This is a genomic window from Companilactobacillus nodensis DSM 19682 = JCM 14932 = NBRC 107160 (assembly GCF_000615905.1).
GTDB classification, from domain to species: Bacteria; Bacillota; Bacilli; order Lactobacillales; family Lactobacillaceae; genus Companilactobacillus; species Companilactobacillus nodensis.
Genome location: NZ_BAMN01000001.1, coordinates 1 through 57,671, shown reverse-complemented (window position 1 = coordinate 57,671; position 57,671 = coordinate 1). Strand labels below are relative to the sequence as shown.

The 57,671-nt window shown below is 38.0% G+C and carries 43 protein-coding genes, 5 tRNA genes, 2 pseudogenes and 1 riboswitch (1 of these 51 running past the window's edge); of the genes and pseudogenes, 6 read left to right on the top strand and 44 right to left on the bottom strand.

Going from position 1 to position 57,671, the window contains the following annotated elements; genetic code table 11:
* The 17 genes and pseudogenes from gatB to JCM14932_RS00165 form a co-directional block, all read right to left on the bottom strand.
* Positions 1 to 1,084 carry the 5' portion of an Asp-tRNA(Asn)/Glu-tRNA(Gln) amidotransferase subunit GatB gene (gene gatB / locus JCM14932_RS00245; RefSeq protein WP_025023085.1) on the bottom strand. The gene continues 347 nt to the left of window position 1, outside the view, so 1,084 of the gene's 1,431 nt are visible here — the first part of the coding sequence; the start codon lies at positions 1,082 to 1,084; its stop codon lies off the left edge, out of view.
* Positions 1,084 to 2,541, bottom strand: a complete 1,458-nt coding sequence (gene gatA / locus JCM14932_RS00240; RefSeq protein ID WP_025023084.1) for an Asp-tRNA(Asn)/Glu-tRNA(Gln) amidotransferase subunit GatA — start codon at positions 2,539 to 2,541, stop codon at positions 1,084 to 1,086. Before gatA ends, gatB begins: the two co-directional genes overlap by 1 nt.
* Positions 2,541 to 2,840 (bottom strand): Asp-tRNA(Asn)/Glu-tRNA(Gln) amidotransferase subunit GatC, encoded by a 300-nt coding sequence (gene gatC / locus JCM14932_RS00235; protein ID WP_025023083.1) that lies wholly within the window; start codon positions 2,838 to 2,840, stop codon positions 2,541 to 2,543. The genes gatA and gatC overlap by 1 nt, the downstream gene beginning before the upstream one ends.
* 24 nt (positions 2,841 to 2,864) lie before the next feature.
* Positions 2,865 to 3,998, bottom strand: a complete 1,134-nt coding sequence (locus JCM14932_RS00230; RefSeq protein ID WP_025023082.1) for a CamS family sex pheromone protein — start codon at positions 3,996 to 3,998, stop codon at positions 2,865 to 2,867.
* A gap of 10 nt (positions 3,999 to 4,008) precedes the next feature.
* Positions 4,009 to 6,027 carry an NAD-dependent DNA ligase LigA gene (ligA, locus tag JCM14932_RS00225; protein WP_025023081.1) on the bottom strand — a complete coding sequence of 673 codons (2,019 nt, stop codon included), beginning with the start codon at positions 6,025 to 6,027 and terminating at the stop codon, positions 4,009 to 4,011.
* 21 nt (positions 6,028 to 6,048) lie between these two features.
* Complete coding sequence (pcrA, locus tag JCM14932_RS00220) at positions 6,049 to 8,289, bottom strand: DNA helicase PcrA (RefSeq protein ID WP_034542323.1); 2,241 nt, start codon at positions 8,287 to 8,289, stop codon at positions 6,049 to 6,051.
* A gap of 421 nt (positions 8,290 to 8,710) precedes the next feature.
* Complete coding sequence (gene purB / locus JCM14932_RS00215; RefSeq protein WP_025023079.1) at positions 8,711 to 10,006, bottom strand: adenylosuccinate lyase; 1,296 nt, start codon at positions 10,004 to 10,006, stop codon at positions 8,711 to 8,713.
* 3 nt (positions 10,007 to 10,009) lie between these two features.
* Positions 10,010 to 10,804 carry an ATP-grasp domain-containing protein gene (locus JCM14932_RS00210; RefSeq protein WP_034542262.1) on the bottom strand — a complete coding sequence of 265 codons (795 nt, stop codon included), beginning with the start codon at positions 10,802 to 10,804 and terminating at the stop codon, positions 10,010 to 10,012.
* Positions 10,801 to 11,139 carry a 5-(carboxyamino)imidazole ribonucleotide synthase gene (locus tag JCM14932_RS16830; RefSeq protein WP_025023077.1) on the bottom strand — a complete coding sequence of 113 codons (339 nt, stop codon included), beginning with the start codon at positions 11,137 to 11,139 and terminating at the stop codon, positions 10,801 to 10,803. Before JCM14932_RS16830 ends, JCM14932_RS00210 begins: the two co-directional genes overlap by 4 nt.
* A gap of 37 nt (positions 11,140 to 11,176) precedes the next feature.
* Positions 11,177 to 11,758: a xanthine phosphoribosyltransferase gene (locus tag JCM14932_RS00200; protein ID WP_025023076.1), complete on the bottom strand. Its 582-nt coding sequence runs from the start codon at positions 11,756 to 11,758 to the stop codon at positions 11,177 to 11,179.
* Positions 11,759 to 11,808: 50 nt separating this feature from the next.
* Positions 11,809 to 12,453: a glycoside hydrolase family 73 protein gene (locus JCM14932_RS00195; protein WP_025023075.1), complete on the bottom strand. Its 645-nt coding sequence runs from the start codon at positions 12,451 to 12,453 to the stop codon at positions 11,809 to 11,811.
* 87 nt (positions 12,454 to 12,540) lie between these two features.
* Positions 12,541 to 13,752: an MFS transporter gene (locus JCM14932_RS00190; protein WP_025023074.1), complete on the bottom strand. Its 1,212-nt coding sequence runs from the start codon at positions 13,750 to 13,752 to the stop codon at positions 12,541 to 12,543.
* Between the two features lie 138 nt (positions 13,753 to 13,890).
* Positions 13,891 to 14,091, bottom strand: coding sequence for a cold-shock protein (locus JCM14932_RS00185; protein ID WP_025023073.1), 201 nt, complete (start codon positions 14,089 to 14,091; stop codon positions 13,891 to 13,893).
* A gap of 185 nt (positions 14,092 to 14,276) precedes the next feature.
* Complete coding sequence (gene rbsK, locus JCM14932_RS00180; protein WP_025023072.1) at positions 14,277 to 15,188, bottom strand: ribokinase; 912 nt, start codon at positions 15,186 to 15,188, stop codon at positions 14,277 to 14,279.
* Positions 15,189 to 15,465: 277 nt separating this feature from the next.
* Positions 15,466 to 17,111, bottom strand: a pseudogene (locus tag JCM14932_RS13955) (aryl-sulfate sulfotransferase).
* 537 nt (positions 17,112 to 17,648) lie between these two features.
* Positions 17,649 to 17,990: an SLAP domain-containing protein gene (locus tag JCM14932_RS00170; RefSeq protein ID WP_025023071.1), complete on the bottom strand. Its 342-nt coding sequence runs from the start codon at positions 17,988 to 17,990 to the stop codon at positions 17,649 to 17,651.
* A 296-nt stretch (positions 17,991 to 18,286) separates the two neighbouring features.
* On the bottom strand, positions 18,287 to 19,120 hold the full coding sequence (locus JCM14932_RS00165) for a helix-turn-helix domain-containing protein (protein WP_025023070.1): 834 nt from the start codon (positions 19,118 to 19,120) through the stop codon (positions 18,287 to 18,289).
* A 527-nt stretch (positions 19,121 to 19,647) separates the two neighbouring features.
* Here JCM14932_RS00165 and JCM14932_RS00160 point away from each other — a divergent pair.
* Entirely contained in the window at positions 19,648 to 20,658 is a 1,011-nt protein-coding gene (locus tag JCM14932_RS00160; protein ID WP_025023069.1) for a sensor histidine kinase, read from the top strand.
* A 3-nt stretch (positions 20,659 to 20,661) separates the two neighbouring features.
* Positions 20,662 to 21,411, top strand: a complete 750-nt coding sequence (locus tag JCM14932_RS00155) for a LytR/AlgR family response regulator transcription factor (RefSeq protein ID WP_025023068.1) — start codon at positions 20,662 to 20,664, stop codon at positions 21,409 to 21,411.
* Positions 21,412 to 21,441: 30 nt separating this feature from the next.
* Here the strand turns inward: JCM14932_RS00155 and JCM14932_RS00150 are convergent, their stop codons facing one another.
* The 11 genes from JCM14932_RS00150 to JCM14932_RS00105 all read right to left on the bottom strand — a co-directional run bounded on the left by JCM14932_RS00150 (position 21,442) and on the right by JCM14932_RS00105 (position 30,430).
* Positions 21,442 to 21,954, bottom strand: a complete 513-nt coding sequence (locus JCM14932_RS00150; protein WP_025023067.1) for a hypothetical protein — start codon at positions 21,952 to 21,954, stop codon at positions 21,442 to 21,444.
* A 257-nt stretch (positions 21,955 to 22,211) separates the two neighbouring features.
* Positions 22,212 to 22,297: transfer RNA gene (locus tag JCM14932_RS00145), tRNA-Leu, on the bottom strand.
* A gap of 71 nt (positions 22,298 to 22,368) precedes the next feature.
* Positions 22,369 to 22,830 carry a SprT family protein gene (locus JCM14932_RS00140; protein WP_025023066.1) on the bottom strand — a complete coding sequence of 154 codons (462 nt, stop codon included), beginning with the start codon at positions 22,828 to 22,830 and terminating at the stop codon, positions 22,369 to 22,371.
* Positions 22,830 to 23,261 carry a hypothetical protein gene (locus tag JCM14932_RS00135; RefSeq protein WP_025023065.1) on the bottom strand — a complete coding sequence of 144 codons (432 nt, stop codon included), beginning with the start codon at positions 23,259 to 23,261 and terminating at the stop codon, positions 22,830 to 22,832. Before JCM14932_RS00135 ends, JCM14932_RS00140 begins: the two co-directional genes overlap by 1 nt.
* A 2-nt stretch (positions 23,262 to 23,263) precedes the next feature.
* A complete protein-coding gene (locus JCM14932_RS00130) occupies positions 23,264 to 24,235 on the bottom strand; it encodes a glycosyltransferase family 2 protein (protein WP_034542259.1) in 972 nt (323 codons plus the stop codon).
* Positions 24,228 to 25,691 carry a glycosyltransferase family 39 protein gene (locus JCM14932_RS00125; RefSeq protein ID WP_025023063.1) on the bottom strand — a complete coding sequence of 488 codons (1,464 nt, stop codon included), beginning with the start codon at positions 25,689 to 25,691 and terminating at the stop codon, positions 24,228 to 24,230. The genes JCM14932_RS00130 and JCM14932_RS00125 overlap by 8 nt, the downstream gene beginning before the upstream one ends.
* Before the next feature lie 27 nt (positions 25,692 to 25,718).
* A complete protein-coding gene (locus JCM14932_RS17340) occupies positions 25,719 to 26,219 on the bottom strand; it encodes an aminotransferase class I/II-fold pyridoxal phosphate-dependent enzyme (protein WP_268870349.1) in 501 nt (166 codons plus the stop codon).
* On the bottom strand, positions 26,216 to 26,911 hold the full coding sequence (locus JCM14932_RS17335; RefSeq protein WP_268870348.1) for an aminotransferase class I/II-fold pyridoxal phosphate-dependent enzyme: 696 nt from the start codon (positions 26,909 to 26,911) through the stop codon (positions 26,216 to 26,218). The genes JCM14932_RS17340 and JCM14932_RS17335 overlap by 4 nt, the downstream gene beginning before the upstream one ends.
* A 101-nt stretch (positions 26,912 to 27,012) precedes the next feature.
* Positions 27,013 to 27,831: an NAD(+) synthase gene (nadE, locus tag JCM14932_RS00115; protein ID WP_025023062.1), complete on the bottom strand. Its 819-nt coding sequence runs from the start codon at positions 27,829 to 27,831 to the stop codon at positions 27,013 to 27,015.
* 3 nt (positions 27,832 to 27,834) lie between these two features.
* Positions 27,835 to 29,310 carry a nicotinate phosphoribosyltransferase gene (locus JCM14932_RS00110; protein WP_025023061.1) on the bottom strand — a complete coding sequence of 492 codons (1,476 nt, stop codon included), beginning with the start codon at positions 29,308 to 29,310 and terminating at the stop codon, positions 27,835 to 27,837.
* A gap of 55 nt (positions 29,311 to 29,365) precedes the next feature.
* On the bottom strand, positions 29,366 to 30,430 hold the full coding sequence (locus tag JCM14932_RS00105) for a glycosyltransferase family 4 protein (RefSeq protein WP_025023060.1): 1,065 nt from the start codon (positions 30,428 to 30,430) through the stop codon (positions 29,366 to 29,368).
* Positions 30,431 to 30,487: 57 nt separating this feature from the next.
* Between JCM14932_RS00105 and JCM14932_RS00100 the strand changes: the two genes are divergently transcribed.
* The gene (locus tag JCM14932_RS00100) at positions 30,488 to 31,219 is read left to right on the top strand and encodes a WecB/TagA/CpsF family glycosyltransferase (RefSeq protein ID WP_025023059.1); all 732 of its coding nucleotides are present in this window, start codon (positions 30,488 to 30,490) and stop codon (positions 31,217 to 31,219) included.
* A 21-nt stretch (positions 31,220 to 31,240) separates the two neighbouring features.
* Here the strand turns inward: JCM14932_RS00100 and JCM14932_RS00095 are convergent, their stop codons facing one another.
* From JCM14932_RS00095 to JCM14932_RS00055, 9 genes are all read right to left on the bottom strand, one after another.
* Positions 31,241 to 32,635: an O-antigen ligase family protein gene (locus JCM14932_RS00095; RefSeq protein ID WP_025023058.1), complete on the bottom strand. Its 1,395-nt coding sequence runs from the start codon at positions 32,633 to 32,635 to the stop codon at positions 31,241 to 31,243.
* 77 nt (positions 32,636 to 32,712) lie between these two features.
* Positions 32,713 to 33,414 carry a GntR family transcriptional regulator gene (locus JCM14932_RS00090; protein WP_025023057.1) on the bottom strand — a complete coding sequence of 234 codons (702 nt, stop codon included), beginning with the start codon at positions 33,412 to 33,414 and terminating at the stop codon, positions 32,713 to 32,715.
* Positions 33,415 to 33,530: 116 nt separating this feature from the next.
* A tRNA-Gln gene (locus tag JCM14932_RS00085) sits at positions 33,531 to 33,602 on the bottom strand.
* Between the two features lie 5 nt (positions 33,603 to 33,607).
* A tRNA-Tyr gene (locus tag JCM14932_RS00080) sits at positions 33,608 to 33,690 on the bottom strand.
* A 674-nt stretch (positions 33,691 to 34,364) separates the two neighbouring features.
* On the bottom strand, positions 34,365 to 35,840 hold the full coding sequence (locus JCM14932_RS00075) for a peptide MFS transporter (RefSeq protein WP_025023056.1): 1,476 nt from the start codon (positions 35,838 to 35,840) through the stop codon (positions 34,365 to 34,367).
* A 180-nt stretch (positions 35,841 to 36,020) separates the two neighbouring features.
* Positions 36,021 to 37,526, bottom strand: a complete 1,506-nt coding sequence (gene glpK, locus JCM14932_RS00070) for a glycerol kinase GlpK (protein ID WP_025023055.1) — start codon at positions 37,524 to 37,526, stop codon at positions 36,021 to 36,023.
* An 88-nt stretch (positions 37,527 to 37,614) separates the two neighbouring features.
* Positions 37,615 to 39,123 (bottom strand): glycerol kinase GlpK, encoded by a 1,509-nt coding sequence (glpK, locus tag JCM14932_RS00065; protein ID WP_025023054.1) that lies wholly within the window; start codon positions 39,121 to 39,123, stop codon positions 37,615 to 37,617.
* 97 nt (positions 39,124 to 39,220) lie between these two features.
* The gene (locus JCM14932_RS00060; RefSeq protein WP_025023053.1) at positions 39,221 to 41,779 is read right to left on the bottom strand and encodes a YfhO family protein; all 2,559 of its coding nucleotides are present in this window, start codon (positions 41,777 to 41,779) and stop codon (positions 39,221 to 39,223) included.
* A 180-nt stretch (positions 41,780 to 41,959) separates the two neighbouring features.
* A complete protein-coding gene (locus tag JCM14932_RS00055) occupies positions 41,960 to 43,315 on the bottom strand; it encodes an FAD-dependent oxidoreductase (protein ID WP_025023052.1) in 1,356 nt (451 codons plus the stop codon).
* Between the two features lie 91 nt (positions 43,316 to 43,406).
* Here JCM14932_RS00055 and JCM14932_RS00050 point away from each other — a divergent pair, with 91 nt between their 5' ends.
* On the top strand, positions 43,407 to 44,105 hold the full coding sequence (locus JCM14932_RS00050) for an EAL domain-containing protein (RefSeq protein WP_025023051.1): 699 nt from the start codon (positions 43,407 to 43,409) through the stop codon (positions 44,103 to 44,105).
* 61 nt (positions 44,106 to 44,166) lie between these two features.
* On the opposite strand, the gene JCM14932_RS00045 is transcribed toward JCM14932_RS00050, so the two are convergent.
* Positions 44,167 to 45,519 carry an FAD-dependent oxidoreductase gene (locus JCM14932_RS00045; protein ID WP_025023050.1) on the bottom strand — a complete coding sequence of 451 codons (1,353 nt, stop codon included), beginning with the start codon at positions 45,517 to 45,519 and terminating at the stop codon, positions 44,167 to 44,169.
* A gap of 1,068 nt (positions 45,520 to 46,587) precedes the next feature.
* Here JCM14932_RS00045 and JCM14932_RS00040 point away from each other — a divergent pair.
* Positions 46,588 to 47,583, top strand: a complete 996-nt coding sequence (locus JCM14932_RS00040; protein ID WP_025023049.1) for an aldo/keto reductase — start codon at positions 46,588 to 46,590, stop codon at positions 47,581 to 47,583.
* A gap of 481 nt (positions 47,584 to 48,064) precedes the next feature.
* On the opposite strand, the gene JCM14932_RS00035 is transcribed toward JCM14932_RS00040, so the two are convergent.
* The 4 genes and pseudogenes from JCM14932_RS00035 to JCM14932_RS13945 form a co-directional block, all read right to left on the bottom strand.
* Positions 48,065 to 48,137 (bottom strand) — tRNA-Thr (locus JCM14932_RS00035).
* A gap of 83 nt (positions 48,138 to 48,220) precedes the next feature.
* Positions 48,221 to 48,293: transfer RNA gene (locus tag JCM14932_RS00030), tRNA-Asn, on the bottom strand.
* Between the two features lie 65 nt (positions 48,294 to 48,358).
* Entirely contained in the window at positions 48,359 to 49,648 is a 1,290-nt protein-coding gene (gene serS / locus JCM14932_RS00025; protein WP_025023048.1) for a serine--tRNA ligase, read from the bottom strand.
* A 285-nt stretch (positions 49,649 to 49,933) separates the two neighbouring features.
* A pseudogene (locus JCM14932_RS13945) lies at positions 49,934 to 51,384 on the bottom strand (amino acid permease).
* A 91-nt stretch (positions 51,385 to 51,475) separates the two neighbouring features.
* A riboswitch (Lysine riboswitch) is annotated at positions 51,476 to 51,650 on the bottom strand.
* A 91-nt stretch (positions 51,651 to 51,741) separates the two neighbouring features.
* On the opposite strand from JCM14932_RS13945, the gene JCM14932_RS00015 reads away from it, so the two are divergent.
* Positions 51,742 to 53,256 carry a helix-turn-helix domain-containing protein gene (locus JCM14932_RS00015; RefSeq protein ID WP_025023047.1) on the top strand — a complete coding sequence of 505 codons (1,515 nt, stop codon included), beginning with the start codon at positions 51,742 to 51,744 and terminating at the stop codon, positions 53,254 to 53,256.
* A 78-nt stretch (positions 53,257 to 53,334) separates the two neighbouring features.
* Here JCM14932_RS00015 and JCM14932_RS15795 read toward each other — a convergent pair whose 3' ends face one another.
* Positions 53,335 to 56,457 carry a BspA family leucine-rich repeat surface protein gene (locus tag JCM14932_RS15795; RefSeq protein WP_025023046.1) on the bottom strand — a complete coding sequence of 1,041 codons (3,123 nt, stop codon included), beginning with the start codon at positions 56,455 to 56,457 and terminating at the stop codon, positions 53,335 to 53,337.
* A gap of 129 nt (positions 56,458 to 56,586) precedes the next feature.
* Complete coding sequence (locus JCM14932_RS00005) at positions 56,587 to 57,591, bottom strand: DUF916 domain-containing protein (RefSeq protein WP_025023045.1); 1,005 nt, start codon at positions 57,589 to 57,591, stop codon at positions 56,587 to 56,589.
* Positions 57,592 to 57,671 lie beyond the last annotated feature (80 nt).

The window sequence follows — 57,671 nt, the reverse complement described above, 5'->3', positions numbered from 1 at the left end:
CTAATAAGCCAACTTTCTTTTCATTTAAGAACGCATTAACTTCACCCATCAACCAGTTAGAAATAAGTTTTGGATTTGCACCAAAGTTTACAGCTTCATCAAAGAAGTCTGACATTTCCTTAGTATCAGTTAGAACACCAGCATCATATTCAGGAATACCTAACTCATTGATGTAACGCGCACGACGTTTGTCAGCTGGTTCTGGTAATTCTGACTTGATCTCTTCGATCCATTCTGGCTTGATTTCAAAATCAGGAAGATCTGGCTCTGGGAAGTAACGATAATCATCCGCACCAGACTTGACACGCATTAGTGCAGTCTCGCCGGTCTTCTCATCAAAACGTCTTGTTTCTTGTTCGATTTTACCACCGTTCTTTAACACAGCAGCTTGACGTTTTTCTTCATATGCCAAACCAAGTTTGACATAGTTGAATGAGTTAAGGTTCTTTAGTTCGACCTTAGTACCATAAGTATCTGATCCAACTGGTGTGATAGAGATATTAGTATCAACACGCATTGAACCTTCTTCCATCTTAACGTCAGATGCACCAGTAAATTGAACGATTTGACGTAGCTTCTCAAGGTATTGATAAGCTTCTTCAGGAGAATGCATATCAGCCTTTGAAACGATTTCGATAAGTGGTGTACCTTGACGGTTCAAATCGACATATGAATAACCGTTGTTACCGTGGGTATTCTTACCAGCATCTTCTTCAACGTGAAGTTCAGCAATACCGATTTTCTTCTTCTTGCCGTCAACTTCGATCTCGATATAGCCATCATGACCAAGTGGCTTTTCACTTTGTGTTAATTGATAAGCCTTGGGATTATCTGGATAGAAATAATTTTTACGATCAAAGTGTGTATGGTTTTCGATTTGAGCATTCAATGCAAGAGCAACCATAACACCGAGACGGTATCCTTCTTTATTAACAGTTGGTAATGTACCTGGGAAACCAAAATCAATAACATTAGTATTGATATTTGATTCAGCACCATAGGCAACTGGTGAAGGACTAAACATTTTTGATTTAGTCTTTAATTCAACGTGGACTTCTAGACCAATAGTTGTTTCAAAGTTCATTAGTCTTCCCCCTTTAATGCAGTTGGTATTTGTTCATAGAATTTGTTCTCTTCTTGTAATGCATAAGCAGCATTAAAGATGGCTTGTTCATTAAATGGTTTAGCAATGATCTGCAAACCAACTGGCATACCATCAGCCAATCCTGCGGGAACTGAAGCAGCTGGAAGTCCAGCCAAGTTAGCAGGAATAGTCAAGATATCATTCATGTACATTGCTAGAGGATCGTCGATCTTATCACCGATCTTAAAAGCAGTAGTAGTTGTTGAAGGTCCCATGATCAAATCGTGATCTTCTAGAACTTTGCCCATTTCTTCAATGAACAATGTTCTTACTTGAGCAGCCTTCTTGAAGTATGCATCGTAGGCACCAGCAGACAAGGCAAATGTACCTAACATAATACGACGTTTGATTTCGTCACCGAATCCTTCTGATCTTGAGTTAACGAATAAGTCTTTGATGTTCTTAACATCTTTAGCACGGAATCCATAACGAACACCATCGTATCTTTGCAAGTTAGATGAGGCTTCACTAGATGCAAGTACGTAGTAAACTTCAACCGCATGCTTCAAAGCTGGAAGACTAACTTCATCAACGGTTGCACCCATTTCTTTGTACTTATCGATAGCAACATTGACTTGCTTGATGATCTCAGGGTTAGTACCTTCATGCCAGAATTCCTTAGGAACAGCAATTCTTACGCCTGTCATATCCTTATTCAAGTTGGCACGATAGTCAGGAACCTCTTTCTCAGAACTAGTACTGTCATGTTCATCATGACCAGAGATAGTAGAAAGGACAGTTGCTGAATCTTCAACACGTTTCGACATAACACCAACTTGATCAAGACTTGATGCGAAGGCAATAACACCCCAGCGAGATACTCGACCGTATGTTGGCTTGATACCGAAGATACCATTGAAAGCGGCTGGTTGACGAATTGAACCACCAGTATCTGTACCTAGAGCAGCAACTACTTCACCAGAAGCAACAGCAGCTGCAGAACCACCTGAAGAACCACCAGGAACCTTATCAAAGTCCCAAGGATTATGTGTGTCACCAAAGAATGATGTCTCAGTTGATGAACCCATGGCGAATTCATCCATGTTTGTCTTACCAATATTGATAGCACCAGCGGCTTCTAACTTCTCCAAAACAGTTGCACTATAAACAGGCATGAAGTTATAAAGGATCTTACTTGCGGCCGTTGTTTTGATACCATTACTTACAATATTATCTTTGATAGCGATAGGAATACCAGATAGTGGGCCCTTGATACCTGCTTGGTCAACCTTTTCAGCATCTTTGACTGCATCATCATTGACAGTGATAAAAGCAGAAATATCTTTTTCTTTAGCTTTCATATCGTTCAATGTTTGATCAGTTAGTTCTTTTGAAGTTATTTCTTTGTCAGCTAACTTCTTGTGCAATGAATCGATAGTTTCGTTTAAGTAATTCACTATTCGTCGTCCTCCTTGTCAACAATTGTTGGCACTTTGATCAAGTTGTCTTCAGATTCAGGAACATTCTCAAACATTTGCTCTCTAGTTTGAGTACGAATTCCTTTATCTTCACGGAAAGTAGTACTTGTATCACCCATGTTGTATGTGGGTTCAACACCATCAGTGTTAACACTAGCCAAATTACTTTCCATATCAACGATTTTACCAAGTTGACTTACAAAGTTATCGACTTCATCATTTTTTAATTTTAGGTTTGCTAATTCAGCAACATGTAAAATTTCATCTTTTGAAATCATTAAATTTCTCCTTTAAACTATCTTTTAATCTGCATTATAAACGTGTGACAAGAACTTACCATCAGTGCGTGTGACAACTGATTGCTGGTTAGCAACAGTTTGAATATTGATATCCAAATTTGCGTCGGATGGTAGGTACTTCGAGGCACTCTGTTGAACAAATTGAGTAAAACTCGTTACTTGAGCCAGACCATCAAACTGCGTATTAATAGTGATGTCCATGGACTTAAGTTTAGTTCCATCATAGTGAGCTTGTGCAGTTACACCAGAAATATTAGGGAAATAGTTTTGAATATTATCCTTAAAGTTTGCAAAAGCATCAGAATCACTACTACTAATTGGTGTTTCATTGTTTACAGTTGGTAACATTTGATTCTTATAATCTAGTTCTTTCCAACTGCCGATATCTCCACTCTTACTTACAGAGTATTGGAAATATGTTCCTCCAACTAATGTGTCCTCAGGCGCAACTGAATACAAGCCGACAATAATTGGAATATTCCCGACATTATTCATCTTACGTAGACGTTTAACTACTTCCTTCGCAACACGTTCTCCTTGGCTCTTCTGATCTTCTCTAGAGATAGTTGTGTTGTAAGTAGCTCCGTATTGTTTCTTTTGGTAATAATCAATCTTATTCATGGCTATACCAACCGAGATACCAGCCAATTTGTACTTACCATCTTGTTTTTGAAGATAATCCTCTTCAAGCATTTGTTGGAAATACATTGGTGCTCTCTTAGTTGGACTAGTTGATCCATTTGATGCAGGATTCAAACCATTGGGATTCTTCTCTGACTTACGTCCTAACCAATCAGTGACGGTCGATGATGATAAGACTTGACCTTCTTGGAAAACATACGAATTAGTCGAAAATTCTTTTTTAGACAAGTCTAAAAGTCCACTTTCAAAGCTACGGCTATTGAACTGATTAGTATTATCAGCAGCCGTAATACCTGAAATTGCACTTGTCTTATATTTTCCATTGCTCATCAAGACATCGTATGAACTCGAATCAGATGAACTTGCTGTCTGAACAGTACTCTTACCATTATCACTACCGCCAGATGACAAGCTTGAATCTTGTAAATTACCACAAGCAGTCAAAAGAAGCGAACACATCAATAACAGTGTTGTAGCTTTTACGAATTTTTTCAAAACTTTTCTCCTACTCCTTCGCATCATCCAAATAATCAGATAATGTTGCTTCATCAATAATCTGTGTTCCTAATTGTTGAGCCTTGGTCAATTTGCTGCCGGCCTTTTCACCAGCAATCAAAATATCAGTCTTCTTAGTTACTGATCCGGTGACTTTAGCACCATAGTTTTCCAAAATATTCGCCAATTCTGAACGTTTATAATTTGTTAATGTTCCGGTTATAACCACTATTTTATCAGTAAAATGTGAATTTGTTTCATTGGAATTAGAACTACCGACAAAATCCATATTAACATTAAATGATTTTAATTCACTAATTAACTTCTGAACATCTTCGTTAGCAAAATACATAATAATACTATCAGCGATAATATCACCCATGGTATTAACTTCTAGAATTTGTTCTTTAGTTGCGGCCATTAGGTTATCTAGATTACCAAAGCTTTCAGCCAGAATTCTTCCGGCCTTAGCCCCAACATGACGAATACCTAGGCCAAAGATCAATCTTTCAACTGAATTACTCTTAGAATTGTCAATTGCAGTCAATAAATTATTGATCGATTTTTCTTTGAATCCGTCAAGCGTCTCCAAATCATCGGTTGTTAACTTATATAGATCGGCAACATCTTTAATTAAGCTCTTAGTATACAACTGTTCGATAATTTTTGGACCTAAACCGTCAATATTCATCGCATTTCTCGATGCAAAATGAGTTAGTTGTTCTTTTACTTGTGCTGGACATTTCGGATTGATACAGCGAAGTGCTACTTCATCTTCCAAATGAATCAATTCTGAATCACAGTATGGACAACGAGTTGGAATCTCTGCTGGAACCGAATCTTCTGGACGTTTGCTCAAAACAACTTGAGAAACTTCCGGAATAATATCCCCAGCTTTGTGTAATAACACTGTATCACCAACACGAATATCTTTTTGCTTGATCATATCTTCATTATGTAATGTTGCACGAGCGACCGTTGTACCAGCAAGTTGAACTGGGTCCATAACTGCTGTTGGCGTCAAAACTCCAGTACGTCCGATCGTCCAAGTGATTTCACGGACAACTGATTCTGCTTGTTCAGGTGGAAACTTATAGGCTATTTCCCAACGAGGAACTTTGACTGTATTACCAAGTGATTGTTGAGTTGCCAAGTCGTTGACTTTTAAAACAACCCCGTCAATTCCGTAATCCAAGTCATCACGAACCTTACCATAGCGTTCGATGTACTCTTTAACACCACTCAAGCCTTTGGTAACCTCAGCCGATGGATTAACATGGAAACCTAACTCTTTAAGAGTCTTCAAGGCTTCACTTTGAGTAGCAACATTCAAATCATCAAAAGTTACGATCGTATACATAAAAGTATCTAGTTTTCTTGAAGCCGTAACTTTCGGATCAAGCTGACGAAGACTTCCAGCAGCGGCGTTTCTCGGATTGGCAAACACCTGCAAGCCTTCCTTCTCACGTTCTTCATTCAAGCGTAAGAATTCCTTCTTAGACATGAAACACTCGCCACGAACTTCGAAGCTCAATGGACGACTCAACTTGTGAGGTATAGTGCTGATCGTCTTCAAGTTCTCAGTAACATTCTCACCTATCGTTCCATTACCACGAGTTGATCCTTGAACCAACACACCGTTTTCATAAACCAGTGATATAGCTAGTCCGTCAATTTTTAATTCGACATTATAATCAACTTCTTCGCCGACATTCTTCTCAATTCGATCATTATATTCAGCCAACTCTTCTTCAGAGAAGACATCCCCCATTGATAACATTGGGATATCATGCGTTACTTTGTTGAAATCTGGCAAAGTAACATCACCAACTAATTGAGAAGGTGAATCCGGTGTTACCAGGTCAGGAAATTGTCCTTCTAATTCCAACAAGCGATTGTATTGTTGATCGTAGACATTGTCCTCGACCTCTGGAGCATCCTTAGTATAATAAGCTTCACGATATTCATTCAGTTTGGTTCTTAAACCGGCTAATTCTTCGTTGGCTTGTTCTTTAGTAATCTCTGCCATATTCTTTTCACCTCTAAATTATTAGGCTTTTTTAATAGGAGCAAATTCTGCTAATAAACGTTTGATTCCTTCATTATCAAAGGCAACATCAAGTTCAGCGTTTTTACCAGAGCCATTAACTTTGACAACTGTTCCTTGGCCCCACTTCTTATGCTCAACTTTGTCACCGATATTCCAGCTGATATTTTCAGCACCTTGAGCACCACTGGCCTTTTGGGCCTCATCAACTTTGTAGCTAGAATGGAAAGCTGATCGACGACGGCGTTCAGCAAATGGTAAATTAGCTTCTGAAATCTTATTAGTCTTCGAAGCCGCAGTTCCACCAGCATTTCGATTGACCCAATTAATATGTTCATCACCAATTTCCTCAACAAAACGAGAGACTTGGTTACTTTGCAAACGTCCATACAACATACGGCTGTATGCATTAGTTAAGTATAATTTCTTTTCGGCACGTGTAATACCAACATAAGCTAGACGACGCTCTTCTTCTAGTTCTTCTTGCTTCATCAGAGCACGTCCAAGTGGGAAGATTCCTTCTTCCATACCGACTAAGAAGACAACTGGAAATTCCAATCCCTTAGCAGCATGCAAAGTCATCAAAGTAACTTCTTGTTGGTCTTCCTCTAATTCATCTTGGTCACTGACCAATGATAATTCCGTTAAGAATGACTCAAGTCTAGATTCATCCAGATCAGGATCTGGTTCATATGACGAGTCAAATTGTGTCGTAACAGTTAAAAGTTCCTCGATATTTTCAATTCTTGATTGTGATTCAAGATTATTCTGATTTCTTAATTCTTCTATATATCCTGATCTATCCAGCAAGTGATCCATCAAGTCAGTCATTGAAACCGTCTTAGCTTCTTCAGCTAAATCATCAATGACTTTAGCAAAAGCTCCAAAAGTCTTTCTTGGCTTAGCAGCCAATGGAGATAATTCAATATTTTCTGCTGCTTCAAGTAATGACCAACCATGTTCGTCGGCGTACGTTTGCAACTTCTCGATTGTTCCTGGTCCGATACCACGCTTAGGGCTATTGACAACTCTTTGAAAACTCATTGAATCTTCTGGGTTCGCAACTAATCGTAAATAAGCCATGATATCTTTGATTTCCTTACGATCGTAGAACTTGTGTCCGCCAATGATCTTGTAAGGAATATTGGCTTGAAGAAGTTTCTCTTCAAATGTACGTGATTGGGCATTGGTACGGTACAAGATAGCAAAATCACCGTAATTATAATCCTTCAATACCAAATCTCTGATTTGAGAAATAACATATAATGCTTCATCGGATTCATTCTGACCACGGTAAAAATTGATGTCATCACCCTTGGCATTATCAGTCCACAACTCTTTGGGTTTTCTCTCAGTATTATGACTGATAACTTCATTGGCAGCATCAAGAATCGTCTTAGTTGAACGGTAGTTTTGCTCCAATTTGATAGTCGTAGCTTCAGGATAATCTTTTTCAAAATTCATAATATTTTTCATGTTAGCGCCACGCCAGCCGTAGATACTCTGGTCAGCATCACCAACAACACAGACGTTACGATACTTAGCACCCAATTGTTGAACCAACTTGTATTGAGCCTCATTGGTATCCTGATATTCATCAACGTGAATGTATTGGAACTTTTGTTGATAATATTCGAGTACATCTGGACATTGTTCAAACAAAATATTTGTCTGCATGATCAAGTCATCAAAATCCATGGCTTGATTTTTTTCCATTTCTTTCATGTAGGCGTCGTAACAGTTAGCTACGATCTGTTCAAAAGGTGACTTAGCATTCTGAGCAAACACTTCAGGAGTTTGCAGATCATTCTTAGCATTACTGATGGCTCCCAAAATAGCACGTGGGTCGTATTGCTTAGGATCCAAGTTCATTCTCTTTAGAATTTGCTTCATCAAAGTACGTTGCTCTGAAGGATCAGAAATCGTGAATGATCTGGACTTACCCATTTTATCAATGTCACGTCTTAAGATACGAACACAGAGTGAATGGAAAGTCGAAACCCAAACATCTTCGGCTGCTTCATCAAGCAGTTTTCCAATTCTTTCTTTCATTTCTTTGGCAGCCTTATTAGTAAATGTGATTGCAAGAACATGCCAAGGCATAACATTCTTGTTCTCAATCAAATAGGCAACACGGTGAGTCAAAACTCGAGTCTTACCACTACCGGCACCAGCCATGATCAACAAAGGACCCTCGGTACTTCGAACAGCCTCTTGTTGCTCTGTATTTAAACCTTTTAACATTGCTTCTTCCAATTTCTAACTCCTTCAAATCCTTAATATATCAACATTTAACAAAAAACATCTAGTTTACATTGTAGCAAATTTTTAGTGACAATAATACTATTAGAGCGCGTTGAAGCACGGGAACTCCTGAGCATTACCTAGGGCAAGGAAAGTGCTGCGAAGCAGTGCATTTCTTGGCCGTAGTAAGCGGAGGGAGTTGTGCTTAATAAGCGCGTTTTGGTAGAGCGCGTTGAAAAGAGCGTGTCTAAGCACGGGAACTCCCGAGCATTACCTAGATTGTAAAGGTGCCACGTAGTGGTGCATTTACAATCCGTAGTAAGCGGAAGGAGTTGTGCTTAGTAAACGCGTTTCCACTATATTGCATAGAAATAAAAAACAAAAAAAGACATCTGCCAAAGCAAATATCTTTCAACAATACTTATTCTAATCCAACACGCTTGAAAATTTCATCAACGTGCTTCAAGTGCCAGTGATAATCAAAGGCATCATCAATATCAGCTTTTGATAATTTATCAGTCACACGACTATCAGCTTCCAATAATGTACGGAAGTCTTTCTTTTCATCCCAAACTTCAGCTGTCTTAGGTTGAACAATATCATATGCTTGTTCACGACTAAGACCGGATTCAACTAATTTCAACATAACACGTTGTGAGAAGATCAATCCGTGAGTTAAGTTCATATCTTCCATCATTTTATCTGGGAACACTGTTAGGTCCTTTGTGATCTTAGTAAAACGAGTCAAAATATAATCTAGTAATTCCGTTGTATCAGGAATGATCACACGTTCAGCTGAACTATGTGAGATATCACGTTCATGCCACAAAGGAACGTCCTCAAGGGCTGTAAAAGCATGACCTCTAATGACACGTGCAAGTCCTGTAACGTTCTCTGAGCCAATAGGATTACGCTTGTGAGGCATTGCGGAAGAACCCTTTTGTCCAGCAGCAAAGTATTCCTCGGCTTCACGGACTTCGGTTCTCTGTAGATGTCTTACTTCAAGTGCAAAACGTTCGATCGATGTAGCGATCAAAGCCATTGTTTGAATATACTCAGCGTGTAGATCACGAGGAAGAACTTGAGTTGAGATTTCTTGAGCACGAATGCCAAGCTTCTTACATACTAATTCTTCGACCTGTGGTGGCACATTAGCAAAACTACCGACCGCACCACTGATCTTACCAGCTTCAACACCTTTGGCTGCATGATCAAAACGTTCGATGTCACGTTTAATCTCAGAATACCAGTTAGCTAATACCAAACCAAAAGTTGTTGGTTCAGCATGAACACCATGAGTACGGCCGATCATAACAGTATCTTTGTACTCCAAAGCCTTTTCTTTAACTACTTCTAAGAATGTATCTAAATCTTCACGAATAATGTCATTTGCCTGCTTCATTAAGTAACCATAGGCTGTATCAACAACATCAGTAGAAGTAAGTCCGAAGTGGACCCACTTTCTCTCTGGTCCTAAATAACGTGAAACATCACGTGTGAAGGCAACGACATCATGTTTAGTTTCTTTTTCAATTTCTCTAATTTCATCAACATTGAACTTAGCATTTTTAGCGACCAACTTTGCATCTTCAGCAGGAACTTCACCTAATTCACTCCATGCTTCAGTTGCGGCAATTTCGACTTCTAGCCATGCTTGAAATCTATTTTGATCCGTCCAAATGGGGCTCATTTTTTTAGTTACGTATCTGTCAATCATAAGTTATTCTACTCTCCAAATATTAGTTGATAGGATATCTTCCTTTAGTTCATCGGCATCGTCTGAAACGATCGAAATGTATCCAACATCCCGATCAGCCTCATTCTTAGCTTTAAATCCTGTGTAATAATTGAATTTCCACTGTGCCTTTTCCTGTAACAGATCCAAGCTCTGTGGCAAGTTACCCTCAATGATCTTCAAGGTTGCCGCATTTACCATCGGATATATCTCAGGAATCGGCCAATCACAAATAGCTCTGATATGTAATTCGAATTGTGATACTCCAGTAGCTTCTTGATAAACATTAGCTGAGTAATTGATACCTGGAAAAATCCTCTTCACATATAGAACATCAGCTTGTGACACTAAAAATCCAATTCCAAAGATGCCCACATAATCAATCTTGTCAGCAATCTTTAAAGCTACCCTCTGCATCTCCGCTTCAACATCTGGATTGTTCTTCTTAAACAAATAAGAACTCATCAAATGTGAACCATCATAAATTTCTCTGATCATAGGGAAAGTATGAACCTTACCATTCTTACTCTTGCTTACCATGATGGAATATTCAGCCTTAGTATCGATCCAAGCTTCCAAAATATAAGTTCCATTCTCAAGTAAACCAGTAACTTGATCGACATCGTTGTAGTTGTACAACACATGACGCTTAAGAGTGGTTTGGTTCTTTTGAATCGGTTTAAGAATACATGGGAAACCGATCTCCTCTATCGCCTTTTTGATATCATCAGTCGTTACGATCGAAAAGAAAGGTGGAACGTTGATGTTCAAATCATTCAACAACGTACGTTCAATGTACCTGTCTTGTACAATGGACAACAAACCCGAACCTTGGGCAACATTGAATTGTGCTCCAGTTGAGCTAATAAACTACTATTGAAGTTTTCATCCATATACAAAAGAAGGTCACTTCTATGGCCTAATTCACTTAGATTCTCGATGTTTTCTAATTCACCAACCAAATAATTGTCGGCCGCTTGTGTGGCAATGTCATCCTCTTCAGTCGTCAAAAGCATGGTTCTAAAGCCCATTCGCTTAGCTTCCAACTCGAACAAATAAGTTTCACTGCCGCCGCCAATTATCCCTAGTGTTTTACCAGGCGCAATAAAAGTCATAAATCCACCTTCCTATAAAACGAGTTCCAGTACTCTGCTAATCGTTCTCAGGTTCAAAAACAACTTGGCCATTTTCAAAAGCTTTGATTCGTGCTAATGAATAAATTGGAGTTCCTGCTTTGTCGATCATTTGTCTTCCCTTTTGGAATGACTTTTCAATAACGATTCCGATACCTGCCAATGTTGCTCCAGCATCTTCTATAATTGTGTTCAAACCGTTGACAGCTTGGCCATTAGCTAAGAAGTCATCAATGATCAATACGGTATCATCACTTGATAAATATTTCTTAGCAATACTGATATGGTTAGTTGTCTTCTTAGTAAAAGAATAAACCTCAGAAGTATAGAGATCGTCGCTTAATGTAACTGATCTGTGCTTTCTAGCAAATACTACTGGTACGCCGAACTTAAGTCCTGTCATCACTGCTGGAGCGATTCCTGATGATTCAACAGTAAGAATCTTGTCGATACCTGCATCTTTAAAACGGTTATAAAATTCCTCACCCATTTTTTCCATCAACATTGGATCAACTTGATGATTTAAAAAGCTATCGACTTTCAGAACATCTTTACCTAAAACACGACCATCTTTTTTTATTCTTTCTTCTAATTCTTTCACTACGTTATCCCCCATTTATAGAATAATTAGAGTCTATCATATTTTGATTTTCACTTGATACCTTCATCATACTTTTTTAGATTATATTTTTGTATAATCCGAATAATTTTACTTGTATAACCCGGATCAGTCGCGTATCCGTCCGTTTGGAGTGCCACAGCGGCGTCAATATAATCTTTTGACTGTATAACTTGTTTGTATTGTTCGGAATTCCACGTCGTACCATTGACCAATAATTCAGCATGATCCTTCATAGATTCCTGAAAATTTGAATAGACTCTAAAGCGGCCATTAATTGTTATCCATTGACCATTTGTATACTCTTTCGTTTGTAGCAGCTTGGTATTATCAGGATTATCACCTTTAACACCATAATAATTATTATAATCCTTTGCTAGCGTACTATTACCCCAATCACTTTCCAATATGGCCTGTGCGATTGTAATACTTGGTAACACACCATATTCCTTACCCAAGGTCACGGCGTACGGTGCAAGTTTTTTAACAAAGGAATTACGTTCTTGATGAACTTCTTCAGTTCGAGTTTCCTCACGATATTGTGTATATCTTCGATAACCAAAAAAGCCGATAAAAATAACTGCAAAAACCACTACTAACGTAATTACAGATATATTACTATTATTCTTTCTGCGTCGTGAAGTTCGGCGGCTTGTGTATCTCCTCTTTTGTGGCAATTGCTTACTCTATTCCTTTTTTGTCATTATCCTCTATTATAGCTGATATACTTCAAAAAAATATGACAATAATATAACAATGTAGACTTAACGTATTTTTTTCATCTTCAAATTGCGATAGTACATTATCCAACACAACATTGCGATGACTTCTAGTATTCCTGTAAAAATAAAAATACTCCGATAACCACTGAAATTGGCAATTCCAGCTGCCATCATTGGACCGATAACACTTCCCAGTGATTGTGCTGATTGATTATAGCTGAAGACTCGGCCAAATATTGCTTGAGGTACAACTTGAACCGTTAATATTTGAATAGCTGGCAGCAATGCTGCATCTGCGATTCCTAAGACAAACCGCAAAAAAGTAAATTGCCAGACAGTCTGAATTAAACTCGTTAAAAATAACGTTATAATAGCTAAAATTAAAAATATCATTAGATTCTTCTTTGCGCCCATTTTATCGATCATCCGACCAACGATTCCTGACATGGCAATCGTTGCGAATCCTGGTGCAGCAGAAACCATCCCTGTTATAAGATTCAAATGACTCGTATCAGGCAAGAGCTGTTTGACGAACAAACTAACCATCGGCGTAATCGCATTAGTCGTAGCCTGAATAGATAGTAAAGATACAAATAACGCTACGAAGAAACCTGCACCAATGCTTCTCATAGCTGGGAGTATTGGTTCTAATCGATCTTTAGCAATAGGAACAAAGTCTTCTTTGACGCCCAATAGTGTCGCCACAAAAACCGTTGCCATTAAAATACTTGTAACAAAAAAGGCTCCTCGGTATCCCACCACAGTAGCCAATATTCCACCAAGTAATGGACCCATTAACGTTCCCGTAATACTTCCAGTGACTAACTTACTCATTACTCGACCACGCATCTTGACCGGTGCTTCAACTGACACCAAGGCATTAGCGTTATTGATATAACCTGAAAAAGCACCTTGCAACATTCTAAAGAATAGTAAGAACCAAACATTAGGTGCCATTCCGACCAAGAATATTGTTAGAGTCATTATCCCTGATGCACGCAAGCACATTAACTTTCTGCCTTTTTGATCAGCTAACTTGCCCCACAAAGGTGAAACGATTGCCTTTGATAGATAAGTCAGTGAGAAGGCCAAAGCACCCAACGTGTTCAATTCTGCACTCGTAAAGTTTCCAAGAGTATTAATATACAAAACAATAAAGGGCAAAGTCATTGCATTGCCCAATTCTGTTATCATGCTTCCAAACCACAAAACTTGAAAGTTCTTCTGCCATCTATCCTTACCATTGATAAACACCTGTCAACACTCCCTACGTTTAAACCTTGATTATACCGATGTGATGTAAAGATTGTGTTTAGTGTTTGTAAATTTTATGTAAAAAATTGCATTAAAAAAGCCAACTCCAGCGGAGTTGACTTTGAAATTTAAATTTTATTAGGCTTTAACAACGTTTGAAGCTTGTGGTCCACGATCACTGTCTTCAATGTCAAATGTTACGGCTTGACCTTCTTCAAGTGTCTTGTAACCGTCACCTTGGATGGCTGAGAAATGTACGAATACATCACTACCATCTTCGCGAGTAATAAAACCATAACCCTTTTCTGCGTTAAACCATTTTACTGTTCCATGTTCCATCAGACTGTTCCTCCTGATAACTAATATTTGTGCATCATCTCGTGGTACTTTATGGAAGAAAGCCTTTATTAGATAAAACCATTCGAACCATTAACCATTCAAAAATACAACTCTTATATTAACATGTATCCGGCATCATTTCAAACCGTTCAAGGGAATCCGTCCAAATAAATACCTATATCTCATTACAAATTTAATTGTTTTTTATATGGTATAGAATTCTGTGCGCCTTGCGTCTGTACGGTTAGTGAAGATGCTTTGCTAGCAATAATCATAGCGCTTTCCAAATTTGACAGATCATGCTCTAAATTAGCAGCTAAATAGCCAATAAACGTATCACCAGCCGCAGTCGTATCAACTGCGTTCACCTTAAAAGCATTGACAAAGCCACTTTTATCTGACTCGATGGAATAAAACGAACCTTTGGAACCAACAGTGATCAAAACTGTCTTAACTCCAAGAGCATGCATCTTAGAAGCAGCTAATTCCATAGAATCTTCATCCACAACTTTTACTCCAGTTATTGCTTCTGCCTCTGTCTCATTTGGAGCAATTATATCAGTAAGCTTCAACAATTCTTCCGGTATGTTAGTTTTAGCAGGTGCTGGATTCAAAATTGTAACTACATTATTAGCTTTTGCAATCTTAAACATCTCGACAGTTGCAGGAATTGGCGTCTCAAACTCAGAAATAACACAGTCAGCACCCTTGATTGTTGCTTCTGCATTGTGAATATCATCAACAGTGATAGTCTGGTTAGCACCTCCATAGATCAAAATACTATTCTGACCCTTGTCATCCAAAAGAATATAGGCTTTACCTGTTCCGGCTTTTTCATCCATCGTCACGTGATCAATATCCAAATTGTCTTCTCTAAAAGTATTTAACATAAAATCGGCCGCATGGTCTTGTCCGATCTTGGAAATAAAAGAAGTTTCGGCACCAGCTCTGACTGCAGCAATTGCTTGATTAGCTCCTTTACCACCACCAGCTATGGCGCGGTCGTGCATTGCCATTGTCTCACCAGGTAATGGCAAACGTGTGATATTTAAAATCGTATCGATATTAATTGATCCCAATACAACAATTTTCTTCATGGTATCTTCACCTTTTTCTGTAATAATAAGTAGTAATATTTTAACATAGCTAAAATGGTAATTACGTTTATCTACATTATATATATTAGAGGAGTTATATCATGGCACATATGTGATATTTTTTATACTTTTTTGGAATATCAGTTGTGATATACTTTGGTTGTAGCAAGTTACCACCCCAATCAGGTGACTTGCTGTATCCGTATTTTAGATATCTGCCTCTAGCAAAAAGGGCTCAATTCCACCGCCGGAATTGAGTCCTTTTTCTTCTATATTATTATTTGCTATTAACGTCGAATATATAACTGGAAGAATAGAACGGTACGCGATAAGCACGATAAGCATAAGCCTTCGATGAGGCATTCTTCATTGTCACATTGAATACTTGATTACCTTCAGAATCAACTTCGATAATATTACTTTCCTTACCGTTGTCCTTAAATCCGAAGTCGATCAAAGTATTGCTATTCGATTCACGCTCAGCAAAACCAATGATACTTGTAAAATTGGTTTTGCCAAGGTTCTTACCATAAGACCACATATTCTTAGTGTCAATACGATATTCAATCGCCTGAGAATACTTACCAGAAGTCTTCTTATCACCATTAGTTACATCGATATTATTGTCATACAGAATTACATCTTCACTATCACCATCATGCTTCAACAAATATAGTCCGTGTTGACCGCCAGTAATAGTTGTACCTTGAGTCGGCGTAAGAATCTTATCTCGATATTTCTTCGGCCACGTAGCCTTGGTTTTACCACTATATATCCAGATGATCTTATCCGTCTTATAATCTAGTTTTATTATCATGTCCTGATTACGTCCAGAGATCATAATACTGTTGTCAGATTCATCATAGTCAACCGAATTCTGATGGAACCAATCAATCTTACCATCTGAACCCGCTTTGTATTTCTTATACATTGAGCTTGGTAGGATCCTCTTCAAATCAACAACCTTTACTACTTTTCCCGTCTTATGTGAGATTTGAACCATGACATCTTCTTTATACTTAGATCCGTCACTAACAGTTGCTAAGATATCATGATTTGGTAATTCTAATAAATCGTGATGGATCACAGTTGTTTCGTCTTTAGCATTACCAGAATCATTTGATTTCGTTCCAGGATCAAAGCTGTATTCCTTATAAACTCTGCCTAATACGTCCGTTTCAATCAAGTCATTATAAACTCGTGAGCTTTCTTTTTTCTTAGTTAAAATCAACATATGACCATTAGAAATTTGTTCAATCGTATGTTGCGAATAATTAGTTGAATACCAGCGGACATTACCATCAGCGTCGATGGCAAATGGTTCTTTTGTCGTTCGATTGATTATCGTTAATTTATTATTACCTATATCCATCTTCGACTTATCAGTATTCTTGACAGTAATAGTTGCATTCTTAATATACTTAGGAAGTGCACCCGTCTTGATTTGAATCGTCTTAGTGGCAGTTGTTCCATCTTTATAGGTAACATTTATTGTCACATTGTTAGTTTTATTGGCGTACAAGCAACCACAGGCACTTGATGAGTCGTTGAATATCCATCATTAACAGTATTTGTAACATCAGTTCCATCGCTCTCTCCCTCAACTGTGTAAGAAACTTTGGCTTCTTGATCTGTCTGAAAAATGACAAGTGCCGTCAAAGGTGAGGTCTTATAAGGATTTAACTTAACATATGGATCATCTAAGGTTCTTGATTTGTCCTTAACTATCTTTTGGTAAGTTTGAGTTAAAGCAGACTGAGAATTTTCTCGCGTCTGGATCAATTTTGAACCAACGTTTTTCTTAATTTGTTCCGTGCTTAATATTTTTCTATCTACATCACTGGAACTAGTTTTAGAGCATGCTACTGCAATTAGCGACAAAAACGCCAAAAGAACAGTAACAAAAGCTAGTTTCTTCCTCAAATTGCATACTTCCTCTCTTGCTTAATACATAAAACATTTGTACTTTTCCACTATAGAATAAAGTCCCTCTATATGTACTTACAAAAGGCTATGAGTTAACTAAGAAACTCTTATATTTGAGTATCAAAATGCTTGTTTTTAGTTTTGATTCACATTTGGAAAAAGTCTCTTACAAAATGTGAATCAAAATACTAGTCAAATGATAGTATTATATAAATTGTATTAAAGATAGATACTTCGTATAGATAAACACACAAATTAAAAATTGCAAAAAAGTTCTACTGGCATAGAACTAAAGCAAAAGAACTAAAAAAGAATCTTCACAGCTGGCACTGCGAAGATTCACACACACACAATATAAAAGAATTAATTAATTATCCAATTGTAGAAGTAAATGATTGTTCAACAACATCAACCATTGAAACATACATATCTGGTGCTACACGAACGAATGGAATACCTGCATGAGTATAAATGGCAGTATCTGAATACCACTTTGTACCGGCAGCAAGTTTAGTTTTACTATTTTCCTCGAAATTATGATTGTAGACGGAGACATCGTGATCTTCGGCTACTTTTATTGTTTCGGGGCGTTTTTGTACAAAAACTATCCTCTGAACTTAAATAATCGTTAGCTGATACTTGATAGTAGTCCTTACCATCGATCGTTCTAACATTACTTACTGACCAAGTACTGTTATCTGGCAATGTTGAATCTGTTTCGTCACCTGAAGCATTGTACAGATTGGCTGAATCTGAACTTACTTGGACTTTGTAACTTGAACTTACACTTTGAGCTTGGGCAGTAGTTGCTGGTGCAACAGCTGCTCCGGTACTTAATAGAGCCATAGCTAATAAAGCAATCGCATTTTTTTTCATAATAAATTTCCTCGTATAAATAGATTTTTTGAATTTTTAAACAAAAAATACACACAAAACAAAAATGAGCACACAAAAAGTTCTACTGGCATAGAACTAAATACACACACAATAGTACTAGTTGACATTTTGTCTAATATTATTGTTAACCTTATAGTACAAAATTTACTAAACAATATCAATACATATGGTCTATTTATTGTTATAAATATTTTCATAATTTGCGTTAAAAACAAAAAGGAACAGGATTTGGGCTAATTTGCTCAAAATCCTGTTCCTTTTTGTTTGTATTTTGTTTAAGCCATTTTGTCTAACAATTTGACATCATCAGATAATTTAGCAAAATAATAAGCCGCATCCCTAAGTTCACGGTATTCTTGAGTATGCTGATCATCGTTTTCGATTGCTTCAGCGGCGTAATAATGCAAATAATCTACAAAATATGTCGTATGTTTTGATTTTGCAAGCTCAATCCCTTTATTACTAAATTCCTGAGATTTTTTTAGCATTCCTAATTCAACATATGCTCCCGCCAACGATTTACATATATAAATCAATTCGATTTCGTTCGCATTAGGAATTTGCAAGTTTTCCTTAGTCGCACTTTCGATCATTTCAAAATAATATTGAGCACGATCCTTGTGCCCTTGCTTCATATAATTCATACCCTTAAATAAATAAGTTAATAATGTATAAACGTCATAAACATCTGATTTGGTTAGTTGCAGAACCTTGTCTAGAGTAAATAGAGAGTTGTCATAGTCATTATCGTAATATTCCATTGCACCTTTGATCAGATCAACCTGTTTCAAATCATTATCACTCAACTTGCTATGTAGCATCGATAACTTTTCGGATATCTCACCGGTGTTATCCAATAGTAAGTCACGTTCCAAGGAATCTAGAATACTCTCCTCCTCCGAAGTAGAGTTACTGGAAAAATCACTAAAGACATCATTTAGGCTCAAATCCAGTTTTAGACATAACTTAGTTAAAATATTTACTGTTGGAGAAATATTATGTTTTTCGATCTTACTGATCGTATTCTGTGTACAAACATCTGCAGCTAATTCTGTCTGTGTAAGATGCATACTTCTGCGCTTATCATAAATAACTGATCCTAAAAACATTCTCTTCACTCCTATTATTGAGATGACATTATTATTAATAATACCACACAGGATATTAAATAGTCCTTTTATGAATATTAAGTTTTTTTCTACCTATATTATGTTAATATTCAGTTACATGAAATGATTTACATTGGGGGCTCTTTTATGTTTTCTTTTATCACAAATTTAGAATTATTTTACATTTCATTTGAATATAAGTAAGCAGAGAATATCATATAATGATTTATTTAAACACAATATCCTATCAAATGATGGATTTTATAAATAATATACTTTTCTTCTTATTAGTATTCATTATAATCCCACAAACAAGATCAAAGCTAAATGTGATACTGGCCATTGTGGCTAGTATCACATTTAGCTTTATAGACCTATATCATGATAGTATCGGTATTCTTTTACTGGTCGTGTCGTATTTCTTTTTATTCAGTCATTATAAGCCAAAATTGATCAACCGCGTTCTTTGGTTACTGTTAAGTATCTTCACCTGCGCATTCTCACAAAGCTTAGCTGGCCTGATATCTATGAAAGTATTCAACTACCAGCAGCAAATGATATCTATGTTAATAACCAACGTAGTTCTCAATTACATCTTTGCTTTAATGATAGTAACTACTGGCATTATTATATATCGCCGACTAAGTAAGTTCATTAATTTTACTGACCCTATTATTATTACGATCATCACTTCAGCTATCGCAATTTTATTAATTGGCTTCATAACTTTTACAGCCGTTTCCAGAATGCTTGACGTGCAACTAGAGTACATGCAGACAAACGTTGTTCTTACCATAATCATATTTATTTTCATTTTTCTCGGAACTTTGTACTATATTGCTGGATACCTTAAACAGCAACGTGCGATACAAGAATTGGAAAGAATAAAAGAAAACAACATCTATATCAAAGAGCTGGAAGAAAACTATGATGAAATGCGTAAGTTCAAGCATGACTACAAAAACTTGTTGTTATCCTTATCAGTTATCTTGAAGGATAAGGATGACCAACACGCCAGTGACAAGATCGATGATATCTTAAAGGATTCAAACATAGACATTCATGATGCTTCAAAATTGAACAATCCTAACTTATTTAAGATTAAAGACGAGTTGGTTCGAGGAATTATCATTAGTAAGATCATTACGGCTAATAATGAAAACATTCTAACCTCAACTGAAATCTCACCTAATGTGAATATTTCAAGAAGCTATTCGGTAACAATTACCCGGATACTGGGAATTTTATTTGACAATGCTATTGAGGCCTGTCGGAAACGTCAACAACCAATTCTAAAATTTGCTCTGATCGATGAAGCTGATTACACCGAATTCATAATTTTAAACAACACTGCTCCCAATACAAAAATTGATTTAAATAAAATTTTTTCTAACGGCTTTTCTACCAAAAAGAATCACAGCGGCATTGGCTTAGCTAATGTCCAAGAACTAGTTAATAAAAAGCCCAATTTCTTTTTACAAACAAAGTTTGAAGATGACGAATTCAGCGTCATTTTAACGATTGAAAAGGAGAATTAGATTTTGTTAAACGTTGCTATATGTGAAGATAACCTGGAATTGATCAATGTTTATAGATTGATCTTCAAAAATTATATGAAAGACCATCCCGAACATGAAATGCGGATCGTTATTTCTACTGGTAATCCTACTGAATTTGAGAACTACATCAAGTACCGTAGTGACAATAACGACATGTTTTATCTGATCGATATTGAATTTGCTGATTCTCAGACCAAAGGAATCGATTTAGCAGAAGAGATACGCAAACATGACGCGACCGCTAAGATTGTTTTTATTACTACACATGAGGAATTAGCCTACTTAACGTTTAAGCGAAAAATCGAACCTCTCGACTATATCAAAAAAGAAGATGGCATCAAGTCTATGAATGATTCCATCTACAAAGACCTCGATCTTACATTCCAACGTTTGCATGAACTCAATTCACAACGTCGCAAAATGTTTCATTATAGCTTAGGCTCTAGAGATTATACGATCGATGTAGCGGATATCAACTACTTAGAGACCTCTTCCAGTTCTCACAAGGTATTTCTTCATACGTTAACAGAGATCACCGAATTTCGTGGTAACCTGAATACAATTGAAGAAGAGTTTGCCAGTTTGTATCGCGCACACAAGAGTATCTTAGTTAATCTTGACAACATCCATTCTGTGGATTCACTGAATAAGATGATCTATTTTAACGATGGCTCGAGCTGTGAGGTATCCAGACGTAAATTACCCGGTCTTAAACGAAAAATGGCACAGTAGAAAACTACTGTGCTTTTTTTATCGTCAAATTTAGAATGCTTGTGTGAAGCTCTCTGATGTAACTTCATAAAATGGAACATACTCATCTGTAGCTACCCTTGCGAATGGCATACCGGAAGAAGTATAGATGACTGTATCTGAATACCAATATGTATTAGATTTGAGTGCAACTTCTGTGCTCTCTACAAAGTTGTGATCATAAACTGGAACTTGTCCGCTGGCATCAGAGACACCAATAACTTCAGGACGCTTCTGATACAAAAAGCTCTGTTTTGAATTCAAATATTCATCTGAACCAACACGATATAGCTGTGTATTGTTTGACTCGTTAATAATATGACCAATCTTCCAAGTGCTCTTATATGGTAGAGTTTCACTTAGATCACTGCCTGTTGAACTGTATAAATCTGCAGGGTCAGCACTAACTTCAGCATAATATCCAGCGCTAGTTACTGATTCTGCCTTAACATTACTGTAATTCATTGAAGAAAATCCAAGGAGAAGCAAAGATACTATCACTACGATAATAGTTTTCTTTTTCATTTTTCTGTCTTCCTTTATCTTAGATTACAGCAGATTCTATGCGGATTAATATCAAAATACAAAATATTTGCATACAATAAATTAAATTTTATTTTTAAAATTATAATTATTGTACATTCTGTCGACTATTTTTAGATATAAACCAACTTATTATTGAGTTTTAAAGGAACACTATTCATTAGCTGAGATAAATAACTTTACTTTTAAGAGAATAAAAAAATAGAAATGCTATTAAGCATTTCTATTTTTGAGTTTTATGCGGGTAAGAAGATTCGAACTTCCACGGAGATAATTCTCCACAAGATCCTTAGTCTTGCGCGTCTGCCAATTCCGCCATACCCGCATCACTGACGTACAAGTAGTATTTTACATTTCCTTAAATTCAATTACAAGTGTCTGATTAATAAATATTACTTAGATACTAATATTTTTTACAAATCTCAACTTACCACGGCATTTACCACAAACATATCTTCTAGTATTAATCTTACGTACCCTTCGGTAAACAGTGTGACAGTTAGTACACTCATAAACACGAAGTGTCTTGTGCTGATTAGAATTATTCAGTGTTGGCGCAAATCTAAGTCCCCCTACCTGTGACAATAATGCTTTGAACTCATGATCCTTATGTTGTGAAGGCATCCCTGAATTGTACAAATGATAGTGACAAAGTTCATGCTTGATAACACCGATCAATGTATCCATTCCATATGCTTGATAAATCTTGGGATTGATATCAATATGGCGGTCCTTCAGATGAAATCTGCCACCAGTAGTCCGCAATCGATTATTAAAAAAAGCTTCGTGAATAAAAGGCTTCCCAAAATTTTCTTGGGAAACCTTTTTTATTAGAGCTGTTAATTCTTCATCAGTCATTAAATTTGTGTCATCTTTTGGATGTACTTAGAGAACTTATCCATGTTCTCATCTTGAACTTGTTCTGCTTCGTTAAACTTCTTACGATCGATTGTTTGATCTTCGTTGATACTATCAGTCATTTCTTGACAAGCATCAACGTACTTCTTGAATGAACTTACGAGTGACATATGTGTACCCATGAATCTTGCGGGTGCCTTAGCTTTTTCAAATTTACTTAAAATATCAGCATATGCTTCTGTTCCATGTTTGAAGTCGTGCATGATCTTTGTATATTCAACAGAATCGATTTTTTCTACTTGATCACGATCCAAGGCCTTACGTAACTTATCAAATTCTGGATTCAACTTATCTTGTTCATCTTGAATAATTTGAACAGAATTGTTGATCAAGTTTCCATAAATCATAGCTTTCTTTTGTGTTTGATTCATTATTATTCTTCCTCTTCTTTTAAGGTTTTTTCGGTATAAATATCACGTTCGATTGTAAATCTCGGACGATGTTTAACTTCACTGAATATTTTACCAACGTATTCACCGATAACACTGATACAAATTAACTGTACACCGCCCAGTGCCCAAATCGAGATCATCATTGATGACCAACCGGAGACAACGTGTCCATTTATCTTTTGTACCACCGTATAGATCAACAAAAAGATACTGATCAAGACAATGAAGAATCCTAATCCCATAATCATTTTGATCGGTACGATCGAGAATGAAGTAATTCCATCCAAGGCAAACTTGATCATCTTTCGTAACGGATACTTAGACTCACCGGCAAAACGTTCTTTTCTAGCATAGTACACTTTGTCAGATTTGAAACCAACTAATGGCACGATGCCACGTAAAAATAAATTAGTCTCTTTGTAACTCAATAACACTTCACAGGCACGCTTACTCATCAGACGAAAGTCTGCAGAATCAGGAACTAATTTGACTCCTAACCAACCCATGAACTTGTAAAACATTTCAGCAGTATTGCGCTTGAAGGCACTGTCAGTATCACGATTATTTCTAACTCCATAGACCACTTCAGATCCAGCGATGAATGAATCGACCATTTTAGGAATTGCATTAACGTCATCTTGCAAGTCAGCGTCGATCGTAACTACTGCATCTGAATCCTTTGAAGCAGCAGTGACCCCTGCTAATAATGCACCTTGATGACCAAAGTTACGACTCAATTTAACTCCGCTGACAATTTCGTTTTCTTTAGAAAACTCATCAATCAAATTCCAAGTCTGATCTTTACTTCCATCATCAACGAAAACGATTTTACTATTCGGAGCGATCTTATCTGACTTAATCAAATTAGTAACTATTCTAGTTAATTCTTTGGTCGTCTCATGGAGTACTTCTTCCTCATTGTAGCAAGGCACAACGATACTTAATTTAAACATTGTGTGACTTATTCCCCCTCCATTTTTGGCTTATCAACTGCACAACTGTGTACAAGCCAACACTACCCAAGATGGCAATAACCGGCACTAATTCCAGTCGATATCTACCTTGCACTTCGATCAATAGCTGCACGACAGCATAAGCCATCAATGTTAATAGTAATAAGTATATATTATTACTGAATTTTATTTTGAACAATCGCAAGGAACCGATCCACGAGAAGATTATCAAAATAACTGTTCCCATGTACGCAGCCCTTCGCATCAGCCCAGTGGCTTTAGCAGAATGTACCTGATCAAAACCAGTGAAATCCGTTGCAGTCGAATTCTGAGCCCAGAGAGTACTGTTCTTACTCCAGAGCAGACTGAACCACTTGTGATTGGTATTGAGATAATTAATGTTCTCATGAATTACACTATACTCTTTTTTACTCATAGTATCTCTAGTGTCCTTCAAGTCAAACCGGTCAACCATTGCCTGGTCATAAACACCTCGAGAATTATAGTCCAAACCAATAACGAATTTCCATTCTGAGTCACGATTTGATAAGCCATATCCATTCAATCCCGATGACTTGATAGCCATACCGGCACCGCTGAAGACCACGAAATAAATAGCTAACGTTAATAACAACTTCCAAATGGCATCGACATGAAATTTATTATTACTTATTAATAAATAAATAACAGCAAATACCACGATTCCAGCGATAACAACCGGTGCGATTGGACGAATGATACTTCCCAGTCCTAAGGTCAATCCCGCTAATCCAAATGACCAATACTTGTTCAGCATGATCAGATAGAACGTCACTAAGAACAATAGCATTCCCAAGTATTGATTATTAGTCTGACTATTTAAGGCAAACCAATCAAGATCGATCATCAATAACAAGACTGACAAACGTGCCATCTTGACGTTATTAAATATCTTCACGACTAGCTGATACATAACCAATAGGATCAATGCTTGATACAAGACATTCAACAACTGGATAGCAATAATATGATGACCGAATATCTTCACAACAGCCATAACATAGACTAGGAAGCCAGTTTGGTAAGCCCATTTAGCAAAATAATCATTATCCATCTGATAAATACTCTTACCAGACAAAGCTCTTGGAGCATTGTGCCAAAAGGCTTTGAAATCACTGAACTGAGTCTGTGGTACTAACTTGATCCAGATGATCGCCACGATTGCGAAGATAGCGATTAAGGTAAATAAGACCAGTCGATTCTTGATCGGATCAGCGTCCGAAATTCGAATCAGCACTAATGCCGCCAACAAAACTAAGATAATTGCACAAATAAGAACCAGTATGTTCAATACTGGTCCAGAAGTTAACGCATTTTTCCCAAAATAAATTACCATCTGTACGAATACTACAGATGTAAATATCGCAACACAAACTAAGACAATCTTACTAATAATACTTTGAAATTTGTTAAGCATAGTTCCCTCTCGTTCCTCTAACTACAACTAAATTGCAGTTTCGTCGGTATGAATGTGTGTTGCCACGTACTCACCCAACTTTTTGATACATCCCTCAATGTTCTCCATGCTTGAAGCATAACTGAAGCGAATGTGACCTTCTCCGCCGATTCCGAAGTAACTGCCAGGAAGAATTGCCAAATGTTCCTGCTCCAAAACATCAAAGCATAATTTGACATCATCTTGTTCTAAGCCTTCGGGAATCTTACCGAATAAATAAAAGGCTCCATCTGGATCTGGACATTCAAAACCTAGTTTGGTTAAGCCAGCAGCCAGAACATCACGTCTTCGACAATATTCTTCACGCATCTTAATCGAATCATCTAATCCATTCTTATAAGCCTCTAATGCAGCAGCCTGCGTAATAGAAGTTATTGAAGTTGTAGCTAATTCATGGATTTTGTTGATCTGAGAAATAATTTCAGCAGGCCCACAAACAACTCCAAATCTCCAACCAGTCATTGCATGTGATTTTGACAATCCATTCAACAACAATGTTTGCTCAGGTAAGAACTTGGCGAAGGCTCATGTTTAAAATTATAAGTCAATTCACTATAAATTTCGTCACTTAATACAAAGACATCGTATTTTCTTAAAACATCAGCCAATCCAGCCAACTCATCATGTGTATAACTGACACCAGTTGGATTGCTTGGATAGTTGAATAAGAAAATTTTGATTCTTGGATGTGTTCTCATTATCTCATCTAAAACATCTGGAGTGACCTTGAAACCAGTCTTAGAAGTATCAATATAAACCGGTGTAGCACGATTAAAATTGGCATCCGGTCCGTAGATAGTGAATGAAGGAGAAGGGATCAGCACTTCATCCCCCGGTTGCAAAATTGCATTGAACGCAGAGAATACACCTTCAGTAACACCCGTGGTCGCAATGATCTCAGATTCTGGATCATAGTTCAAATCGTATTTGGTATGTAAGTAGCTAGCAACAGCATTCAATAACTCATGGTCACCTTCAGGAACAGTGTAATGAGTTTTGTTGTCTTCAATTGCCTTGATTGCGGCTAATTTAATGTGATCCGGCGTAGTAAAACTTGGCTCACCGATGGTCATATTGATGACGTCCGGTATGGCCTTGGCACGGGCATTAAACTTAAAGATATCTTGTTGCTTGATGGCTACCACTTCGGGTTTCATTAAGGATAAAATATTTTTCTTCATGTTTAAACACCTCTTTGCGCACATTTTATCATATCTTGTCTACTTACAAAAATAGACATTCAAAAAAATGAATGTCCAAATATGAAATTCGTTATGTTTGACTATTTATCAAAAACAGTGTAAGGAGTTCTACGTTTGTGCGCAGTCTTCTTGTACCAGTTTTCGATAATCTCGGCACTCTTCTCAGGAATATCTTTTCCTTCAAGATAATTATCAATGTCTGTATAAGATACACCAAGAGCTTTTTCATCTGGAAGGCTTGGACGATCTTCTTCAAGGTCAGCCGTTGGTGTCTTCTCATAAAGATTCTTTGGAGCATTTAGCTTTTCTAACATCGCACGACCTTGACGCTTATCTAATCTGAACAATGGTGTGACGTCAGCTGCACCATCACCGAACTTAGTGTAGAAGCCCGTGATATTCTCTGCCGCATGATCAGTTCCTACGACAACGCCTTTGTTGTCACCAGCAATGGCATATTGAGCAATCATACGAGTACGAGCCTTGATATTACCCTTATTGAAATCAGTGATATTGAAACCATTGGCCTCAACAGCTTCGACCATGGCATCTACACTGTCCTTGATATTGACACGTGAAACAAGATCAGCACCCATCCACTCGATAGCTTGCATGGCATCTGATTCATCAGCTTGTTCACCATAAGGCAAACGGACGGCAATGAACTTGTAATCCGCATTACCAGTTTCAGCACGCAACTCTGTCATTGCCATTTCTGATAGCTTACCAGCCAAGGTAGAATCTTGTCCACCGGAAATTCCTAATACTAGTGTTTTTAAAAAATCATGATTTAATAAGTAATTCTTCAAGAAATCAACTGAACGACGAATCTCTGCCTCAACGTCTATTTCAGGCTTCGTACCTTCGTATTCAATGATTTCTTTTTGGAGTGGTCTCATTTGTTAGTCACCTATTCTAATGTTATTTACATCGTTACGAATCTTTTCGATATATTTCATCTTATGACTGTAAAGTTTTGATGACAAGTCAACCGGATAGATTTGTGGATTCAAGATACGTTTATATTCATCCCACAATGAATCAAGATTCTTAGCACAATAAGCTCTGATATCTTGAACACTTGGACTTTGGTAAACTTGCTTACCATCTTCAAAAACATCGTGCAATAATGGCTCAGCTTGGAAGTCTTCCACAGTCTTATTAATGTATGTGTATTGTGGATGGAACATGTATAGTGATGAGTGCTTACGTGGGTCTTCATTCCAAAGTGTAACGTAGTCACCTTCGGATTTATTATTCTTTTGATTATTTGTTATTCTCCACACTTGTTTCTTACCAGGTGTAGAAATCTTAACGGCATTACTTGAGAGCTTCAAAGTATCCATCATGTTGCCACGATTATCTTCAATACTTACCAGCTTGTACACTGCACCAAGAGCTGGTTGATCGAAGGCCGTGATATTCTTAGTACCGATACCCCAGACATCGATCTTAGCATCTTGCATCTTCAAGTTAAGGATGGTCTTCTCATCCAAGTCATTTGAGGCGTAGATCATAGCATCAGTGAAGCCAGCTTCATCTAATTGTTCACGGACACGCTTAGAGATATAAGCCATATCACCAGAATCAATTCTGACACCTTGGAAGTTGATCTTATCACCCATTTCTTTGGCAACCTTGATGGCACTAGGAACACCACTCTTCAAAGTATCATAAGTATCTACTAAGAAGACACAATTCTTGTGTGTTTCAGCATAGGCCTTAAAAGCCTCATATTCATTACGGTACGTCTGAACTAACGCATGGGCATGTGTACCTGAAATAGGAATACCAAAGAGCTTACCGGCTAATACGTTACTTGTAGCGTCAAAACCACCGATATAAGAAGCACGACTACCCCATAGAGCAGCATCGACTTCTTGAGCACGACGTGAACCGAATTCTAGAACGGGATCATCGCCGCAGACAGTCTTGATTCTAGCAGCCTTAGTTGCTACTAGAGTTTGATAATTGATAATATTCAATACAGCAGTTTCGATCAACTGGCATTGAGCTAGTGGTCCTTCAACTTGAAAAATCGGTTCTTCATTGAAGACCAGATCGCCTTCTTTGGCTGAACGAATCGTGCAGTTAAAGGTCATATCCTTTAGCCAACGTAAGAAGTCTTCATCGAATTCTCCGTATTCACGTAGGTATTCAATATCTGAATCTGAAAACTTAAGATTGTTTAGGTAATCAATAACATGTTCCAAACCAGCAAAAATGGCATAACCATTATCGAATGGCAGATTTCTGAAATAACATTCAAAAACCGCCTGACGATTATGGAGCCCTTTCTTCCAGTATGTATACATCATATTCAATTCATAGTAATCAGTATGTAGAGTTAAACCTTCGTCTTGGTATTGGGTCATCATGTCTCCTCGATTTTTTTGGTAACAAAATTTACAGTATTTATTTTAACATGAATACTTAAAGTAAATTGTACCCTTTGTCGACTAATTCAGCTAATTTTTCAATCGAGTAATTTTCACGACTCTCTTGATACAATGCTAAGCCCTTTTGATTCAAAGTATCATTTCTCCAGTCATGATAAGCATCTTCTAATGCCGCAATCAGTTCATCTTCATTCTCTGATTCAACTAGCCAGCCAGTGGTGTTGTTGATGATCTTATCAGTTGCGCCAACATTCGTTGCCACTACTGGACGTCCATAATAGGCCGATTCTAAGTAAACTGTTGGCAAACTCTCAGACTTAGATGTCAAAACTGAAATATCGCAATCTTCATAATAGTCACCTGTATTTTCTTTGAAACCAACGAATTCAACCTTTTCATTGAGATCCAGATCATTGACCATCTTTTGTAATTCTGACATCAATGGACCATCACCAACCAATGTCAAACGATAATTGAACTTGACCTTACTCAAAGCACTCAATAATAACTTGTGATTCTTGACCTCGACCAAACGGGCGACTTCCAAAATATTAAAAGTATTGTGTCTAATAGGAAGTGGATTAGAATTCGAAAAATCAATAGCATTGAATACTTCAAATAACTTGTCATCAGGAATTCTTAACTTATCAAAGTAAGACTTCAAACTTGGATTCATGTAAAAAAGAAAATCCGCCTGCTTCAATGCATGAAGATTGAGTTTGAGCATCACCTTACCTTTCAAACCTGAAAAGTCGATTCTTGGATCTGAATGGACCGTGATCGCCCACTTAGCATTAATTTTCTTGTGGATCAACGAAACAATATAATTTGCTCGAGGACCGTGGGTGTGAACAATATCGATACCATTATTGTTGATATAAGCAATCAGTGGCTTTAATATTGATAGATCAAAACGTTGCTTCTGAGGCATTACAGCAACCTGCAAGTTGTTTTCACGTGCCATCTTGGCAACAGGACCATCTTCAAAAGTTAACAAACTAGACTCAGTATGAGTCAGCTTCTGTCCCTTCATCAAATTAACAATATAAGTTCTTGCTCCGCCGTCTTCGTTACCAGCATTAATATGTAAAACCCTCATAGCACACCTCTCAAATTAATCTTTCTCGTGTATAATAATACAGTAAAGGAGAACGGTATGCACAAGAATAGAGTAAATATTTTGGGTACAGAATTTGACAATTATACTGAGAAACAATTTCATAAGTATCTGAGTGATGACATGGACGGTCGATCCAATCGCTTCATCGTCACACCTAATCCAGAAATTGTCCTCTCAGCACGTGAGAATCAAGAATTCTCCAGCATAATCAACAGTGCCGATTATGTTATTCCTGATGGTATAGGAATCATCAAAGGCGCTAAGACATTGGGCACTCCGATGCACGAACGTATAACTGGTTTTGATACTTTGATGTTTTTAATAAAAGCTGCTAATAGAAAACAACTCAAAGTTTATCTTCTTGGTGCTAAGCCAGAAGTTATCGAAGCTAGTGCTAAGCGCATCGAACGTGACTTCCCTGAGATTGACCTAGTTGGTTATCATGACGGATATTTCAAAAACGACCAAGAGATCGTCGATGACATCGTGGCTAAAAAGCCCAATATTGTCTTAGTAGCACTCGGATCACCTAAGCAAGAATTCTTCATCGATAAGTATCGTTATCAAAATGACGCTATTTGGATCGGTGTTGGTGGAAGCTTCGATGTTTTCTCCGGAACCAAAAAACGCGCACCTAAAATATTCCAAAAATTAAGTTTAGAATGGCTATATCGTCTATTAAAAGAACCAACAAGATTTGGCCGTATGCTAGCAATTCCTAAGTATATGAGATTGGTCAAGGCAGAAAAAAAGAACTCGGAAAAATAATTTTCCAAGTTCTTTTTTGTTTTATTCATTTACGCCGATCGTATACGGATCGTCATTTGTTCTTAAGAAGATTCTGGCATTGAACATTGCATATGCCAAAATTGAAACAAAGTAAATACTTACTGATGGAGCCTCAATAACGTGTCCAGTTAGAAGTGCCATACCAAATCCTAAGACGACACTTGCAACCAATAATGCCCACTTAAACGACCACATGTATATAAACTTGCGGAAGAATGTGCCTATCAAGTAAATCAAACAATACAGCAATGGAGCCATATAAACGATTGTCCCCAAGAATCCAAATTGGAAGAAGATATCGATGTAATCCATCTCAACCAACTTAGCATTCTTAACTTTCTTGAAGTTAGTAGCATAACCCATTCCAAATATCTTTTGAGCAGGTGTTGCTTTGGAGAAGTTACCGGATGCATTCTCGAAGTAAACTGTACGACCACTCAATAGATATGACACGGTCTTATTAGTCTTAACATACTTCTCTTGATCCTTGGTTAGACCCTTCTTGGTCTTAGCCTTCTGCTTCTTATCCTTAATCATCTCACTGTGCAATTCTGCCGTTCTGGAGACTGCCATAGCTGGATAGGCTAAGAAGATTCCGCCAAGTGTTATAACTAGTATACCGGCTAAGAATGCCATCATCTTCTTATTAGCACCACGCCTGAAGAATTGGATGATTGTCGACAAGATACCCATGCAGATTCCAAAGATAACTGCGATCAATGAACCCTTAGTACCGATCAACAAGGCAGAGTATGCGGCTAAGATAATCGTTATCCAGTAATAAATTCTGGTCCATGTGTCGATTTTTTCGAGTGCATACCAAATCATAATTGGGAATGTGATCGAAACGATCGCACTCAATTCATTCGCAGCGAAGAACCAGCCACTCTCACCCAACTTATAATATGAATATGAGCTAAATGAACTACCCGTGAAATGTGCAACTATCATAATGATACTGACAATATTGATGGCATAAAAAATTGCCCTGGGGAAGAGACGATTAATGATTCGATCCTCAGCTAATTCTTCAAAAGCGTAGAAGTATCCCAGTAACATAACAGGATAATAAATACTCTTAGCTAATGTTGTTAGTTCTAGTGATGGAACAAATAGTGTTTTCGTTTTGAAGTTAATGACTAAATTTATGATCGACATCAATGCCAACAAGACAAAGTAGCCGATTATCATGAAGCCTTTTTTATTATCACGATTTAATATCAAATAGATCAAGAGGTAAAAGACTGTCACAGCCATAACGATCATTCGAATAAACACACCAAATGTTACATCCATGTGCATTCGCATCATCAAACCAGTGATAGAATCTAATATCGGTTGAAATACGATATACAGCATCAGGAAGATGCTATATTTTTTTACAAAGCTCTGCATAAGTGACTCCCAGCTAAATATTTTGAAACGATTTTGTTATTATATTACCTTAAATTACATACAAAAAATATTTGAACTTATCTTTCTAAGTAAAACTCGAATCTGTCCCCTGCATATTGTGAGCGAACATATTCGAATGGACGACCATCGTCTAATGTCGTTACCTGACGCACACGAAGGATTGCTGAACCGCGTTTAACTTTTAGTAGGTTCGCTATTTTTTCTGATGATAACATGGCTGAAACGGTTTGTGTAGCATCGCCTAATCTCAATCCCGCTTTGTCCTCTAATGCCTTATACAAAGAAGACGTAATGTCTTCTTTTCCCAAATTACTAACGATCGTTGTAGGTATAGTTGTAACCTCAAAACAGATTGGTTGATCATCGGCATAACGAATTCTTTCCATTCGTAATACTTGATCACCATCTTCTAGTTTGAGCTTTTCCATCTCACTCATCGATGGATCAGCGATGTGATAAGAAACCGTCTTACTTGATGGTTTCTTACCCTGACCCTCTGTGATCTCAGTAAAGCTAGTTGTACCAGACATTTTCTCTTGAACCTTACTGCTGGCAACGTAAGTACCTGAACCAACTTGTCGTTGTAAGATTCCCTCATCTACTAAAGTTTGAATTGCTTGTCTGAGAGTCATACGGCTTACATCAAAGTCTTCAGCCAATTTGCGCTCTGAAGGTATTCTTTCACCAACTGCCCACTTGCCTGATTCAATTTCTTTTTTGATTCGATTATGTATTTGAATGTAAACTGGAACCCTCATGTTTGAAATTCTCCTTTTGAGCAGTAACGTGCTTTATGCACTAATAGATTGATTATACCGTAGTTCTACCAAATAATAAAAAAAAGGACCGATAAAATCGGCCCTTTTTTTAAGTATTGGGTTAGCTGGATTCGAACCAGCGCATGACAGGATCAAAACCTGTTGCCTTACCGCTTGGCTATAACCCAATTAATGGAGGGGAGTGGATTCGAACCACCGAACCCGAAGGAGCGGATTTACAGTCCGCCGCGTTTAGCCAGACTTCGCTACCCCTCCATGTCTTGTCTTTACTCGACTTAATAATATTACCGAAAATATTTAGACATTTCAAGTGTTTTTTTATATTTTTTTAGTTTTTATATTGCCGCCTACGGAAGGCAGGAATTACACCTGCTGTGGGGCCGCTTCAGCCGAAGTACGGGCTTCCGACTCGACTTGAAGCCGTGAAGTTCACACGTCTACAAGCTCGACCCATGGCCTAAGCTGACATAAATCGTCAGCTAAAGCCATTTCACAGCTGGTTCCATTCCTGCCCTCCTCCGGCTAAATTGATCCTTACACCACAAGTTTATTAACCGAATCCACAATAATACTAATAAACAAAATAAACTACGACATGCTGCATAACCCAATCCTTTTATATTGTGAATAAGTATGCTGAATAGCAGGCTGGAGGTGGAGATAAATTGCACCAGCAGTGAAAGTGATGTAGAACGGCGGTCTTCCCGTTCGTACATCACTGGACGACTTTTAAGATTTGCGGTTCATGCAAAGCTTAAAAGCAAGATTCGAGACTTTGGCTCGAATCGTTCCCACAGCAGGTGTCATTTATTGCAACCGGAAGCAAAACCACAAAAAAGAACAGCCTATCCAAAATAGACTGTCCAAGTTTAATATACATTTTAAAACGAGTTACACAAGTCAGATTCCTGCGCCTGCTACACTCTCTATTAGTTAACACCCTTCATAAGTGGCTTGATCTTAGGCACAAGCAATGCCAAAGCAACACCAACAACAAGAGTTACAACACCTGTAACACCGAAGAACATCATTTCGTTACTTGGGTTACCAGGCTCGAACAATTTAACAAGTTGCGCATTGGCAGCTTGTCCAGCTGAATCGGCTAAGAACCACATACTCATCATTTGTGATGAGAAAGCCTTAGGAGCTAGCTTAGTTGTAGCTGACAAACCAACTGGTGAAATCAACATTTCACCAATTTCAATGATTCCCCAACTTAGAACTAGCCATAGTGGACTAACTTTACCATTTGAACTTAGACCTACCAAAGGAATCATAAGAACAAAGTATGAAATGGCAGTTGCCACTAGACCCATCCAGAACTTAGAAGGTGAAGATGGTTGTCTCTTACCTAACTTAAGCCATAACCATGCAAATATTGGTGAATAAATGATGATGAAGAATGGGTTAAGCATCTGGAATTGTGGAGCTGAAATACTGAAGTTAGCAAAGTGCAATTGTGTTTGTTCTGCAGCGAATAATGCTAGAACAACTGATCCTTGTTCTTCAATTGCCCAGAAAATAGCAGCAGCGATGAACAATGGAATATAAGCAACAACACGTGAGCGTTCAACCTTTGTAACCTTTTTACTTGTAAGCATCATTACGAAGTATCCAACAGGCAATGCAATACCAAGAACACTTAGGATAATGATGAAGTTATCAACTGTTAATGCACTGGCGAAGGCCATGATACCAACGATGATGATCAAAGCAACGACACCATAAGCGACACGTTTGTAGAATTTCTTTAATTCTGGACCTGAGATTGGATCTGGAGCTTTCAAACTTGTATCTGGAAGATGCTTGCCATCCCACCAGTAAACAATAAGTCCGATAAACATACCAATGGCAGCTAATGAGAATCCAGCGTGGAAACTAAAGTGATGCCACATTGAGTTAACAGCTTGAGGCGCAATTAGTGAACCCAAGTTGATACCCATAACATAAATACTGAAACCAGAATCACGACGAGGATCGTCGTCTGTGTACAATCCACCAACCATTTCAGAAACGTTTGGCTTCAATAGACCAGTACCGATAGTGATCAATCCGATTGAAAGGAATAATCCAGCTTCCCCCAATGGGAACGACAAGGCGATATGACCAAGCATGATCAAGACACCACCCCAGAATACGGTCTTTCTGGCTCCTAGGATTCTATCACTGATGTATCCACCGATAACACTAGACATATAAACTAATGAACCGTAGATAGACATAACTGATGCGGCCGTGACTTGGTTCATACCAAGTCCACCCTTATCTATTGCATAGTACATATAGAAAAGCAAAATGGCACGCATACCATAGTAACTGAATCTTTCCCAGAATTCAGTTAAGAACAAAGTTCGCAGACCGACGGGTTGTCCGAAGAAACCTCGGTCCTTCTTCTTTTCATCCATTAAAAAATCTCTCCTCACATTACACAACGATAGGTTTATATTAAACTCTCAGACTGGTTCTGTCAAAAGTTTTTTAATATTTGGGTCAAAAATGTTGTTATATCAACAAAAAAAAATAAGAGTCTTTTAATGTGGGCTCTTATTTATAATTATTAAACTAATCGCATAATTCAAGCTTCTCTACTTGTGATGCTTGAATGCCATAGTTGCGGCTACAGCCTCTCTCCAGCCATCATAAAGATTTTTACGGACCTTTTCTTCCATCTTAGGTTCATAAACCGTGCCAGTTTGATGGTTCTTTTTAATATCATCAAGATCTTTCCAATATCCACTACCTAGTCCGGCTAAGAATGCCACTCCCAATGAAGTAGTTTCTAACTCTGAAGAAACCTGCAATGGAATTCCTAATAGATCTGATTGAAATTGCATCAAATAATCATTGGCGGTCGCAGCACCATCGACTTTTAGAACTTCGATCGGTATTTCAGAATCAGAACTCATCGTATCAATAATATCCTTCGTCTGATAAGCAATAGCTTGTAACGTTGCCTTAATGAAATCATTGTCAGTCGTTCCACGTGTGATGCCGAAGACTGTACCATGTGCCTTGTCGTCCCAGTATGGAGCCCCCAAACCAGAAAAGGCCGGCACAACGTAAACTTCATTATGATCTGTGGATCTCTTGGCAGCAGCATCCGTATCTGGTGTGTGCTTGACGATACGCATACCGTCACGTAACCATTGCAATGCGGCTCCAGCCACAAAAATACTACCTTCTAAAGCGTAAGTTATCTCACCATTTATTCCATAAGCAATTGTCGTCAACAAGTTATTGTCCGACAAGGCTGGTGTATGACCAGTGTTCATTACCGCAAAGGCACCAGTACCGTATGTATTCTTAACCATACCGGGTTCAAATGCCATTTGTCCGAACAATGAAGCTTGTTGTGATCCAGTCATCCCCGTGATAGGAACTTCTGATCCATAAAAATGATAGTTCTTAGTTACACCGAATAATTCTGAATTAGATCTAACCTCTGGTAACATCGCCTTAGGAATATTGAACAGCTCTAATAATTCGTCATCCCACTTCAAATCATTAATGTTGAACAACATCGTACGACTGGCATTAGCGTAATCAGTTAAGAAGTTCTCGCCATCAGTCAATTGCCATAGTATCCAAGTATTGATCGTTCCGAATAGCAACTCACCTTTTTCAGCACGTTCCTGAGCACCATCAACATGGTCCAAGATCCAGCGAATCTTAGTTGCTGAGAAATACGGACTAACGATCAAGCCGGTCTTCTTATGAATCTCATCTTCGTAACCATTCTTGATCAAGTCGTTAGCGAGTGCCGAAGTTTGGCGACTTTGCCAGACAATTGCGTTGTGAATTGGCAAACCGGTCTTCTTATCCCAAACAACCGTTGTTTCACGTTGGCTGGCAATACCGATGGAATCAATCTGAGCTGGTTTGATACCTGACTCGATCAAAGTAGTCGCAATCGTCGTTTGAACAGCATTCCAAATCTCATTGGCATCGTGCTCAACCCAACCTGGATTTGGTAAGATTTGACGAATCGGATGACGGGCAGAGGCAATTTTTTTACCACTGTGATCAAAAATAATTGCTCTGGCAGTTGTGGTACCTTCATCGATTGCAAGTATGTATTCTTTTTTAACCATTTTTATCCTCACAGAATCTAATAACACCAAAAAGGTTTAATCACTTACATAATTAAACCTTTGATAGTTATTAATTTATTAATTATCTCTATTTAATAGCTTTATGCTTGAACTGTCTAGTGGCACTGACTGCTTGTTGCCAACCTTCGTATAAGTAATCAGAACGTTTCTTGTCCATTTCTGGTTTGAAAGTAGCTCCAGTAGCATAATCTTTTTTAATTTCATCCAAGTCCTTCCAGTAGCCAACTGCAAGTCCAGCAAGGAATGCAGCTCCCAGAGCTGTTGTTTCCAAGTCCTTAGCGCGTTGAACTGGTGTCTGTAAAATATCAGCTTGAAATTGCATCAAGAATTTATTATTAGCTGCCCCACCATCGACCTTCAATGTAGGAATATCGATACCGGTATCCTTCTTCATTGTATCAATAACATCACGTGATTGATAAGCAAGTGACTGTAATGTTGCCTTGATGAAGTCCTCACGAGTCGTTCCACGAGTTAAGCCAAAGACTGCACCACGGGCATCTGAATCCCAATATGGTGCACCTAAGCCAGTAAAGGCCGGTACAACATAAACCTCATCATCATCGCGTGAACTGATAGCAGCTTCTTCGGATTCTGGAGCTGAGTCAACCAATTTCATTGCATCACGCAACCATTGGATCGCTGATCCAGCAACGAAAATACTACCTTCAAGCGCATAATAAACCTTGCCATTGATTCCATAACCAATAGTCGTCAGCAAATTATTATCTGATAATTGTGGTACCTCACCAGTGTTCATCACAACGAAGGCACCAGTACCGTAAGTATTCTTGACCATACCGGGTTCAAAAGCCATTTGACCGAACAAGGCAGCCTGTTGGTCACCGGCCATACCAGATATAGGAACTTCTGATCCGTAGAAATGATAATCCTTAGTCTTACCATAGACTTCTGAATTAGGGCGAACCTCTGGAAGTATTGCTTCAGGAATATTCATGATCTTCAAAATATCTTGATCCCACTTCAATTCATGAATGTTAAATAACATCGTACGACTGGCGTTTGAGTAGTCAGTCACATGTGTGGCACCACCAGATAACTTCCATAATAACCAGCTGTCAATGGTACCAAATAGAAGCTCACCTTTTTCAGCACGTTCCTGGGCACCTTCAACATGATCCAAGATCCAGCGAATCTTTGTAGCTGAGAAATACGAATCGATCAACAATCCAGTCTTCTCATGGATCATCTTATCGTAGCCATCCTCTTTGAGCTTATTAGCAATATCAGTCGTTTGACGACTTTGCCAAACAATAGCGTTATAAATTGGTAATCCAGTCTTCTTGTCCCAAATCACGGTCGTTTCACGTTGATTAGTGATACCGATACCTTTGATTTGGTTTGGTTTGATTCCAGATTCAATAAAAACATTAGCAATTGTCGATTGAACAGCGTTCCAAATTTCGTTGGCATCGTGTTCTACCCAACCAGGTTCTGGGAAGTGTTGCGTGAACTCACGCTGAGCATCTGCGACCTTACTTCCTTTTTTATCAAAAATAATCGCACGTGTACTCGTAGTCCCTTCATCGATTGCCATAATGTATTCATTTGACATTTCTGCACCTCATCTCTTTATGTAAGCGTTTCATAGTGAAATCTTATAACATTTAGCTAAATATTGAAAATTAAAAGACTTATTTTACAATATTTAGCTATTTCACAAATATATTACTATATTTTTTATTTAAATACTTATTAAATCCCAAATAAATTGCAAATATTAAGACGGATACAATTGAGATTATCCATCCTGCCTTTAATCCTGGAACTTGGTATTTCAATTCTATCTTATGGTATCCCTTATCAAGATCTATCGCCATCAAATCACTGATAACTTTGTGAATCTTAATTTTTTTGCCATTATCATAAGCACTCCAACCATTGTCATAGGGAATACTCAACAATAGTGGCGAACTCTTTTGGACATTGATCGTTCCATTGACAACATCATGATTCAAATCAGAACTTATCTTCATTGAATTATTACGGAACTTACTGATGGTATCTTCATATTCGTCATGGTCTAATGAACGAAAATAACTTGGATTAATTTCCAATGGCTTTTTGGTCAGTATCTTAACCTCGACCGCTTCATTTTTCTTAAAATCACCCAAATCCATAACGGCCGCCTTTTGAACTTGAATCTGTGGAGTGTTGATACGTCTACCATTTACGTAGATTCTTGATGCATGATAATTGAACGGTGAAACATAGAAGTATAACGGTCCGGTTACTTCATTTTTCAGTTGATAAGTGTACATGGTTCTATTTTTGACGCTCTTTTGTGACATCGTTGTGATCGATGCATTCTTCAAATACTGCGTCTCAGTACCATTCAATGATTGCCAAAGTCGATTCTGATTATCAAGTGCCCGACCAGAGATCATCTGGAAGTCATAGACATTCTTATCGACTAAGAAGCCCAATGTTGGTGCATTATAATGCTCATTAACAATATAATGGCTATCCAACTGACTAATATCAAAGTACACGCCTAACAGCGAATTAGTAATATTGGTTCCACCAAAGTAACTGACTCTCCTGACATTAAAACTAAAATACCCCAGATCATTCATCATAGTCATAGTGTTCTGATTCAGCGTTGAACTGTACAGACTCAAACCATTGATATTGAATAATACTGGATCATTATAATTATTATATTGATCGGGAAAAGCTGAATTCAACCCTGACTTTGAAACAATGATTCGATGTCCTGGATGACTGCTGTCTTTGACATCAGTCAAAATATCATTTTCCTTACGATACTGACGACTATAGGTCTTTTGGTTACCCAAATATGCTGTATCGAGAACTGAATTGAAATTTGCGAAGACTTCGAATGAAATTATCAACAAAAGTCCAATTCCAAAGTACTTATTGTGGCTAAACAACACTATTAATAACCCTGAGATGACAATACATACTAAGCTCAACCAAAAATAATAACTATTATAGGCGTTATCAGGTGTTTCATAACCCATTTTTTCAATGAACTTGGGAATCAGCCATTCAGTCGCATAACCAATGACGATCAAGATACCTGCAGTATAAGTAGCCTTGATAATTGCTGCAGTATCTTTGAACACCCCTGCTGAAAAGGCCTTGTGCGCTACAAAAATACAAATGAAAGAAAAAATAAAACTATTTCTGAAGGGAAAACCAGCTGGATTTTGAAACATATGCCAAACTGTATTAAAAGTTGTGACAAACATACTGATAAGTAAGATACCAATCAAAAATAACGAATGATTCTTATCTGACTTAGCGACTCTATTACTGAAGAAGTAACTCAACAATAAGATCAGAACGGTCGAAGTCATAAAAACTGACGGTCCGTGGTGCAACCGTTGAATGAACGTATTACCGCCAATCCCCAATTGCGTAAATGCTTCAAGGCCAAAACGGGCTGAAGGTAAATAATTGAAGCCGTTGAATGAAGTCTTGGCTGTCTTCAACATCCCTGACAAAGTTGGAACCAAGACAACCGCCGAACTGAGACCCGCCAGTAATGAGGTGAACAGATAATTTCTAATCGTCACAAAACGTGTTCTCTGTTCCATTAAATTATTCTCAAGTGCTAAGTAAATGAATAAACAAACTGAAAAAATACAGAGCATATAGCCCAAATAGTAATTAAAAATAATAGATAATAATATCGAAAAATAATATAAAACTAGTTTGTTATCTTGAATAACTCGCATAACGCCCACCGCGACTATCGGTAGCATGATCAGTGCATCGAGCCACATGAGATCATAAAAATACGAAGCCACGAAGCCACAAAAACTATAGGCAATTGTGAAGATATAATTCGAAGGACGCGATTGCTTGAAGTACTGCGTTAAAAAGTATGCCATCGCCACACCCATCGCCGATATTTTCAGCATAATGATGACATCGGCCGCAACCGGAACTGCCTGAGCCTTGAACAAGACTAACAACAGATTAAACGGTGATAATAGATAATAACTTATTATAGGAAAAAAATTATCCCCTAATGACTGGCTGAACAAGTACAAATGTAAGTTGCCATGAACTAATTGTCGACGCAACTCAGTTAAAAAGGCAATGTATTGTGTTCCCAGATCACTAGTCAAAAAGTTATTATTGCCGAACGGAACTAAGCCATTGAACCAAAATATTATTGAAATAATAATTAAATTGATTCCAAAGGCACCCAAATAATATACGATACGATTTTTTTTCATTATGAACTCCCATTAAACTACCCTAAAATCTTACGTAATTCATACCATATATTCAAGTCGATTACACTAAAAAAGGCTTGCGAGAGCAAGCCTAGATCGTATAGTTCATTATATTTATATGATTAACCAAACTAATCTCTTAACATTTTAAACGAAGAAACACTTCTGGAAACCAAAGCATCAAGTCCTCAAATACCCATTCTCCTGATTAACTGCCTTTTGCCCCGCCAAGTTAAGATAATCAAAGGGATTATTAAAGTTTGGCGAAAACAACATGTCCAAGAATGCCAACTGATCGATCGTACCATTATTTTGAATCAAAGCAGAGATAGTATTGGCTGACTGTGAGACATCATGCTTACTCATCAGTTGCGCTCCCAATATCTTACGGTTGTTCTTGTCATAAATCAGCACAACCTTAACTGGGTACGCATCCGGCATGAAGTCAGGACGATATGGTCCCTCATACATAACACTAGCTACATTAAGCAATGCCGTCTTAGCATCTTCAACCGTTAATCCAGTACTTGCGACTGTCTGACCGAACACTTGCATCCCTGTAGTTGATTGAGTCCCGATTGATCTTAAACGACGTTCAAAAACATTGATTCCTGCCAGCATCCCTTGGCGAACAGCATGAGATGCTAATGGTGAATAAGTATTGGAACTTGTCGGATTAAAGTGAACGATTGCCGCATCACCAGCAGCCAAAATATCATGATCCGATGTCTGCATATATTCATCCGTGATGATGGCTCCGTTTTTAGCAGTGTCGACTTGCTCTTGTAACAAGTCCGTCTGAGGAATAATACCAGCACTGATAGCTGCCATATCAACATGATAATTATTAGTATCAGTCGTCACCATCAAGCCACCGTCATCTGCATCGGAGAACGCTTGAACTTGTGTACAAGTTACTACGTGAACTCCATGATCTGTTAATTCTTTTTCCACTGCTTGGGCAATCGATGGTTCCACATATTTGTTCAATAAATAAGCCGCTTGCTGAATAAGCCAAACCTCATGACCAGATTTAGCATATCCTTCAGCAAGCTCAACACCTACGTACCCACCGCCTATAACGGCAATTTTATTTTTGTTTATTGTATGCTCACAAAGATCATGAGCTTGTTCATAAGTTTTACACAGTAAGACCTTCGGATTCTCAATTCCACTGATAGTCGGGATTGCGGTCGTTGATCCAGTTGCTACGATCAACTTGTCATAAGTCGTCTTTTCCATTTTCTTAGTGGTCAAATCTTGGATCAGTAAAGAATGGTCGTGCTTATCGACACGGATGACATCGTGGTTCATCTCCATATCGACTCCTTGTTTGACAAAATCCTCCGGCTCAGCATAAAGAGCATCTGAAAGTGTCCGAACTGTACCCTCGATACGAAGATATGTAGCGCATGACAAATACGAAATACTACTCTGACGTTCATAAACCGTGATTTCGGTTTCAGGATAATATTTTAAAATTTGTTTAATTGCTGCAATACCAGCGTGTGTACAACCAATGACGACCACTTTCATAACATACACCCTTTCTTTTTGTCAACTATTGTCATAGTATAGTATAATGCTCTTTGCATTTATGTATAGTCCAATTTAGGAGGAATTTTTATTGGAACCAATTTATCGCTATTTTGTTCAACCTCAAATCGATACCAAAACAGATTCAATTATCGGATACGAATTATTAATGAAGCAACACACACCTGAAGGCTGGCGCTTGCCCGAGTCATTCTCAGCTATCGACTCACAATTAACAGCTGACTTATTGATTCAAACTACCAAAGTATTATCACTAAAGGTTCGCCGTCTATCAGTCAACATCAGCCGCGAACAACTGATGACAACATCAATCGCTAATGCCATTATCCAAAGTCAAAAACAACTCTACCCAACTAAATTAGTAGTTGAGTTAACCGAAGATGACAGTCCACAATGCTATTCATTTGAACAGATCCTAAGTCAGCTTCAAGGATTCTTGGACAACGGCATTCAAATCTCACTCGATGATGTTGGCACAGGTGTCAATCACTTCACCAATATCCAACAACTATTACCATTCGCATCAGAACTCAAATTTGCTTTGCAAAACTTCACCGACAAATTCGTCGACCCAATGATTCAAAGCAAGATTCATTTCTGGCACGCAATGAGTAAGGAATATGGATTACGATTAGTACTCGAAGGTATCGAAGACAAGGCTGACAGTCAGCTGAGCGAAAAATTAGGGATCCATATCAAACAAGGCTACTACTACAGCAAGCCTAGATTGTTAAAACTACCTGGCGACACTTGCAGTTGCCTAGCTTAATTAAGACAAATTAAAGAGCCACGATAATTTTTACGTTATCGTGGCTCTATTTATATCCAAATTATTCTGAAACTTTACTATTAGCTTTTTCAACTGCAGCGATAGCCAATGCACTTACATAGTTAACTGGCTTGTCGAAGTTTGGTTGGAAGAAGAAATCAACCATTGATAATTCATCGATAGTTACTTTCTTTTGGATGGCTAATGATAGAAGATTAGCTGATTGAGAAACATCATACTTACTTGTCAATGCTCCACCGAGGACCTCACGTGTCTCGGGATCCCATACTAAGTTCATCAATACTGGAGTAGTTGAGAGCATGAATTCAGGACGATAGTTATCTTCAAGTGATACCGATTCGACCTTCTTGCCAAGAACCTCAGCGTGTCCGGCTGTCAAACCACTAGCAGCATATGTTCTGCCGAATAGTTCTACAGCTGATGATGATTGTGTACCAATATATTTAGCAGTGTCTTTTTCAATATTTGCACCGACCAAGATACCTTGACGAACAGCGTTAGTTGCCAAAGGAATATATTGATTATCATTAGTTGGATTGTAGTGAACTGAAGCAGCGTCTCCGGCTGAGAAGACATCTGGCTTACTTGTGTGCATGTATTCATCCACGATCAAAGCACCATTTGGTAATGTTTCGAATTCGTCCTTAAACATATCTGTGTTAGGACGGAATCCAACGCTCATAACTGCAATGTCAGCCTTGTATTCATTCTTATCAGTCTTAACGATGACACCATCAACTGTATCTTCGAATGAAACAACTTTTTCGTTCAAGCCAAGAGTTACACCATTGTCGAGATAGTCTTGTTCAGCAATTTTTGACATATTCTTATCGAAGTTCTTAGCTAGAACATCTGGTAAAGCATCGATCAAGGTTGTCTTCTTGCCAAGAGTTGCATAACCTTCAGCTAATTCAGCACCGATGTATCCAGCACCAATAACGATAGCACTGTTGATGTCTTTAGCATTTTCCTTCAATTCTGTAGCGTTAGCCCAGTTCTTACATAGGAAGACTTTGTCAGAATTGATTCCAGGAATATTAGGAACGATTGGAGCTGAACCTGTTGTAATAACAAGCTTGTCATAGTCTTGCTCAGAAACGTCACCAGTTTCAAGATCTTTGACAGTTAATTTCTTATTATCAAAGTCAATATTAGTTACGTCATGTCTCATCTGCATGTCGGCACCTAACTTGGCCAAATCATCGGGACTTGAGTAGAACATCTTATTAGGATCTGAAACACGATCACTTACCCATAGAGCAATTCCGCATGACAAAAATGACAAATTATCATTACGTTCATAGACTGTAACTTCCCAGTCAGGGTGTGCCTTCAAAATGTTCATTGCTGAAAATGTACCTGCGTGTGTACAACCAATAATACTAACTTTCATAGTATCTACCATCCTTCTATTGTGATAATCTAAACTATTGATATAGACAGAACGTCAAACTGACGGAAGCGCTTACCCAAGATTTATAAAAAAATATGCCTAAATTAATAAAGCACATAAATCCATCTATAACAACGTTTACCTTCCCTCTCACTAACCAAATTCTTATTTAAGGCTGTAAAACAAGAAGTACTTTTATTATCATACAAAAATATAAGTTTGTGACGTTAAAAACAAATAAAAATTTTTGTCTAAATTGAATAGAATTGTTTAAACAAATGTTGTATACTCTTCATTGTGAAAGGGGTACAGATATGATTGCCAATGCAATTCCTTCCTTTTATTAAATAGGTAAAACAAGTTACGGTACACATCCTCATATCGTAACAAGTTCTATTGACTCAACGTAAATGTAAATTGCCCCCCTCAATCAATTTATATTTATCGAGTTAAGTTTCATCAGTTTCCATTTTCCCATTCCGATGATCACTGATTGAATGCTTTCGTTAATTAATAAAATCCCTCTCTATTTTTGACAAATTTGGAAACCTCACAAATCATATCTGTCCACTTACACTACTGGTAACCCGTTACACAGTGTGTGTGACACAAAAATGAGCCCGTCCCCCCAAGAGGCGAGCTTATTTTTTTTTGCGTTTTTTGGAGTATTACGTCTACAGACAAAAGCAATGTGTCTGCTGTGAGGCACGTCCCCAGCCAAAGTGCGGTCTGGGGTCTCGATTTTAAGCTTTGCTCCGCAAATCTAAAAATTGTCCTGTGCTGTATGAACGGCTTTGCCGTTCGACATCACTGCCACTGCTGACTCATTGCATTTGCCCTCCGACTGGATTATATCGGAACAAAAAATAGGAGAGCCGTCCTTAAAATGAAGATGACTCTCCTATTGCGACACAGAGTGCCACCTACTATGCCATTAAATGGTATCACACATAACAGAGTGACATTTTTATTGAAATAATAATATCAAAACTACCTTCCCCTCATTCTTGAGTAACCACGCCTAATGACATACCATGAAGTAGTATGAACAATTAGGAGGTCAATAAAATGTATTTTGCATCAGATAATCGTTACAACAATAATGAGGTTCGTCATGCTGGCGAAACTGGCTTAATGTTGCCACCAATTTCATTAGGTTTATGGCGCCATTTTGGTAGTGCAGATCCATTGAGTGAGCGTCGAGATGTTATTCTACATGCTTTTGACAAAGGAGTCTTTCACTTCGATGTCGCCAATCATTATGGTGACGGACAAACTGGTTTCGGTACTTCCGAGGAACTTCTTGGTCAAATTCTAAAGAATGACTTGCAAGCTTATCGTGATGAATTAGTTATTTCAACTAAAGTTGGTTACGAAATTCACGACGGTCCTTATGGTATCGGGACTTCTCGCAAGTCACTAATTCAAGGTATCAACGATTCACTCCAAAGACTGAATCTTGATTACGTCGATATCTACTATGCTCACCGTTATGATGATAAGACACCAATTGAAGAAACCGTTCGCGCATTGGATGACATTGTTCGTTCAGGTAAAGCCTTGTACGTTGGTGTTTCTAACTATGAGGTTCCTCAAATGAAACAAGCCATCGCCATGTTCAAGAAATTAGGAACTCCATTCGTTCTCGATCAAATGAGTATGAACTTATTAAACAATCACGTTGAAACTAGTGGCTTGAGTCAATTACTCAAGGACAACGGCGCTGGTGTGATTGCTTATGGGCCACTATGTGAAGGATTATTGTCCGACCGTTACCTCGGCGGAATCACTGACAGCTTCAAGATTCACCACACTAACAATGGATTGTTAGATGATGGACCTGATGCTTTGGTAGCCAAGTTGAATATGCTAAATGACATTGCCAAAGACCGCGACCAAACTCTTAGTCAAATGTCACTTGCTTGGTTGTTAAGAGATCCTGTCGTCGCCAGTGTAATTATTGGTACAACTAACAACGATCACTTGGATGAAAATCTAAAGGCTTTGGATAATCTTGATTTTTCAAACGATGAAATCGAACAGATCAATAAACTAATTAAATAGAATATGTAAAGAGAACGCTGATTTTAGCGTTCTTTTTTCGTCTGCGGGTGAAGGCAACGTGTCGCTGTGAGGCACGTCCCCAGCCAAAGTACGGTCTGGGGTCTCAATTTTTAGCTTTGCAATAAATCGCAAATCTAAAAATCGTCCTGTGCTGTATGAACGCTCCGCCGTTCAACACCACTGCCACTGCTGACACATTGTCTTCACCCTCCGACTTATTTCGGATAAAAAATATATCCACCACTATGCAAAATATAGTCACGACAACCAGCCGGAAGTGGAAAAATATTATTCCAGCCGTGAAAGTGGCGGCACGCCACAGGATGAGCTTTAAGATTTACGAAGTAAAGCTTAAATTCGAGGTTCGAGACCTTGGCTCGAACCGGTTCAACGGCAGGAACAATATTTCGGAACTGGAGGCGGCAACAAAAAGGGCAACAAAAAAGAGTACTGATCAAAATCAGTACTCTCTTTTAATATCTGCCATCTGCAGGATTTGAACCTGTGACCGCCGGTTTACGATACCGATGCTCTACCAACTGAGCTAAGATGGCATAAAGCGCCTATAAAAAAATACATCTAATTCTTGCGAACTAGATGTATTATCAAGCGCACCTAGGTTTACCTAAGTATATAACTCCGGATGTCAGACTCGAACTGACGACACCCTGATTAACAGTCAGATGCTCTACCAACTGAGCTAATCCGGAATAATTCAATAGTCGCTTTTCAACAACTATTAAATTTTATCAATCTACTAATAAAACGTCAATATCTATTTGGCATTTTCCTTAGTAATTTTTGTAACTCCACCCATGTATGGTACCAAAACGTCAGGAATTGTAACTGAACCATCTTCATTTTGGTAATTTTCAAGGATTGAAGCAACACATCTACCAACAGCCAAACCTGAACCATTCAATGTGTGAGCTAATTGAGTCTTACCATTTTCGTCACGGAAACGAATTTGGGCACGACGTGCTTGGAAGTCAAGACAGTTAGAACAACTTGAGATTTCACGATACTTGCCTTGTCCTGGTAACCAAGTTTCAAGATCATAAGTCTTAGTTGAACTGAAACTAGCATCCCCACTTGATAACACGATAACGTGATAAGGAATGTTCAACTTCTTCAAGATGTTTTCAGCATCAGCTGTCATCTTCTCTAATTCGTCGAATGATTGATCTGGCTTAGCAATCTTAACCATTTCAACCTTGTTGAATTGGTGCATACGGATCAAGCCACGAGTATCACGGCCGGCACTACCTGCTTCAGAACGGAAACTTGGTGATAGAGCTGTAACCTTCTTAGGAAGTTCAGCACCATCAAGAATCTTACCAGCAAAGTAGTTAGTCAATGGAACTTCAGCTGTAGGGATCAATGTCAATGGGTTCTCGTCAACCATGACAGTATAGACATCTTCAGTAAACTTAGGGAATTGAGATGTACCAAACATTGCTTGGTTGTTGACCAAGTAAGGTGTGATCATTTCTGTATAGCCTTCTTCTTGGTGTTGATCCAACATGAAGTTGTAGACAGCACGTTCAAGTCTGGCACCCATACCAATGTAGTATACAAAACGGCTACCAGAAACTTTAGCAGCTTGATCGAAGTCTAAGATACCAAGAGCTTCACCGATTTCCCAGTGGTGCTTTGGTGTGAAGCTGTATTCAGGAATATCTCCCCACTTACGAATTTCTTTATTATAGCTTTCGTCAGGTCCAACAGGAACTGAATCGTCAGGAATATTAGGTAGACGAACCAAGATATAGTTCATCTTTTCTTCTGTATCTTCAAGCTTAGCATCGATTTCCTTGATATCACTACCAACTTGTTTCATGTCGGCAATTTCTTGATCGGCATTTTCCTTGTTACGTTTCTTAGTAGCAATACCTTGAGAAACCTTGTTTCTCTTTTCTTTCAAAGTTTCAGTTTGAACTAATAGTTCACGGCGATCCTTATCAAGATCCAACAAATGGTCGATTTCTTCAGCAGTAACACCACGTGAAGCTAATTTGTTCTTTGTCCATTCTGGATCTTTTCTGATCATCTTAATGTCTAGCATTAATCTTCCTCCTGTTTTTTAACCAATAAAAAAAGTAGCCACTCATCCGTAAAGGGACGAATCGACTACTTTTCGCGGTACCACCCAGTTTCAATGTATAACAAATACATTGCACTCATAGACTTTATCGGATCAATCCGAACGGCATTGCCCGTTAGCCAGTGTACTGGAATAAGAATCTTAGCAATTCACACCAACCATTGCTTCTCTGGTAGATTCCAAATAGGTACCCTATTAGCTTTGTTATTTATCTATATAGTAATTTAAAATGACGCAAAATTCAAATTAATAATGATAATGTCTCTTAGTATGCTCAACATCGATATCGTCAAGCTTCAAGAACTTCGTGTGGTGACGTAGCTTGTAGTAGATCCAGCATACGAACAAGACGATCAGTCCACTATAACTGATCAAGAGACGCATAACATTGAAGTTGACCAATGAACGGATATCTTGACCAATGATGATAATGATGCCAAGAATGATAGCGAGGATCGGACCAAATGGGAACCACTTAGCCTTGTACTTCAAGTCATCCAAGCTGTAACCCTTATTGATATAGGCTTTTCTGAAACGATAGTGTGAGAACGCAATACCGATCCAGGCGATGAATCCGGTCAATCCACTGGCGGCAACTAATAATTCGTAGAATGAATCACCGTACAAACTAGTGAATAAAGCAGCCCCACCGACTAAGGCAGTAAGTAATAGTGAGAACACTGGAACACCACGGCCGTTAGTTCTCTCGAAGGCCTTAGGTGCCATATCATTCTTACTCATTGACCAGAGCATACGACTGGCAGCGTACAAGCCGGAGTTAGCGGCGGAAATAACTGATGTCAAGATAACGGCATTCATAATTCCAGCAGCTAATGGAATACCAACTTGTTTGAAGACGATGGTAAAGGGACTGATGGCAATATCTCCAGCCTCTGAACCTAGAAGATTAGGACTTGTATAAGGAATAATTGCTCCAATAACAGCAATAGATAAAATATAGAATAGAAGAATTCTCCAGAAAACTTGTTTGATAGCCTTAGGAATACTCTTCTCAGGTGTAGCAGATTCACCAGCAGTGATACCGATCAACTCAGTACCCTGGAACGAGAATCCAGCAACAACGAACACACTCAGTACCGCCGGAATACCCCCAACGAACGGTGCCTTCTTATATGTATAATTGCTCAAGCCAAGTACATGACCATTGCCGCCTAAGATACCCATGATCGTCAAAGCACCAACGATCAAGAAGACGATAACAGCCGTAACCTTGATTGATGACAACCAATACTCTGTCTCACCAAATGAACCAACTGAAACCAAATTAATAATTAATAAAATAATCATGAAAGTCAAACTGATCTTCCACGACGACCAACTTGGGAACCAGTACTTAACAACGATCGAGATGGTTGAAAGGTCAACAGCCAGCGTAATTGCCCAGTTAAACCAATAATTCCACCTAGGGCGAATCCAAAGGCGGGGTCAATAAACTTAGTAGCGTATGTAGCAAACGACCCTGAGACCGGCATATATGTCGCCATCTCCCCTAAACTTGTCATTAAAAAGTAAACCATGATACCAATAGCAACGTACGCTATCAATGCTCCTCCGGGACCGGCAGTTGAAATTGACGAACCACTAGCAACGAAGAGTCCAGTACCGATTGACCCACCAAGAGCAATCATGGACAGATGTCTAGTTTTCAACGACCGATTCACATCAGTATTTTCCATTTTTTTCGTTTCCCCTATCTTGGATCTTTTTACAAAAAAATCCTTATTACCAGAAGAAACTACTGACAATAAGGATTATGTTTTCATCCAAATGATCAATAGCCCAACGCACCAATGTGCGACAGTCCGTTACTTATTAAATAACGGCCCAACTACATTACCAATAGGGGTAAAATAATTTCGGCATTGTCACCTTTTACACTAAATCTCTGTACCCTATCGTACTCAAAAGTGCTAATTATTGACAATGCGCCTCTATCTGATTACAAAATATTATAAATAAATGTTACCATAGTAGCAAGTAGTCACACGAATTAATTAAATTTTTTTAATATGCCAGATTCGGGGGAATTGAACATGTTGGAGCAAGTGTTCCTAGTCAAACAAGATGTTGAAAAATATCGAATGCTCACGGTGATCAAATCATTGCCGCCACAAGAGCTCAATCTTAGTAATATCAGTAATCGGATGCAATTCACGTACCAAAAGACTTACAACATCTTCCAAGCTTTATTAGAAGATATTATGGAAGTTGCTCCTGATATGGACCCAAAGGTCACTAAGATCGAATCGATCGACTTCTCAAAAATCGCGATCGATACTTATCGATTATATTTAGTACAAAACTCAATCTTCTTTCAAGCCTTCAATTACGGACTAACTAACGCTAATCCATCATTCGAAGCTTTCAGTAACGAACATTTTACTAGTAAGTCCACGCTTAATAGAAGAATGTCTGCCTTCAGATCATTCTTGAAGAACTTCGGATTGAAGATCTCCAACTCAACTCTTGAGATCAAAGGCGATGAGAAGAGTATCAGATGGATGGTATACTTTGTCTACTGGTATATATATCATGGTCAAGAATGGCCATTCAAGCTCATTAAGCAAGACGACATAGACGACATTATTGACCGCTCTGGCAAAACGTTCAGTAACCCTATCACTTATATTCAGCTTGAATATTTCCTCGCCATATCGCGTATTAGACTGACTAAACGTAATTATATTAACAACATGAGTAAGTACAACGATGTCTTCGGCAACCAAAAGCTCGGTGAAGACGTCCTTCGTCGTGAAGACTATTCGATCGTACCGATCGATGCCTTAGATAATGAGAACAAATTGCTCAACTTATTCCATAAGATGGTCTTCCAACCTAGTGCCGAGATCTACGCTCAACCAATGAACTTTGATGTCAGAATCAATTCTAAGTTTTATGCGTTGGTTTATCACTTTATAGATTTCTTGAAGGAACACTACCGTGATGACATGACCGTCTATCATAATCAAAAGGTCTTGAAGGATATCATGACCTACGTTTCACGTGATATCATCTTCTATTACATCATGGCCAATGACGGAACTGTTCGGGGTAGCTACTATGATAAGAATCCCGAGGACACCAAGTCATTGTCATCCCTCTACCAAAACATACTAGAATTCTTCACATCAATCGATGAAAAAGAATATCATGGCGTCTACAACGGTGCTGAAGCTATCGCCCATGACTTGTACCAGATTCTTCCTAGTTATATCAATACTATTCAAAAGGAAGATTATATTCACGTCAAAGTCCTCGTTGATCCCGGTAACGCCGCTGAAGAGGTCGTTCTGAGAAATGTCAGAACACTAGAATTCGTGCAAGTAGTTCCTAGTGATCAATATGAAGACGTCGATGTGCTGATATCAACATTGGACATTATGCCACGTGATTATGAATTGGAATTGTACCCTAAGAATATGCAAGTTATTCCTTGGAACATTACTAACACACGTACCGATTATATTTGGTTGTTGGTTCGTTTGAACCAAGTATACGTTGATAAATTAAAAGCACGTGATGCAGATAAAAAGAAAGCAAAAAAATAGAGTTGAATTTTTAAAAATTCAGCTCTTTTTTTGTATCTTAATTCTGTCTTCCTCACGGCTCTTGTAGAAAAAATAATTTTATTGTTCTTTAACATTTGATACATCGGTAGCTTTGATCCATTCGTTCGTTGCTACACGATACATTGTTTGACCGTTGATTGTAGCAGTCTTATCAGTCTTCCAACTGCTCTTAGCAGCTAACTGTCTGTTGGTTACGGCATTGCCGTATTCGTCATAAACAGTTGTGTTGTAATTGTTAGTTTGTACAATCGCATTGACTGGTGTGTACTCAAACGCATCATTGGCACTAACGAATTCATTGCTGGAAATACGATAATACTTAGTACCATTCATGTAAGTATAGACATCCGTTATCCAATCACTATCTGAACGAAGTTGTCTGCTTATCTGCTTTTGATGTGCATTGAATACATCCTTACTTGAGTCATTGTAAGTTTCGACATACTTATTGTTTGGAGTGTAAACATAGACATCATCCATCTTGACCCATTCGTCTGTAGCAACACGATAATATGAAATACCATTCTTTGATAGCTTCTTATCAGCGAACCAACCAGTGTTTGGTTGTAAGGCTCTATTGGTGATCAAGTTGCCATTTGAATCGTATAATCTTGCGGCAGGTTGATCTGCGAAGGTTGCGACATCAATATTTACATCGGTGATTGTTGATGTTGGTGTGGTTGCGCCTCCGTTGCTGGTTGGGTTCTTGGTGTAGGTTACATAACCTGCAACATCCGGATCATTTACTGTGATTCCATCATCATTCACTGTCACAGTAACTTGAGTCTTGTCCGGTGTATAACCTTCTATTGGTGGGACATCCACTTGAATGGTTTTCCCGGGAACTCCTTTTACATCTTTGACAACTTGTGGACCCTGGCTAGTCTTGATTGTCACATCTGCAATGATTGACTCAGGGGCATTTTTTGTATAATTTACAACTCCAGTTGTAGTTATATTACCCTGGCTATCAATCGAAATTGGAATTGTATTGTCGGTTGTTGAATAGCCAGTTTGTGGAGTATATGTTGAAATATCATATGCGTCATCTGTAGAACCATAGCTTCCTGTAACATTTGGAATTGTGATTTGTCCATCAGGAGTTCCATCGTTGTAATGAGTCGTTACGGTTAGGTCTTGTGGTGTTGCCTGCAATCTCTTGTATAAGATTTTGTCATTCGCCGTGATTTTTCCATCTGCATCAACTGAGTAACCTACAGATTTAGTATCCGTAGTATAGTTGGCAGGTATTGGATAACTAGAAATATCTACACTGTTGTCGTTTGATCCATAAACACCTGATACCTCTGGTATTTCTAAGAATCCAGTTTGTTTCTTGTCATCATAGGTTGTCGGTATTTCTAGTTCTCCGGTCGCTGTTTGAATATCTTTTTTATAGAGGATAGAATCAGTGGCGGTAAAATCATTTAATTCCTTCACCGTGCCTGATATTAATGCTGTGTAATTACCATCAGTATTAGCGATTAACTTCTCTGTCCCATTCTTATAAGGTGTGTAACCCTTGACTGCTGGAACTGTTACATTAGTGGTGAATTTATCACCAGGAAATACAGATATATCAGACGAAATAGGCTCACCTTTTTTTCCGTCACTGTATGACGTTGGAACTAACAATGGACCACTTATCGGACGGACATAAGTTTCAGTTACAGCTGGCATTTTTTCATATCGGTTCATTATTCCAAGTCCTGATATTTTATTACTTTCAGTTCCAGCGCCAACTGCTTGCCAATCACCATAATCTAGCCCTGCTTGAAAGTTACTCCCTGTATATTCATTAAATTTGATTTCATACAGATTAGTACCGCTGAACATACCATTAACAAATTGACCTTGACCAGCTAGATTGCGCGTATCAAAACTAGACAGATCTAGACTCTTTAGTGCTGCATCACCATCGAACATTTCGAATGTGCTTCTTACCTTGCTAGTATCGAATTTAGAAGTATCTATATTTTTTAGCTTAGTCATACCTTTAAACATATAGGCCATGGTAATAACATTAGATGTATTAAACTTATCAGGGTCAATTATCAATTCTTCCAAAGAAGAATCTCCCGAAAACATATATGACATATCAGTAACATTACCTGTATTAAAAGATGATAGATTTAATTTCTGCAAATGAGTCATACCATTAAACATATTAGCCATCTGATTATCTTTACTAGTATCAAACGATGAAACATCTAAACTTTTTAAAGATGTCATACCATTAAACATAGACTGCGTATTCGTGACATTACTTGTATCCCATTTGGAAAGATCAAGCGTCGTCAATTTTTTATCGTTAATGAACATTGAATACATCCTTGCGGCATTACTAGTATCCAAATTTTCTATCCCATCAATTGACGTTACACTTATCAAGTTGCTAAATAGATCACTAGAAGCAACATTCGCTACAACACCCTTGTCAATTTTGACAGAAGTTATCTCATTACGATGCTGACTTTGATACCAATATGTATCTCTAGGTGTTCCCAATTCACCTGCACCTATATGCAAAGTTTTATTACCATCGATATACCATTTTGAAGTACCAAACTGACCACCATCATCAAGATTATTAGTAGTGGTTGCTGGTTCAGAATCAGCCGCTGGTTGAGGTGTTACTTGAGCACTGGCAGCAACTGGTATGGCAACAGCTTTAGATTCTTCCGTCACATTGTTATCAGAGTCTGCGGGGTTCTGTCCATTCGGATCAACCCCATCTTGAACATTTTCTAGTTCAGTAGCTGTGTAGTTAATTGATTCATTGGTAGTAATAGTTCCATTAGCATTTACATTGGCGACTACCGTACTTTTATCAACTCTGTATCCTGCCTTCGCTGGTACGTTAACAGTTAAAGTTTGTCCCACATTGCCAGTAACATTGTTTACTGTGACATCTCCCATGTTAGAAGATATTGTTACATTGGCTGTAACTGACTGCACCTGTTTACTATCATCATTAGGATTGCTTGTGGTAGTTAAATCCGAACTAGTTGTATCTGACGTGCCAACTGCATCAGCATGCACATCCAATCCTGTTACCGCACCGCCTAATAACAATCCGACAAAAGATAACGTTGAAACTACCACCCATTTTTTGCCAGATTTAATTAACTTCTTTTTAACAACCGCATTCTGGTCATGTTTCAATTGCATAAATCTCATAAAAAATCCCCCTCTAGTCTATGCAAAAACACATTATAAAAATATTTATTATACGACCTCATTATGGTCTTTTTTAATATTTTTAAAAGTACAGATGACAAAAAAATAAACCTCTCGGTTTATTTTTTGCTATCTACGACTTCTAGTCTTCTTACCATGTGATCCAGTCTTCTTATTACGTTGTGAATAATACAAGAACATCCAGAGAGCAACAAGGATTAGAGCAACGATACCAATGATAATGATTATCCATTGGTTACTCTTTCTACCTGACTTCTGTTCTTCTTGTTCAGCAATATAATCAACATCACTCTTACTTACAGAAATAGTTCTAGTAAAGGTCTTCTCATAACCAGCCTTACTCTTAACAGTTATAGTGGCCTTGTATTTACCAGCACTTAAGTTCTTAACTGGAATAAAATAACTAAACTGTGAGTTTGGAGCAATTTGTAAGTTTTTAGCACTGTAATTCGTATTATCACTATTATGAGAAATTTTAGCCTTTAATGTAACTTCGTTAATATTAATTGGTGCGGTATTGTCCAATGTATATGCAATACCAGAATTTCCAGCCACTGACTTAGGCTTGGCATTTGTTAGATGCATATCTGGGACTACTCCATCATCTTTAGAACGGAGTACTACTCCTTTAACATACCTAACTTGATTCTTGATATTAATATTCTTGGATTTTGTAGGGCTAACATTAGCAGTTGTTGTTACACCACCAAGAATAATACCTGTGTATTCATTTGCTGGTGACTTAACTTTGAATCCAACCGTCTTAGCTTGTCCAACCTTTAAGTTAACTGTTGTCTTACGTTTACCGTCAACCAAAGAACTCAATGAAGGATTTTGATTTTTGTACAACTGAACATTGTACTTATCATAACCAATAACACCTGAGTCAGCTGTATAAGCATCATTAACTTCAGCCTTAACCTTGATAGGTTTACTACCAGTGTTTATGATCATAACTTTCAAGTCTTGCTCTTTGTTGGGTTCAACTTTCAAATCAAAATATGATTCATTATGATCTATCTGGTTATCCGGTAAAACTGCTTGAACAGAATAAGATTTATCTGCGGCAGCATTTGCTTTAATTGGATATGCAAGGCTTACAAAAAATAACAATATAGTAAATATAAATATAATTTTCTTTTCATATTAACTCCTATTCTGATGCCAAATTCCCCAAAAGATTAATACGATTA

Bases quoted from the DNA above. Each gene is read 5' to 3' on its own strand.
- JCM14932_RS15795 (WP_025023046.1), bottom strand. From the start codon at position 56,457: ATGAGATTTATGCAATTGAAACATGACCAGAATGCGGTTGTTAAAAAG.
- JCM14932_RS00095 (WP_025023058.1), bottom strand. From the start codon at position 32,635: ATGCAGAGCTTTGTAAAAAAATATAGCATCTTCCTGATGCTGTATATC.
- JCM14932_RS00090 (WP_025023057.1), bottom strand. From the start codon at position 33,414: ATGAGGGTTCCAGTTTACATTCAAATACATAATCGAATCAAAAAAGAA.
- JCM14932_RS00185 (WP_025023073.1), bottom strand. From the start codon at position 14,091: ATGGAACATGGAACAGTAAAATGGTTTAACGCAGAAAAGGGTTATGGT.
- JCM14932_RS00160 (WP_025023069.1), top strand. From the start codon at position 19,648: ATGAAAGTATTCAACTACCAGCAGCAAATGATATCTATGTTAATAACC.
- JCM14932_RS00075 (WP_025023056.1), bottom strand. From the start codon at position 35,840: ATGGATGAAAAGAAGAAGGACCGAGGTTTCTTCGGACAACCCGTCGGT.
- JCM14932_RS00040 (WP_025023049.1), top strand. From the start codon at position 46,588: ATGTATTTTGCATCAGATAATCGTTACAACAATAATGAGGTTCGTCAT.
- JCM14932_RS00170 (WP_025023071.1), bottom strand. From the start codon at position 17,990: ATGAAAAAAAATGCGATTGCTTTATTAGCTATGGCTCTATTAAGTACC.
- JCM14932_RS00100 (WP_025023059.1), top strand. From the start codon at position 30,488: ATGCACAAGAATAGAGTAAATATTTTGGGTACAGAATTTGACAATTAT.
- JCM14932_RS00125 (WP_025023063.1), bottom strand. From the start codon at position 25,691: ATGCTTAACAAATTTCAAAGTATTATTAGTAAGATTGTCTTAGTTTGT.
- JCM14932_RS00105 (WP_025023060.1), bottom strand. From the start codon at position 30,430: ATGAGGGTTTTACATATTAATGCTGGTAACGAAGACGGCGGAGCAAGA.
- JCM14932_RS00060 (WP_025023053.1), bottom strand. From the start codon at position 41,779: ATGAAAAAAAATCGTATCGTATATTATTTGGGTGCCTTTGGAATCAAT.
- glpK (WP_025023054.1), bottom strand. From the start codon at position 39,123: ATGTCAAATGAATACATTATGGCAATCGATGAAGGGACTACGAGTACA.
- JCM14932_RS00110 (WP_025023061.1), bottom strand. From the start codon at position 29,310: ATGATGACCCAATACCAAGACGAAGGTTTAACTCTACATACTGATTAC.
- serS (WP_025023048.1), bottom strand. From the start codon at position 49,648: ATGCTAGACATTAAGATGATCAGAAAAGATCCAGAATGGACAAAGAAC.
- rbsK (WP_025023072.1), bottom strand. From the start codon at position 15,188: ATGAAGAAAATTGTTGTATTGGGATCAATTAATATCGATACGATTTTA.
- JCM14932_RS00015 (WP_025023047.1), top strand. From the start codon at position 51,742: ATGTTGGAGCAAGTGTTCCTAGTCAAACAAGATGTTGAAAAATATCGA.
- JCM14932_RS00045 (WP_025023050.1), bottom strand. From the start codon at position 45,519: ATGAAAGTTAGTATTATTGGTTGTACACACGCAGGTACATTTTCAGCA.
- glpK (WP_025023055.1), bottom strand. From the start codon at position 37,526: ATGGTTAAAAAAGAATACATACTTGCAATCGATGAAGGTACCACAACT.
- purB (WP_025023079.1), bottom strand. From the start codon at position 10,006: ATGATTGACAGATACGTAACTAAAAAAATGAGCCCCATTTGGACGGAT.
- JCM14932_RS00140 (WP_025023066.1), bottom strand. From the start codon at position 22,830: ATGACTGATGAAGAATTAACAGCTCTAATAAAAAAGGTTTCCCAAGAA.
- JCM14932_RS17335 (WP_268870348.1), bottom strand. From the start codon at position 26,911: ATGAAGAAAAATATTTTATCCTTAATGAAACCCGAAGTGGTAGCCATC.
- JCM14932_RS00135 (WP_025023065.1), bottom strand. From the start codon at position 23,261: ATGAATCAAACACAAAAGAAAGCTATGATTTATGGAAACTTGATCAAC.
- pcrA (WP_034542323.1), bottom strand. From the start codon at position 8,289: ATGTTAAAAGGTTTAAATACAGAGCAACAAGAGGCTGTTCGAAGTACC.
- JCM14932_RS00165 (WP_025023070.1), bottom strand. From the start codon at position 19,120: ATGTTTTTAGGATCAGTTATTTATGATAAGCGCAGAAGTATGCATCTT.
- JCM14932_RS16830 (WP_025023077.1), bottom strand. From the start codon at position 11,139: ATGACTTTTATTGCGCCTGGTAAAACACTAGGGATAATTGGCGGCGGC.
- nadE (WP_025023062.1), bottom strand. From the start codon at position 27,831: ATGAGACCACTCCAAAAAGAAATCATTGAATACGAAGGTACGAAGCCT.
- ligA (WP_025023081.1), bottom strand. From the start codon at position 6,027: ATGGCAGAGATTACTAAAGAACAAGCCAACGAAGAATTAGCCGGTTTA.
- JCM14932_RS00130 (WP_034542259.1), bottom strand. From the start codon at position 24,235: ATGTTTAAATTAAGTATCGTTGTGCCTTGCTACAATGAGGAAGAAGTA.
- JCM14932_RS00055 (WP_025023052.1), bottom strand. From the start codon at position 43,315: ATGAAAGTGGTCGTCATTGGTTGTACACACGCTGGTATTGCAGCAATT.
- gatC (WP_025023083.1), bottom strand. From the start codon at position 2,840: ATGATTTCAAAAGATGAAATTTTACATGTTGCTGAATTAGCAAACCTA.
- JCM14932_RS00150 (WP_025023067.1), bottom strand. From the start codon at position 21,954: ATGAAAAAGAAAACTATTATCGTAGTGATAGTATCTTTGCTTCTCCTT.